Here is a 57,475-nt window from a genome sequence, read left to right as displayed (position 1 = left end):
CGGCGGGCGCGCGTGTTTTCGCAACGCGGAACGAGAGGTGGCACGTAGCGGGAGTCGTGCGAGTTGAACTGCCGGCAGTGCCGGGGGGAGTTCGAGGCGCGGGCCACCGGCCGGCCCCGCCTCTACTGCTCGGCCGCGTGCCGGCAGCGCGCGTTCCGGGCCCCGGCGGCTCACCGAGCGGTCGGCCACGGCGCTGCCGGGTCAGCTGGAGGCGCTCGCCGTCGAGCTGCGGGACAACGCCGAGGTCATCCGGTTCCTCGCCCGCGGGTGGAGCCCGCTGGAGCCCGGCCCGTCCCTGGCCGAGCTGATCGAGGTCACGGCCGAGGTGGCGGAGCGGCTGCGGGAGCTGGGCGGGCACCTGGACGACCTGCCGTCGGGGCGCGGTGACGGAACCCGGAACGCAACGCCGGGCCCCGTCACGCCTCGGGGGGACCCCCGGAGGGCTGGCGAACCCCGAACGGGGAGCGGCGCACCCGCCGCCGGCGGAGCGGATCGGGTTGGATCGGGGGGTGACCACCTTCGCGATCGTCGGCTCCGGCTGGCGGGCCGAGTACTTCTGGCGCCTCGCCGCCGCCCTGGACGACCTGACCTGCGTCGGCGTGGTGTCGCGGGCGCCCAAGGACCTGCCGGTGCCCGTCCACCTGTCCCTGGACGACTGCCTGCGGGCCGGACCGGACTTCGTGGTCACCGCCGTTCCCTGGTCGGTCACCCCGGGCCTGGTCGTCGAACTCGTCGACCGGGGCGTCCCGGTGCTGGCCGAGACCCCGCCCGCCCCCGACCTCGACGGCCTGCGCGCCCTGTGGGCCAGGGTCGGCGGCAGCGGTCTGGTGCAGGTCGCGGAGCAGTACACCCGGATGCCCGCCCACGCCGCGCGCATCGCCCTCGTCCGGAGCGGCGTGCTCGGCGACCCGACCCGCGTCGACGTCTCCTCGACCCACCAGTACCACGCCGTGTCGCTCATCCGGACCCTGCTGGGCGCCGGGCGCGGTCCGGTGCGGGTCCGCGCGACCCGCCACACCGCGCCGCTGGCCGACCCGATCACCCGCGCGGGCTGGGCCGACCCCGTCGAGGTGAAGCCGGCCACCACGACGATCGCCACGATCTCCTTCGAGGAGCACGGCACGCTGGGCGTCTACGACTTCACCGACAACCAGTGGCACAACCAGCTGCTCCTGCGCCGCCTGCTGGTCCGCGGCACGAGGGGGGAGCTGCGGGACCAGGAGGTCGTCCACCTGGCCGCCGACCGCACCATCACGCGCAACCCGGTCGTGCGCCGGCAGACCGGCTACGACCTCGACCTGGACGGCTTCGACACCGACCACATCACGTTCAACTCGGAGGTCCTCTACCGCAACCCGCACCAGGGGCGCAGGTGGAACGACGAGGAGATCGCCATCGCGACCCTGCTCCAGGACACGGCCGCCTGGGTGGCCGGCACGGGCCCCGAGCCGTACCCGCTGGCGGACGGCGTGCACGACCACCGCGTCGCGCTGGCGATCGAGGAGGCGGCGGACCGGGACACGACGGTCACCACGACCGCCGAGCCGTGGTCGTGAACACCGGCGGGGCCGCGGTCGGCCGCTGACGCGGCGCCGGCCGCGGTGCTCCCGGGCCGCCGGGCGGGGCGCGGCCGGTCCGGCACCGCACCGTCGCCGCCCCGCCCGGGACGTGCCCGGTCAGCGCGTGGCGGCCTCGGCCGCGCGGACCGCGTCCTCCACGGTGTCGTGCAGCGGCAGCAGCCGGTCCATGGCGGTCAGCTCCAGCGACCGGCGGACGCTGCGGCCGGCCACCACGTGCACCGGCAGTCCACCGCGGCCGGCGCTGTACTCGCGGACGTGCGCGAGCGCCGCGATCCCCGACGAGGCGAAGAAGGTCACCTCGGAGAAGTCGAGCACGAGCGCGTCCGCACCGCTGTCGAGCAGTTCGACGCAACGCACCCGCAGGGCGTCGCTGTTCGCGAGATCGATGTCACCGACCTGTCGCAGCACGGTGACGGTGCCGCGGACGTCGGTGCTGATCGCCGCCGAAGAGGAGTTGGATTCGTTCACGTGCACATGATGCCTGTTCACCCAAGGTGGCACTCGATGAGCCGAACGTGACTCTTCGTGTGAACGAACTCGGCCATTGCCGCGCCACATTGCTCCGAAACGCACGTTTGACAGCACCTCACCGGGTATGACCTGCGTTCGAAGAAAGAATTCCGTCCGGGGCGAACCGCCGGCAGTGGGTGGTGCGAATACGGGGGAGGGGAACGTGTGAGGCCCGGTTGTTCCCCTTCGCGGCCGCACGCGGGCCGCGGCGCCGGCGCCGGGCAGGCGGATCTGCCCGGCGCCGGCGACCGGGGGTGAACCGCGCCCCGCCGCCGGCCGTATCCGCGGTTGTGCGCGTCGACCAGCCACCCGGCAGCGCCCGGCGCCTCTGCGCGGGCTTGAGCGTCGCCGCGTTCCTGCTCGGCCTCTGGCAGCTGATGTCGCCGGTCGCCCTCGGCTACGGCTTCACCGAGCCGTCCGCCGCGGTCCGCGACGCCGTGGTGGCGGGCGCGGTGGTCGTGGTCGTCGCCCTGGTCGGCATGATGGCGCCCCTCGACGGCCGGTGGCCGGGACCCGTGCTGGTCCTGGCGGGCTGGTGGATCGCCGCCGTGCCGTGGCTGACCGGCGTCCGCCCGACCGACACCGCCGCCCTGGGCAACGCCCTGGTCACCGGGTGCGCGGTGGCGTTGCTCGGGATCGCCCTGGCGCAGGTCGCCCGGGTCCGCCGCTGACGGCGGCGCTTCACACGACCAGCACGAGCTTCCCGCGCGCGTGGCCGGCGTCGATCACCCGGTGCGCTTCGGCGGCCTCGGCCAGCGGGAGGGTGGCGGCCACCGCGGTGACCAGCTCGCCCCGCGCGGCGAGGTCCGCCAGCTCGGCCAGCCGCCCCGCGTCGCGCCGGGAGTTCGCGCTGAACGTGATGCCGAGGTCCCCCGCCGCCGGGTCGGCGATGGTGACGATCCGGTCCGTGCCGCCGCGCAGCTCGATCGAGTCCGGCAGCGCGCCCCGGCCCGCGACGTCGAACACCGCGTCCACGCCCGAGGGCGCCAGCTCGCGCACCCGGTCGACGAGGCCGGGACCGTAGGTGGTCGGCGTGGCCCCGAGCGCGGCCACGTGCTCCTGGTTGCCCGGCCCGGCGGTGCCGATGACCCGGGCGCCCGCCGCGACGGCCAGCTGCACGGCGATCGTGCCCACCGCGCCCGCCGCGCCGTGGACGAGCAGGGTCTCCCCGGCGGTGACGCCCAGCAGGCGCAGCACCCGGTCGGCCGTCTCACCCGCGACCGGCAGCGCGACCGCCCGCTCCCAGTCCAGCGCGGCCGGCTTGCGGGCGAACGTGGTCAGCAGGGCCTGCTCGGCGTACGCGCCGGTGTCGGCGAACCCGAACACCTCGTCGCCCACCGCCGCACCGGTGACGTCGGGACCGACCGCGTCCACCTCGCCCGCGACCTCCGAGCCGAGCACGGTGGGCAGCACCGTGGTGAACGCGGACTCCATGGCCCCGGACCGCACCTTGGCGTCGAACGGGTTGACCCCCACCGCGCGCACCCGCACCCGCACCTGACCGGCCCCGGGCTCCGGAACCCCCACGTCGGCCGGCCGCAGCTCCTCCGGCCCACCGAACCGCTCCAGCACTACCGCCTTCATCGTGACGTCCCTCCGTGGCGCCGCGGCCGCCGGTGCGGCCGGGACGGCGAGGCTGCCGACGGTATCGCCGGTGCCGGGCGTGTCCCGGTCGGGGGACGGGTGAAGGACCGGCCACCCCGGCTCTCGACAACGCCCGAGTGCCCGGCGCCTGCGGCTTCCAGCACGGCTCGCTGGTCCCCGGGCCTCCGGCACCGCCTGCCGGTTCCCGCCACCTCGGCTCCGACGTGCCCCGCGGCCTCGGCTCCGGCACCGCCGCCGTCCCCGCCACCCGGGCGTCCGCCACATCCCGTCCGGCCCACCTGCCGCACCCACTCCACCCAGCACTCCGCTGTTTCCGCGCGCAAAAACAACGAATGTGCTAAAAATGAAGGTTGGCATTACCCGAGAAATTGCCGGGCAGATACAACCAGTATAGCACGAGGGGCAAGCATGACCACCGGGGAATTGTCCGAGGAACAAGAGAAGATCGCATCCATGCACGCCAGGCTCGACCAGGAGCGAGCCGAGGCGCAGGCCGCCCTGGACGCCGCCCTGCGCGACGCCGACGAACAGCGCTGGCACCGCGAGGTCACCGTGCGCACCAGGTCCGACCAGCTCAGCCGCCTGAAGGTGGCCGAGGACGGCCTGTGCTTCGGTCGCCTCGACACCGCCACCGGCGAGCGCTCCTACATCGGGCGGATCGGTTTGTTCGACCCCGGGGACGACTGCGAACCGCTGCTCCTGGATTGGCGCGCACCCGTCTCCCGCCCGTTCTACACGGCGACCGCGGCGAATCCCGAGGGGGTGACGCGGCGGCGCCACTTCCACGTCCGCGGGCGCGTGCTGGAGAGCTTCCACGACGACGACCTGCACGTCACCTCGGAGACCCTGCTGGCTGCGTTGAACGCGCCCCGCGCGGGGACCATGCGCGACATCGTGGCCACCATCCAGGCCGAGCAGGACGAGGTGATCCGCCTGCCGCACCGCGGCGTCCTGGTGATCGAGGGCGGTCCGGGCACCGGCAAGACCGCGGTGGCCCTGCACCGCGTCGCCTACCTGCTCTACGCGCAGCGCGAGCGGCTGTCCCGGCAGGGCGTCCTGGTGATCGGCCCGAACCCGGGGTTCCTGCGCTACATCGGCGAGGTGCTGCCGTCCCTGGGCGAGACCGACGTGGTGTTCGCGACGCCGGGTGAGCTGTTCCCGGGCGTGCGCACCGACCGCGAGGACACCCCTGAGCTCCAGGCGCTGAAGGGCGGACTGGCGGCCGTGGACCTGGTGCGCGAGGCGATCGCGGACCGCGAGGAGCTGCCGGACGAGCCGATCCCGGTCGAGCTGGAGGACGTCACGGTGCCGCTGACCGCGCCGCTGGTCGAGGTGGCCCGCGAGATCGCGCGCGCCTCGGGCCTGAAGCACAACGAGGCCGGGCCGGTGTTCCGCCGCGCGCTGGTCGACGTGCTCGTGCCGCCCGCGCTGGAGCTCATCGGCCTGGACTGGCCCGAGCTGGCCGACGACGTGCGCCGGGAGCTGACCCGTCACCCCGACCTGGCGCGGGCGGCCGCCGAGCTGTGGCCCGTGCTGACGCCGGAGGGCCTGCTGGCCGACCTGTACGCGGGCCGCTGCTTCGCCCTGGGCTACCCGGAGCTGCACCGGGACGACCCCGGGGCGTGGACGGTCTCCGACGTGCCGCTGCTGGACGAGGCCGCCGAGCTGCTGGGCACCGACGGGGCGGAGGAGCGCCGGGCGGCCCGGGAGCGCCGCGAGGCCGTCGAGTACGCGCGGGGCGTCCTGCACGTCGTCGACACCGACGCCGAGATGCACGAGGAGGAGCTGCGCGCCGTGGACCTGGTGCACGCCGAGTGGCTGGCCGACCGCCACACCCCGGCCGACCACCGCGTGCTCGCCGAACGCGCCGCCGCCGATCGCGAGTGGACCTACGGGCACGTGGTCGTGGACGAGGCGCAGGAGCTGTCCGCGATGGACTGGCGGCTGCTGCTGCGCCGGAGCCCCAACCGCGCCATGACCGTCGTCGGCGACCTGGCGCAGCGGCAGGCGGAAGCCGGCGTCCGCACGTGGCACGACGTCTTCGACCGCTACGTCCCGGACCGGTGGCGGTACCACCGGCTGACGGTCAACTACCGGACGCCCGCTGAGATCATGGCCTGTGCGGCGCGGGCGCTGGCCGAGGTCGACCCCGACGCGGTCCCGCCCACCTCGGTCCGCACCGGCGAGCCGCCCACCGAGGTCACCGGCGGCGACCCGGAGTCCTTCCGCCCGGAAACCGGCACGTTCGCCGTGATCAGCGTGGACGGCCCGCTCACCCCGCGCGCGTCGAAGGGCCTGGAGTTCGACGTGGCGGTGGTGGTCGACCCGGACCGCATGACCCCGCCCGAGCGCTACGTGGCCCTGACCCGGGCCACCCAACGCCTGGTGATCCTGCACAAACCCACCTGATCCGCGCGAGTCGTACGTTCAAACCCACCGTGTCGTACGTTCAGGACCCCCGAGTTCAACGTTCAGGACTCCCGGCCGACCCGATCGGGGGTACGCGAACGTAGAACTCGGGGGTCGCGAACGTACGACACGGTGGTCCTGGACGTACGACTCGCGCGGGGTGGCGTGTAGGGTGCGCGGCTGCGTGGTGGCGGTCGGGGGGAATCAGGGGAATCAAGTGGTAACGGTGGGGGAGGGTTCCGCGGCGGTCGGGGACCGGTGGCGGGTGGCGGCCGAGCGGTTGCTGCCGGAGGCGCCGCGCAGCGACCTGCCGCGCGGGCGGCTCGCGTTCGGGTTCGTCGTGGCGTTCCTGGGCGCGGTGGGGTTCCAGCTGCTCATGCCGGCCGGGTGGTCGCGGCTCCAGCGGGTCTGGGCCGAGGATGGCGCGCGCTTCCTGCTCGACGGCATCACACAGCCGTTCGCCACCAACCTGGTGTCGCCCTACGGCGGCTACCTGCACACGATCCCGCGCCTGGCCGCCGAGCTGGTGTCGGTGCTGCCGCTGGAGTGGGCCGCCACCGGGTTCGCGGTGCTGGCCGCGGTGCCGCGGGCGCTGGTCGCGCTGGTCGTCTTCGCCGCCTCGGCGGGCCACCTGCGCTCGCTGCCGGTCCGGTTCGCGCACGCCGCGCTCGTCGTGGTGCTGCCCGTGGGCAACTCCGAGCCGCTGGACAACGTCACCAACCTGCACTGGTTCCTGCTCTACGGGGTGTTCTGGGCGCTGCTGTGGCGGCGCGAGCCCCGCGTGCCGGTGGCCGTGGTCGTCTTCGTCGTGCTGGCCACCCTGTCCAGCCCGCTGGTGGTCCTGCTCATCCCGGTCGCGCTCCTGCGGTTGGCGCTGCGCCGGGACCTCGCCCTGCCCGTCGCCTTCCTGGGAGCCGCGGCGGTGCAGGCCGTGGTCATGGTCTTCGCCGAGCGGAACCCGTACTCCCGCGACCCCGTCGACCCGGTGCAGGTGGTGCTCGCCGCGCTGCTGCGGGTGCCGGTGGCCGCGTTCACCGGCTCCGAGCAGGTCGAGCGGTACTACCCGGCGCTGGGCAACGCGCCGGTGCTCGTGACCCTCGTGCTGGTCTGCCTGCCGGTGCTCGCCGGGCTCCGCTGGGGCGGCCGGCCCGGTCGGCTGCTGGTGGCGCTCGGGCTCGGCTACAGCGTGCTGGTGATCGTGGTGACGCTGACCACCAACTGGGGCCAGGAGCTCCAGGTGCAGCAGCCAGGCGTGGTGCTCGCCGCGCAGCGCTACAGCATCGCGCCGTGCCTGTTCCTGTTCGCCGCGGTGGCCGTCGGCCTCGACGCGGTGCCCCGGGAGACGTGGGCACGCCTGGCGGTCAAGACGGGGCAGGTCGTGTTCGCGCTCGTCGTGTTCTGGAGCGTGGTGCAGCACGTCCACGCGCGTGGCGGCGTGCTGGAGGGCCTCCCGTGGGGCGACAGCGTCGCGCGGGCCCGCGAGCAGTGCGCCGCGGGCGGGCCGGTCGGCCGGTTCGAGCACCAGCCGGACGGGTGGTTCTTCCACGTGCCCTGCGCCTACCTGGGCCGCTGATCCCCGCGCGACCGGTGCCCGCAGGCCCCACCCCCGCACGACCCGTCCCCGCACGACCGGGCGCGTTCGCGCAGGAACGCGCGTTCGGCGTCGTTGTCGGCCAGGGCGATGGCCCGCTCGTACTCGGCGGTCGCGTCGAGGCCGAGGCGGCGCAGCAGGTCGGCCTTGACCGCGGGCAGGTAGTGGTAGCCGGCCAGCCGCCGGTCCCGCTCCAGCTCCGCCACCTCGGCCAGCGCGGCGGCCGGGCCGCGGACCTCCGCCACCGCCACGGCCCGGTTGAGCGCCACCACGGGTGACGGCCACACCCGGGCCAGCTCGTCGTAGAGCACCAGGACCTGCGGCCAGTCCGTCTCGGCGTACGTCGGCGCGGTGGCGTGCAGCGCCGCGATCGCGGCCTGGAGGGCGAAGCGACCCGGGCGACCGCCGCGCAGCGCGGCCACGACCAGGTGGTGGGCCTCGTCGACGGCGTCCCGGTCCCAGGTCGACCGGTCCTGCTCGGCCAGGGTCAGCAGGCGGCCGTCGGTGGCCGTGCGGCCGGCCCGGCGCGCGGAGTTGGCCAGCAGCAGCGCCAGCAGGCCGCGCACCTCGCGCTCGTCGGGCATCAGCCGGTGCAGCAGGCGGGCCAGGTCGAGCGCGTGCCCGGCGAGGTCGTCCCGGGTCAGCGCGCCGCCGGAGGGCGCGGTGTGCCCGGTGGTGAACAGCAGGTGGATCGTGGTCAGCACGGCGTCGAGCCGGTCGGGCAGCTCGGCGGCGGTGGGCAGCCGGAACGGCACGCGCGCGGCGGCGACCTTCTTCTTCGCGCGCGTGATCCGGGCCGCCGCGGTGGGCTCGGGGACCAGGAGCGCGCGGGCGACGTCCGCGGTCGCCACGCCGCACACCAGCCGCAGCGTCAACGCCACCCGCGCCTCCGGGCTCAGCTCCGGGTGGCAGCACAGGAAGACCAGCCGCAACGGGTCGTCGGGCGGTGTCAGGACCTCCGGCGCGGTGGCGGGCTCCACCAGCAGGTGCAGCTTCGACCGCAGCGTGCCCGCCCGGCGCAGCGCGTCCACCGCCCGGTGCCGGGCCGCCGTGGTCAGCCAGGCGCCGGGCCTGACCGGCACGCCGTCGCGCGCCCAGTCGCGCAGCGCGGCGGCGTAGGCGTCCTGGACGCAGTCCTCGGCCAGGTCGAGGTCGCGGGTGACGCGCACCGTCGCGGCGAGCACGGCGGCCCACTCGCGGCGGTGCGCGTCGGCGACCGCGCGTTCGACCCCGCTCACACGTCCAGCAGCGGCCGGACCTCCACGGCCCCGGCCACGATCGGCAGCAGCCGGGCCACCTCGACGGCCTGGTCCAGGTCGACGGCCTCCACCACGAAGAACCCGGCGATGACCTCCTTGCTCTCCAGGAACGGCCCGTCGGTCACCAGACCGCCCCGGTGCACCGTGCGGGTGCGTGCGCTGGGTTCCAGGGCCTGCTCGTGGACGACCCGCACGCCCATGGCGGCGATCAGCTCACCGGCCCGGATGTTGGCCTCCATCACCTCCGGCGGGATGTCGGCGACCCCGCCGGGCGTCTCCTGCTCGTAGATCAGGATCGCGTACTGCGGCAAGGCGCGTCCCCCGTCCCGGGTCACCAGTTCCCCGTCTCCGGGCCCATCTCACCGTAGTGGAGCCCGCCGGCGCGCTCGTACCGGTTCACCAGGACCCCGCCCGCGGTCGTCGTGCCCGCGAGGGTGAACGTGGCCGGGCCGGTCCCCGCCCCGAACAGCCGCTTGCCTGCGCCGATCAGCACCGGGACCACTACCAGGTGCAGCTCGTCGACCAGGTCGTGCGCCAGGAGCGACTGGACCAGCTCGCCGCTGCCGTGCACCTGGACCTCACCGTCCCCGTCGCGCTTGAGCGCGGCGACCGCCTCGACGACGTCGCCGGCGAGCAGCGACGAGTTGCGCCACGACACCTCGGTGAGCGTGCGCGAGGCGACGTGCTTGGGCACGGCGTTGAGCTTCGCGCCGATCGGGTCGTCCTCGGCCAGCGGCCACGAGGCGGCGAAGATCTCGTAGGTCCGGCGGCCGAGCAGCAGGGCGTCCGCGCGGAGGGTCAGCTCCGAGATCCCCGCGACCACCTCGGGGCCGAGGTGCGGCACGGCCCAGCCGCCGTGGGCGAACCCGCCGTCGCGGTCCTCGTCCGGACCGCCCGGCGCCTGCACCACCCCGTCCAGCGAGATGAACGCCATGACCAGCAGTTTTCGCATCTGTCCTCCTCCGGGAGGGCGTCCGGTCGACACCCCCTCGCCACTACGGCGAACGGGTCGCGGCGAAATCGACACCTCCTTGCCGGATTGACGGCAAACGGGCTTTGCTGCTGAATCATGTGGGATTCCGTTCGAACATGGAGGTTCGTGGATGCCTCGCCTGGGCGTTCTCGTGGCGGTTGTGGCGGTCGTGGTGGGTTCGGCCGGGACGGTGGCGCCGACGAGCGCGGCGGGTGGCGCACCGCCCAACACCCCGTCGACGAGCACCTCGCCCTCGAGCGCCTCGCCGCCGGGCGGTGACCTCTACGCGTACCTGGAGGACCCGCGCAAGGTCGCCGAGGGCCAGGAAGCGCCGCACGCGTTCCTGCGCCCGCAGGCCGACACCGCCGCTGCGGTCCGCGGCGACGAGCGCGGCCCGTACAGCCTCGCCCTGGACGGGGAGTGGCGGATCGCCATGGCCGACCGGCCGGAGGAGGTGCCGGCGGGCTTCCACGCCGAGGGCTACGACACGTCGGGCTGGCGGCGGGTCACCGTGCCGCACACCTGGCAGACCGACGGCCTGGACCACCCGATCTTCCGCAACATCGCCACCGAGGTGCAGCCGGACGACCCGCCGCGGGTGCCGCGCGACGTCAACCCCACCGGCGCCTACGCCCGCGACTTCGACGTGCCCGCCGGCTGGCGCGACCGCCGCGCCTTCCTCCGGTTCGAGGGCGTGACCTCGGCCTACTTCGTCTGGGTCAACGGCCGGTACGTCGGCTACGACCAGGGCGGCTACACGCCCGCCGAGTTCGACGTGACCGACGCGCTGCGACCGGGCCGCAACCGGGTCGCCGTGCAGGTGCACCGCTGGAGCGCGGGCTCCTACCTGGAGGACGTCGACCAGTGGCGGTACTCCGGCATCTTCCGCTCGGTCGGCCTCTACGCCACGCCCGCCACCCACGTGCGGGATGTGACCCTGCGGACCGACCTGGACGAGACCTACACCGACGCCACCCTGACCGCCGACGTGGAGATCGCCCACGGGCCGGGCGGCACGACCGGCGCGCACCGCGTCACCGCGAGCCTGCGCGACGCCCGCGGCCGGGAGGTCGGCCGGACCTCCCAGCCGGTGGACGTGACCGGGCCGGGCGCGCGGGTCCGGCTCACCCTGCCGGTGCGCGACCCGGCGAAGTGGACCGACGAGACGCCGAACCTGCACACCGTCGTGCTCGTGCTGACCGGCCCGGACGGTCGCACCACCCACATCACCGGCGAGACCACCGGGTTCCGCGAGATCGAGGTCCGCGACGAGCAGCTGCTGATCAACGGCAGGCGCACCCTGTTCAAGGGCGTCAACCGGGCCGAGACCGACCCCGACCACGGCAGGCACGTGCCGCGTCCCGCGCAGGAGCGCGACGTGGCGCTGATGAAGCAGCTCAACGTCAACGCGGTGCGCACCTCGCACTACCCGTCCGACCCGTACTTCTACGAGCTGGCCGACCGGCACGGCCTGTGGATCGCCGACGAGGTCGACATCGAGACCCACAACCACGAGAACTGCCGGGTCTGGTGCCAGGCGGACCAGCCGGAGTGGCGCGACGCGTTCCTCGACCGCTTCACCGCCATGGTGCAGCGGGACAAGAACCACCCGAGCGTGTTCCTGTGGGACACCGGCAACGAGGCCGGCCTGGGCGCGCACCACCACGCGATGGCCGAGTGGCTGGACGCCAACGAGCCGACCCGACCGAAGTACCACCAGTCGAACAACCCGGACGGCGACGCGCCGTTCGCCGACGTCCGGGGCCCGCGCTACCCGTCACCGGAGAGGTTCGCCGAGCAGGCCCGCACCACCACCAAGCCGCTGATCCTCGGCGAGTACGCGCACGCCATGGGCAACAGCCTGGGCAACTTCCGCGAGTTCTGGGACGTCGTCCGCGCCAACCCCGCCGCCCAGGGCGGCTTCATCTGGGACTGGGCCGAGCAGAACATCCGGCAGCCGGTCCGGGTCGTGCCCGACGCCTCCGGCCACGACATCCCCGCCCACCTGTCCGGCGCGCCCGAGCTGGTCGACGGCCGGCGCGGCAAGGCGCTGCGCCTGTCGGGCCTGGACGACTTCGTGGAGGTCTACCGGGACCGGCGGCTCGACATCACCGGCACCGCGCTGACCCTCGACGTGTGGGTCAAGCCGGAGCGGTGGACCGGTGACTTCCGCATCCTGGGCAAGGGCGACCATCAATACGCCCTCAAGATGAAGACCGAGCACACCCTCGAGTTCTTCATCCACAGCGGCACCTGGCGCGCGGTTCAGGCCCCGGTGCCCGCCGACTTCTACGGCAACTGGCACCGGGTCAGCGGCACCTACGACGGCACCGCGCTGCGCCTGTACCTCGACGGCCGCGAACTCGCCTCGACCCCGTTCACCGGCGCCATCGACCCCTCGTCGGCCGAGGTCAACATCGGGCGCGACTTCGAGACCTCGTGGAACGACCCGTCGAACGTCGGCCGCATGGCGCAGGGCGCGTTCGACGACGCGCGGATCTACGACCGGGCGCTGAGCGCCGAGGAGCTCACCGCGCCGATCCCGGTCGGCGGCGCGGTCCTGGCCCTGGACTTCGACCGCGTCGAGGAGCGCGGCACGCACCTGTCCTACGGCTCCAGCCTGTCCGGCGTCGACGGCCTGGTGTCCGCCGACCGCGACCCGCAGCCCGAGACGACCCAGATGGCCTGGGCGCACCAGCCGCTGCGGTTCGGCTGGGCCGACGGCGTGCTGTCGGTGCACAACGAGCGGGCGTTCACCGGCACCGACGACCTGGCGCTGCGGTGGCGGGTCCAGGAGGGATCGCGCGTGGTGGCCCGCGGCGAGCAGCCGCTGCGCGTGGCGGCGGGGGAGACCGGGACCGTCCGGCCGCGCGTCCCGGCCAACCCGGGCGACCGCGAGCGGTTCCTGACCGTGGAGGCCGTGGTGGGGGCGGAGCAGCCGGTGCTGCCCGCCGGGCACGTGCTCGCCCACGACCAGTTCGCCCTCGGCGGCACGCGGGTCCCCGGCCTGGACCGGGCGCCCGGGTCGGGGCGGGTGCACGTCTCCGACGGGGCCGACTCGGTCACCGCCTCGGTCCGCGGCGTCACCTACGAGGTGGACAAGGGGACCGGCGCGCTGTCGTCGATCCGGGTGCGCGGGCGCGAGCTGCTGCACGGCGGGCCGCGGCTGGACGCGTGGCGGGCGCCGATCAGCAACGAGACGTTCGCCTGGGGCCGGGCCGAGGGTGAGGACTGGCGGCGCGTCGGCCTGGACCGGCTGGAGACGACCACCACCGGCGTCCGGGTCGAGCCCGACGGCGACGGGGTGCGGGTCGTGGTGGACAGCCGGGTGGCCGCGCCGGACGTGACCGGGGCCTGGTTCGACCAGGTCATGACCTACTCGGTCGACCGGACCGGGACCCTGCGCCTGGGCCACCGGGTGACGCCGCAGGGCGCGGTCCGGGACCTGCCGTACCTGCCGCGCATCGGGGTGTCACTGGCCGTGCCCGAGCGCTACGACCGGTTCACCTGGTACGGGCGGGAGGCCGAGAGCTACGTCGACCGGGAGGACGGCACCCCCATCGGCGTGCACCGCTCCACCGTGGCCGGGCAGTACGTGGAGTACCACCGGCCGCAGGACCACGGCAACCACACCGACACCCGCTGGGCCCTGCTCACGGACGGCCGCACGGGCGGGTTGCTGGTCGCGGGCGCGCCGGAGGTGGGCGTCACCCGGTACGACGACCTGGACCGGGCGGCCTACCCGTTCCAGCTGCGCCCCAACGACGGGTGGCACACGCTGCACGCGAGCCACGCCGTCACCGGGGTGGGTGACACCCCGAACCCGGTGCGGGAGCGCAGCCGGGTGCGGCCCGACACGACCTACGAGCACACCCTCACGCTGCGGCCGCTGACCCCGGCCGAGGCGCGGGCCGGGCTGCCGGCGGGGGGCTGATCGGCAGGTGCGGTTGGCCGGTCACGCCACGGTGACCGGCCAACCGCCGATCAGCGGCGCGTGCGAGATCGCCAGGTCCACCAGCTCCTGCCGCCGCTGCTCCGGCACGTTGGGCAGCTCCACCTTCAGCCGCGCGTCCACGTCGTACTTCTCCGCGCCCTCGTGCCGGAGCGACACCCCGGCGCTGACCACGCAGCCGGAGGTGTCGTCGCCGGCGGAGGACGCCATGAGCACGATGCTCTGGTGCAGGCAGGTGGCCAGCGCCGCCGCGTAGAGCTGCTCGGAGTTCCAGCCGCCGCCGGGGCCGCCCAGCTCGGTCGGCGCGGCCACGGGCAGGTCGGCCGAGTCGTCCACGCGGACCGAGCCCGCGTTGGACACGGCGGTGGTCGAGTAGAGGTTCGTCGCAGTCGTCACCGCCGCCGAGTACCCGGTCCCGGCCGAAAACCACGGGCCGATCCGTCATGCGAACGGCTGAAGCCGGCCCTACGGTGACGACGGCGGCCGCGATGGCCGCGAACGGAAGGTGACGGGCTGATGGCGAAGTTGGCGGCCGCGGCGGTGCCGGACGCGTTCGACGAGGCGGCGGCGGGCTACGACCTGCTGGTCGGCGCGAACCCCGACTACCACCGGGAGCTGCGCCGCTCGGCGACCGCGTTGCGCGTCCCCGGTGACGGCGCGGGACTGCGGCTGCTGGACCTGGGCTGCGGCACGGGCGCCTCGACCGCGGCGCTGCTGGCGGTCGCGCCGCGCGCGGAGATCGTCGCGGTCGACGCCTCGCGCGGGATGCTGGAGCGGGCCCGGCGCAAGTCCTGGCCGGCCAACGTGTCGTTCGTGCACGCCCGCGCCGAGGACCTGGCCGTGCACGGCCCGTTCGACGGGGTGTTCGCCGCCTACCTGGTGCGCAACCTGCCGGACCCGGACCCGGTGCTGACCGCCGTGCGCGGGCTGCTCAAGCCGGGGGCGCGGTTCGTGGCGCACGAGTACTCGGTGCGCGACTCGTGGGCGGCCACCGCGCTGTGGACGGCGGTGTGCTGGTCGGTGATCATCCCCAGCGGCGCCGCCGTCACCCGGTCGGCGAAGCTCTACACCTACCTGTGGCGCAGCGTGCTGGACTTCGACGGCGCGGGCGCGCTGCGGGACCGGTTGCGCCGCAACGGTTTCGTGCTCGTCCGGACGCTGCCCGCGGCGGGCTGGCAGCGGGGCGTCGTGCACACGTTCGTGGGCGAGGCGTGAGCGCGCCCGCCGGTCCGGCGGGCGCGCCCCGACCCGGTCAGCCCGGGAAGCGGCCCGTGGTGCGCAGCGCGTAGCGGCGCTCGGCGTAGGCCAGGTCGTCCTTCCACAACCGGGCCGCCGCCCACCTCATCAGCGGCCGGATGGCGGGTGCGACGGGCAGGGACTTCGCGAACCCCGGCCGGTCCGAGTAGGCGATGGTCGCCTCGACCACGGCGGTCCGGGCGGACCCGTCCGGCCCGGGGGCCAGCGGGGTGGCGTGGGTCTCCACCACGCTGCCCACGCCCTCGCCCTCCACGACGTGCATCACGACCGTGCGCGGCTCCGGGCAGGTGAAGGCGGCGACCACCGGCACGCCGACCCGCCCGACCAGCTTGAACGTCACCTCGACCAGGAACCGGTCCCGCTCCTCGGTCGGGGTCTCCAGCACCTTCAGGTTGGCGAACGAGTAGGGGTGGAACCAGGCCCCGTGCCACGGGTCGAGGCGGTTGGCCACCACGTCCTCCGGCTCGCACCGCCCGATCACGGTGGCCACCGCGTCCAGCGACGCCACCGGCGGGCGCTCCGGCAGCACGGGCGCGTCCAGCGGCTCCTCGCCGCCCACCTCGTCCAGCCGCACCCACACCAGCACGCCGTCGTCGTGCGCGGGGTAGGGGCTCCACGCGCCGGGGCGCCGCGGGCCCAGCACCAGGCCGTGCCACCGGCAGACCAGCTCACCCCGGTGCACCGCCCCGTCGCACAGCGGCGCGCCCAGGTGCGGGCACGAGCCCGGACCGGCCACCACGGTGGACCCCGAGCGCCACGCCACCACCTCGACGCCGGCGATCGTGCGGCCGAACGGCGCGGCCCCGGTGATCTCCCGGCTGGCGGCCAGCACGAACCAGTTGCCCGACGGCCGGGCCGAGGCGCGCTTCAGCGCGGCCCCGATCAGCGCGGGCTTGGCGTCCCGCCAGGTGGGTTCCTGCTCGGGCCACGGCTTGGCGGTGAACCGGCGCAACGGGGTGGGCATCTTCGCTACTCCTAGTGCAGTGCGGCGCGGGCGAGGGCGGGCAGCGCGATCACCAGCCGCCGCCCGTTGGACACGGTGACCCGCCGGGACAGCACGTCGTAGTCGGCGCGCTCGACGAGGTCGAGGATCCGCCCGTACAGGCGATAGGCGGTGGCCACGCACGGGCGCGACTCGGGCGCGAGCATCGGGATGCCCGGCGCGGCCTCGCGGTAGACCGACCGGACCCGCTCGACCTGGAACGCGAGGGCGCGCTTGACGCGGTCGTCGGCGCGCCCGGTGCGGCGGGCCCACAGCAGCAGCTCCCGGTCGACGTCGAACGCGGCCAGCTCCTCGGTCGGCAGGTACACCCGGCCCCGGTCCAGGTCCTCGCCGACGTCGCGCAGGAAGTTGGTCAGCTGGAACGCCACGCCCAGGGCCGCCGCGGCGGGCTCGGCCTCCTCGCGGGGCACGGACGTGCCCAGCACCGGCAGCACCTGGAGCCCGATCACCGCCGCCGACCCGTGCACGTAGCGGGCGAGGTCGGCGTAGGTCGGGTACGAGGTGACCGTCAGGTCCATCCGCATCGACGCCATGAAGTCCGCGAACAGCGACCGGTCGATCCCGTAGCGGTGCGCGGTGTCCACCACGGCGGCGATCACCGGGTGGTCGCTGCGGCCCGCGGCCAGCCCCTCGGCCAACCTGTCGTCCACAGTAGACAGCTGGGCGGCGCGCTCGGCGGGCGTCCGGCCGTCGTGCACCTCGTCCACCACGTCGTCGGCCCACCGGGCGAACCCGTAGAGGGCGTGGATCGCGGGGCGCCGGGCGCGCGGCAGGAGGCGCGTGGCCAGGTAGTAGGTGCGGCCGTGCTCGGCGTTCAGCTCACGGCAGCGCTGGTAGGCCGACCGCAGCACCGGGTCGGTGATGGCGGCGGCGTCGAGTTCGCGGTCGACCGACATGGGGGCAGGGAGTCCTTCCGCAGGTTTCGCTGCACCACGCTAGAACCCTGCGTGTCGCTCCGCACGACGGGTTGATCTGTCGTGCGGACCCAGGCCGGCGCTGTTTAGCTCGTGCCACCACGAGCAGCCGGGAGGCACGATGACGCTGGTTTCCAGGGCGCCCCGAGTCGAGGCGTCGGTGCTCGACGACGGGCTCGTGCCCCGGCTGCACCAGGAGCTGGAGGAGTTCCTCGCGCACGCGCCCGACACCGCGCCCGAGGTGGGCGGCGCGCTGGCCGACCTGGTGCTGGCCGGCGGCAAGCGGGTGCGGCCGACGTTCGCCTGGTGGGGCTGGCGCGCGGCGGGCGGCCCGGTGGAGGGCCCGGCGGCCGACGCCACCGTGCGGGCGCTGGTCGCCCTGGAGCTGCTCCAGGGTTGCGCGCTGGTGCACGACGACGTGATGGACCGCTCGGCCACCCGGCGGGGCAGGCCGACCGTGCACACCGCGTTCGCCGCCCGCCACCACCGGGGCCGCTGGGCGGGCGACTCCCGCCACTACGGCGACAGCGTGGCCGTCCTGGTCGGCGACCTGGCCCTGGCCTGGGCCGACGACGCGCTGGCCGGCGCCGGCCTCGACCCCGCCGCGCTGGCCCGCGCCCGGGAGCCGTGGCGGGCCATGCGCACCGAGATGATCGCCGGGCAGCACCTGGACCTGCTGGCGGGCGCCCGCCGCGAGGAGTCGCTGGAGAAGGCGCTGCGGGTGGCCCGGCTCAAAACCGCCGCCTACACCGTGGAGCGGCCGCTCCACCTCGGCGCGGCGCTGGCGGACGCGCGGCCGGAGCTCGTGGACGCCCTGCGGTCCTACGGCCGCGACGTCGGGGTGGCGTTCCAGCTGCGCGACGACCTGCTGGGTGTGTTCGGCGACACCGAGGTCACCGGCAAACCCGTCGGGGACGACCTGCGCGAGGGCAAGCGCACGGCGCTGATGGCGCTCGCGCTCGGCCTGGCCCGCACCGCCCACCGCCCGCATGCGGCGCGGCTGCTGCGGGACTGCCTGGAGGGCCACGGCGTCAGCGACCGGACCGTGACCGAGGTGGGTGAACTGCTGCGCGACCTGGGCGCCGTCGACGCGGTGGAGGAGCGGATCGGCTCGCTGGTGGAGCAGGCGCTGCGGACCGTCGACCTGGTGGAGCCGGCCGAGCCGGTGCGCCTGGCGCTGGGCGCGCTGGCCGCCAAGGCGACCGAGCGGCGGTGGTGACGGTGCGCGTCGTGCGGGGCAGGACGGACTCCGTCGTGGTGGTCGGCGCGGGGCTGGCGGGGTTGTCCGCCGCGCTGCACCTGCGGGGCGCGGGGCACGAGGTGACCGTGCTGGAGCGGCTGCCGCACCCCGGCGGGCTGGCGGGGCGGCTGGACGTGGGCGGGCACCTGGTCGACACCGGGCCGACCGTGCTGACCATGCCCGAGCTGGTGGACGAGGCGCTGGGCGCGGTGGGGGAGCGGCTGGCCGACCGGGTCGAGCTGCTCCCGCTGCACCCGGCCTACCGGGCGTGCTTCGCCGACGGCAGCGCGCTGGACGTGCACACCTCGGCCGAGGAGATGGAGCAGGCGGTCCGGGAGTTCGCGGGCGGGCGGGAGGCCGCCGGGTACCGGGAGCTGCGGGCGTGGCTGACCCGGTTGTACGAGGTGGAGCGGGACCGGTTCGTCGGCGCGAACTTCGACAGCCCGCTGGACCTGGTGGGGCGCGACCTGGTGGCGCTGGCGCGCCTGGGCGGGTTCGGGTCGCTGGACCGGGCGGTGGGCCGGTTCCTGCGCGACCCGCGCCTGCGGCGGGTGTTCACCTTCCAGGCCCTCTACGCGGGCGTCGCGCCGAAGCACGCCCTGGCGGCGTACGCGGTGATCGCCTACATGGACACCGTGGCCGGCGTGTGGTTCCCGCGCGGCGGGATGCGGGCGGTGCCGCAGGCGATGGCCGACGCCGCCGCCGACGCCGGGGTCCGGTTCGCCTACGGGTGCGAGGTGGAGTCGCTGGAGCTGCGCGGCGACCGGGCGCGGGCGGTGATCGCCTCCGGCGAGCGGTTCCCCTGCGACGCGGTCGTGCTGGCCGCCGGGCCCGCGCAGACGACCCGGCTGCTGCGCCGGGTACCGCGCCGCCCGGTGCCGGTGCGCTGGTCGCCGTCGGCCGTGGTGGTGCACCTGAGCGGGCCGCGCGTCGAGGGGCACGCGCACCACACGATCTCCTTCGGCGACGCCTGGGACCGCACGTTCGACGAGATCGTGGACCGGGGCGAGCTGATGACCGACCCGTCCCTGCTGCTCACCACGCCCACGGTGACCGACCCGGGGCTGGCCCCGGCGGACCGGCACCTGCACTACCTGCTGGCGCCGTGCCCGAACCTGGACGCGGGGCCGCTGGACTGGGCGGACCTGGGCGGGGACTACGCCGACCGGCTCGTGGACGAGCTGGCGCACCGCAAGCTGATCTCCTCGCCGGACGAGGTGACGCGGCTGTCGCTGAGCACGCCGGACGACTGGGCCCGCGCGGGGCAGGCGGCGGGGACCCCGTTCTCGGCCGCGCACACCTTCGCCCAGACCGGCCCGTTCCGGCCCCGGAACCTGCCCTCCCGCGACGGCAACGTGGTGCTGGCGGGCAGCGGCACCACGCCGGGTGTCGGGATCCCGCCGGTGCTGATCTCGGGCCGGCTGGCCGCCGAACGCCTCCGGTGACGGCCGGCTCGTCAGGGTTCGCCCTGCTCAGGGCCCGTCCACGGCCAGCTTGCGCGCCAGGAACCCGGTCCACGCCAGGGCCGCCGCGGTCACACCCAGCACGCCCGCCGCGCCGAGCCCGGCCGCGACCGCGCCGACCGCCGCCGGGATGACCACCTGGCCCGCGCGGTTCCCGGTGAGCCGCAGCGACATCGCGCGGCCCCGTGCGCCGGGCGGGGCGGACTCGGCCAGCCACGACATGGTCAGCGGCTGGCCCACCCCCAGCCCGAGCCCGGCGACCACGACCGCGACCACCAGCGCCCACGGCGGCACGGGCGCGGCGCACGCGGCCAGCCCCAGGGCCGCGAGCGCGATGCTGCCCACCAGCAACCGCCTGCGCCCCAGGGCCGCGCTCAACCGCCCCAGCAGCAGCCGCGACACCATCGACGCCGCCGCGCGCAACGCCAGCAGCGCGCTCACCAACCCGGCGGACAGGTCCCGGTCCGCGCCCAGCGCCGGCAGGTAGACCAGGGTGATGTCCACCCCGGCGATCACCACGCAGCTCGTCGTCAGCGCCCGCACCAGGCCGGGCAGGCGCAGCAGCGCCCCCAGCCCGCCCGCCTCCGCGGCGGCCCGCCCGTGCCCCGCGCCCCGGCCGGGCAGCGGCAGCACGCAGCCGACCAGCAGCACGCTCACCGCGCACGCGCCGAGGAAGACCGGCCCGGTGTCGGGGATCGACCCGCCGCCGCCCAGCAGCGGGATCAGCAGCGGCCCCAGCAGCTGCCCGAGCGAGGCCGCGAACGTGTAGTAGCCGAACGCGGAGTCCAGCCGCCCGCCGGGCGCGGCCGCGTTCGCCACCAGCGCCTGCTGACCGACCACGGCGCACAGGTGGGCGGTGCCCAGCAGCACGCTGCCCGCCAGCAGCCCGGCCGGCGAGTCGCCGAGCAGCACGAACACCGCGCCCGCGCCGGTCATCAGCACGCTGCCGACCAGCAGCACCCGGCGTTCCCCGACCCGGTCGACCACGTGCCCGGCGGGCAGCGCCAGCACCAGCGGCACCAGCGCGAAGGACGCCGACAGCGCGCCCAGCCACGAGGCGGGCACCTCCAGCTCCAGCGCCCGGTAGGACGCCGCCGGCCGCAGCACGAACGTCACCACCTGGGTGAGCACCGAGTGCGCGAACAGCGCGACCAGCGCCGGGCACCTCACCGCGACAGCCGCCGCGCGGCCAGCGCGCCGAGGCTCGTCTCCACGTGCGCGAGCATCAGCGCCGCCGCCGCGTCCCCGTCTCCGGTGACGACGAGGTCGAGCAGCGTCGCGTGCTCGTGGTCCTTCCGCGCGCGCTCGGCGTCGTCCCGACCGGTCTCCAGCGCCAGGCGGCGGTAGCGGTCGGTCTTGTCCCACAGCCCGTCCAGCGCCTCGACCAGCGGGGTGTTGTGCGAGGCCCGGTACAGCGCGGCGTGGAACCGCCGGTGCGCCAGCAGCTCGTCGTACGCGGGGTTCGACGGCAGCGCGTGCAGGCCGACGGCCGCCTCCCGCATCGCCCGCACGTCCTCGTCGGTGCGCCGCCGCGCCGCCAGCCCCACCGCCAGCGGGTCGAGCGCGCGCCGCACCTCCAGCAGGTCCCGCGCCTCCTCGGCGCGCAGCTCGGTGACCCGGGCGTCCCGGTGCGCCCCCAGCTCGACCAGCCCCTCCGCGCCGAGCCGCTTGAGCGCCTCGCGCAGCGGGGTGGTGCTCAGGCCCATCTCCTCGGCCAGCGCCCCCTGGTTGATCACCGCCCCCGGCGCCAGCACACCGGTCAGCACCCGGCGCCGCACCTCGTGGTAGGCGAACTCGGCCTTGGTCTGGAACACGCCGACCCCTTTCAGGCTATAGCCTATAACCTACTGGGCCGTAGCCAACGGGAGAAAGGGCCTGAGGTCGCGCTCACAGACCGTCGAGGAACTCCAGCAGCGCCCGGTTCACGTCGTCGGCGCGCTCCTGCTGCGTCCAGTGCCCGCACCCGGCCAGGTCGTGGACGCCGCGCAGGTTCGGCAGCGTCCCCGGCAGCAGCTCGAAGAGGTTCGGCGGGGAGAAGCCGCGCACCAGGTCCCGGTCACCGGTCACGAACAGCGCGGGCGGGGTGATCACGGCGTCCTGCCAGGGTGCGGTGAGCTCCCAGTTGCGGTCGATGTTGCGGTACCAGTTCAGGCCGCCGGTGAAGCCGGTGCGGTCGAACTGCTCCACGAACGCGTCGACGTCGGCCTCGGTGAGCCAGGCGGGCAGCTCCTCCGGGTCGGGGAAGGCGCCGAGGAAGCCCTCGCCGCGCGAGGACGGCGGCACGGCGTCGCCGGACAGGCCGACCAGCGTCCGGCGGAACGCCGCGCGCGGGTCGCGGCCCAGCTCGGCGTCCGCCACGCCCGGCTGCTGGAAGTACAGCTGGTAGAAGTCGTCGCCGAAGCGCTGCCGGGCCGCCACCAGGGGCGGCACGGACCCGCGCGGCATCGGCGGGACGCTCAGGCCGGCCACGCCGCGCACCAGGTCGGGCCGCACCTGCGCGGTGTGCCAGGCGACCGGCGCGCCCCAGTCGTGCCCGACGACCACGGCTTCGCGCTCGCCCAGCGCCGCGATGAGCCCCACCACGTCGCCGACGAGGTGCAGGATCGTGTAGGCGTCCACGTCGTCGGGCCGGTCGGTGCCGCCGTAGCCGCGCTGGTCCGGCGCGACCACCCGGTACCCGGCCGCGGCCAGCGGCCCGAACTGGTGGCGCCAGGAGTACCAGCTCTCCGGGAACCCGTGCAGCAGCAGGACCAGCGGTCCCTCGCCCTCCTCGGCGACGTGCATCGTGATGCCGTTGACGGGCAGTTCGCGGTGCTGCGGCACGTGGTCCCCCTTCGTCCTGGCGCGGCACCGGCAGCCTATCGCCGGGAGGGGTTCGGTGGGCCGGACCCGGGCCGGCCCACCGAACCCCGCTCACCGGGGCGTCGGCGGTTCGGGCGTGGGCGGCAACGGCGGTTCGGTGCCCGGACCGGGCTCCGGTCGGGGGTGGTCGGGGATCGGCTCGGGCACCGGCATCGGCGGCGGCCCGGGTGGTTCCGGATGGACCATGACAACCTCCTTCGTCGCGGGACTACCCACCCGGACGACCACCCAGACGTCCACCGGGACGCGGCATCGGGGTGAAGAACCCGCCACCGACGGGTGACCCCCGTCCCCCGGACGGGAACGGCCCACTACCGTCGTCGGGGGAGGGGACATGCGGAGCAGCGCGGAACCGGGCACGGTCCTCGACCACCGCCCCCTGCCCCGGTCCCTGTGGCCCGACTCCGCCGCCGAGGCGTTCCACCTCGTCTACCAGGGCCTGGGCTACGACGGCTCCGGGCGCGCGGTCAGCGGCTCGCTCTTCCTGCCGGACCGACCCGCACCGCCCGGCGGCCTGCCGGTCGTCAGCTACGCCCACGGCACCACCGGGCTCGCGGACCACTGCGCACCCTCCACCACCGGCCTGACCCGGCTCGAACGGGAGCACGTGGCCCGCTGGCTCGCCGCCGGCTACGCGGTCGCCGCCACCGACTACGAGGGCCTGGCCACCCCGGGCCCGCACCCGTACTTCAACGGCGAGGCCGTGGCCGACGACGTGGTGGACATCGTGCGCGCGGCCCGCCTGCTCCACCCCGACGTCGGCCGCACCTGGCTCGTCACCGGCTTCTCCCAGGGCGGCCACGCGGCCCTGTTCACCGGTCTGATCGCCGCGACCCACGCCCCGGAGCTCGACTTCCGCGGCACCCTCGCCCTCGCCCCGCCGGTCCACCTGCCGCTGCTGGTCGACCTGGTCACCGCCGACGGCGCGGGGCGGCTGTCCGTGCTGCTGCCCTTCCTGCTCGCGGGCCTGCGCACCTCCCACCCCGGCTTCGACGCCCGCGCCCTGCTCACCGACGCGGGCGGCAGGCTGCTCGACGTGGCCGAGACCGCGACCCTGGTCGACATGTTCCGCGCCGTCGGCCGCCTCACCAACGACGAGACCGGCGTCACCGACCTGCCCACCCGCCCCGGCGTCGCCCCGGTCCTGCGCGCCTGCCGCGTGCCCGTCACGCGGATGGACCGCCCGGTCCTGGTGTCGGCCGGCGGCGCGGACGAGATCGTGCCCCTGGCCGTGGTGGAGCGGTTCGTGGCCGACCTGGCGGGCACCGGCACGCCCGTCCGCTTCGACCGCCACGAGGGCGCCACCCACGCGGACGTCCTGGCGGCGGGCCACGACCGGCTCATCGGCTGGGCCGACGAGCTGGTGGCGGGCGAGGTCGCCCCGCCGGACTTCGACCCGCTCGACGTCGACGGCGACGGCTGCCTGACCCGGGACGACTTCGACGTCTTCGCCCTGCGCCTGGCCCAGGGCGCGGGCGAACCGCCGGGCTCACCCCGGGCCAGGGCGATCCGCCACGACTACCGCGCCCTGTGGCACCGGCTCGCCGAGCGGGCCGACACCGACGTGGACGGCCGGGTCAGCCGCGAGGAGTTCCAGCGCCTGCTCGCGGACGACCCCGCCGCCCTCGCGGACCTCCACGACCTCGGCGGGGTGTCCCCGGGGGTCAGTCCCCGAGCGCGTAGAAGTGCACCGGTGAGTTCGGGGTGAAGCCGATCCGCAGGTACACGGGCGCCCCGGCGGCGGTCGCGTGCAGGGTGGCGCGGGTCAGCCCGGTGGCCCGGCCGCCCTCGTGCAGCGCCTTGCGCGTCGCCGCCTCGCCGTAGCCCTTGCGCCGGTGGTCCGGGTCGGTGGCGACGAGCGCGACGAAGAGGCGGCCCGCGACCTCGACGCTCGCCGCGCACGTCACCGGAACGCCCTCCCGCAGGCCCAGGTAGGCGTGCACCCCGGTCTTCCACAGCGCGGAGCCGGCGATCCCGTCGCGACCGTCCTCCGGCGCGAACCCGTAGGCGCGCGAGTTGAGGTCCGCGTAGGCCAGCAGCTGCTCGTCGGTGGTCACGCGGACGAAGGTCAGGTCGGGGTGCTCCGGGTCGGGCACCGGCAGCAGGTCCCCGGCCATCCCGGAGCCGGAGAAGGCGCGCCGGAGACCCGCCCGCTCGGCCGCCTCGTCCAGCGCGGCGCGCGCCCCGTCGTCCAGCAGGTCCTCGAACAGCCACAGGAAACCGGGGTGCCGCTTGGTGCGCATGACCTCCGCCACCTGCTCCAGGCGCCGGCCGACGAGCTCCGCGCCCGCGCCGACCTCGGTCAGCGTGACGCAGTTCCAGAACGCGAACCGGCAGTCGGCCCAGCGCACGGCGATCCCCGGGAGGTCCCGCACGTCGGCGCCCGGGTCCCGGTCGAGGACCAGGCCCCGCCAGGCCGCGGTGAGCTGCTCCACCGATTCCACCGCGTCCCCACGCTCGGGCATCAAGGCTCCTCGTCGCTCCGGTCGATCACCGAGGCGCAGAGCCTAGCGAGCGGGACCGCGCCCGGTGATCACCGGTGCCCGGCCTCGACCCGCTCCGGCGCGTGCTCCGGGCGCACCACCACCGTGCGGGTCCCCGCCACCCGTTCGTGCCAGCCCAGCTGGTCGCGCCGGAACACCGGCACCACGAAGATCCCCACCAGCACCACCGCGAGCACCACGAGGTCGAGCCCGAACTCCCACCACTGGTCCGACCGCGGCGACACCACCACCGCGTAGGCGAACAGCCCGGTCACGCCCAGCAGCTCGCGCAGCGCGATCCGCCACGCCCCGGCCCGCTCGCCGTCCGGCCGGCGCGTGCGGTACCGCATCAGCCACCCGCCGAACGTCCAGCCGCCGCTCACCGCGGGCACCACCACCCGCAGCAGCACCAGCAGCGCCAGCGCCCACTCCAGCTCGGGCAGCAGCAGCCGGGACACCAGCACCACCACCAGCAGGTCCGCCACCAACCCGCCCAGGCGGCGCGGCACGCCCACCGTGCCGGGCGGGGCGGTGACCTCCTCCTGGGCCCGCACGGTCGGCACCACGAGCGCCGCGGGCGCGACCATCCACCCCAGCAGCGCGCCGCCGGTGTTGGAGATCAGGTCGTCCAGGTCCGCGATCCGGTACGGGCACGGGTACAACCCGAGGTTCCCGGTGTACTGCACGACCTCCACCGCCAGCGAGACGCCCAGGCCGATGCACACCACCGCGAGCGGCCCCCGCCGGTAAGCCTTGCGCAGCACCACGCCCAGCGGCACGAACAGCGCGACGTTGAACGCCTGCTGGAGGAACGCCTGCGAGGTCACCATCGCCTGGATGCCCGACCGGCCGGTGGCCGCCATGTTGTGGCGCATGTCGGTGACCCACTGGAACGGCGTCGTGGACAGCATGGTCTCGCCGCGGCACACCGAGTCCCGGTCCGGGAACGGCAGGAAGATCAGCGCCAGCGCCACGAGCCCGTAGGCCAGCAGGCCGTAGAGCACCAGCGCCCGCCGCGGCTCCACCCGCCCGAACCGCCAGTAGTGCAGCGCGATCAGGGGCAGCAGCAGCAGCGCGCCGACGCCGACGAAGGTGAGGAACCCGGTGCGCGCGGGCTCCAGGTACGAACTCAGCATGTCCACCGCTCCACCCAGGGATCCGCGACGAGATGATCCCTCCTTATCCAGCGGGCGCGGGAACCAAACCCGTCAACGCTTCAGGTTCGGCAGCACCTCCGCGCCGAACAGCCGGATCGCGTCGAGCACGGCCCCGTGGGGCAGGCCGCCGATGTCGATCATCACCAGCTGGGCGTCCAGCCCGAGCAGCCCGGTCAGCGCGTTGAGCCGCTCGGTCACCTCGGCCGGGTCGCCGCACACCGCCGCGCCGTCCATCAACGCGTCCACGTCCACGCCGCCGTCGCCCCGCCACCGGTCGGCGAAGTGCGCGTAGGCGGTCAGGTGCGGCCGCCACCGCGCCCGCGCCCCGGCGGCGGTGGGCGCCACGAACACGTGGCTGGGCAGCGCCACCCGGCCGCCGCCGGACATGGCACCCCGGTAGCGCTCGACCACCGACCGGTGCGTGCTCGGGTCGCGCAGGGTGCTCGGCAGCATCAGCGGCAGGTCCAGCTCGACCGCGAGGTCCGCGGACACCGCCGAGCCGCTGCCGATCCACACCGGCGGTCGGGGCCGCTGCACCGGCCGCGGGGTCGTGGTCACGTCCACCAGCGGGCTGCGGTACCTGCCCTCCCAGGTCACGTGCGGCTCCTCCAGCAGCCGCAGCAGCAACCGCAGGTTCTCGTCGAACCGCTCCCGCAGGTCGTCCTGCACGCCGAACGCGGCGTCGGTGCGCTGCGACACGCCCCGCGCCACGATCAGCTCCGCCCGGCCCCGCGACAGCACGTCCAGCGTGGCCAGCTCCTCGGCCACCCGCACCGGGTCGTGGTGGGCCAGCAGGGTCACCCCGGTGGACAGCCGGAGCGTGGACGTGCGCGCCGCGATCGTGGCCAGCAGCAGTTCCGGCGCCGAGACGATGTAGCGGGTGAAGTGGTGCTCGCCGATCGCCACCCCGGTGAAGCCCGCCTCCTCGGCGACCACGGCCTGCTCCACGATCGCGCGCAGCCGGTCGGCCTCGGTCACCGCGTGCCCGGAGTCCGGGTTGGGCAGGTGGTCGCCGAGGATCAGCAGGTAGACGTCCATGTGAACAATCTTGCACGGCACGCGCGGGGGTCGGCCGCACCACCTGGGCGGCAGTAAGTTACCGGGAAGTAGGATCACGGGGTGGACTGGACCCAACCCGGTGCCTTCGAGGTCGCGCCCGGCGTGCACCGCATCCCGCTGCCGCTGCCCGGCGACGGCCTGCACACCGTCAACGCCTACGCGGTCCGGGACGGCGACGGGGTGGTCCTGATCGACCCCGGCTGGTCGCTCGACGCCGGTTCCACCGCCCTGGAACGGGCGCTGGGCGCCCTCGGGCACGGCTTCGAGGACGTCCGCCGGTTCCTGGTCACCCACGCCCACCGCGACCACTACACGATGGCCGTCGCCCTGCGCCGACGCTTCGGCACGAAGGTCGCGCTCGGGCTCGGGGAGCAGCCGTCGCTGGCCCGGATCACCGCCCGCTCGACCAGCCAGGTGCGCAGCCTGCGCGAGTGGGGCGCGCCGCACCTGGCCGAGCACTGGCGGACCGTGCTGTCCGCCCTCGGGGACGACGCGGCGCGCGACTACGAGGACCCCGACGAGTGGCTGGAGGAGGGCGACCTGGAGCTGGACGAGCGCGTGCTGCGCGTCCTGCCCACCCCCGGCCACACCCGCGGGCACGTGGTGTTCGTCGACGCCGAGGCCCAGCTGCTGTTCGCGGGCGACCACGTGCTGCCGCACATCACGCCGTCCATCGGCTTCGAAGCGGCCCGGCCCGCGCTGCCCCTCGGCGACTACCTGGACTCGCTGCGCCTGGTCCGGTCCTGCCCCGACCTGCGGCTGCTGCCCGCCCACGGCCCCGTCACCGGGTCCAGCCACGCCAGGGTCGACGAGCTGCTGGCCCACCACGAGGACCGGCTGGCGGCCACCCTGGAGGCCGTCCGCGCGGGCACCGGCACGGCCTTCGCGACCGCGGGCCGGCTCGGCTGGACCCGCCGCGGCCGGTCGTTCGCCGAGCTGGACCCGTTCAACCAGGTGCTGGCGGTCGGGGAGACCTCCGCCCACCTGGACCTGCTGGTCAGGCGCGGCCTGGTGCGCGCGACCGAGCGGGACGGCGTGGTCGGCTACGAGGCCGGCTGACGCGCGAAGTGCTCGGCGAGCACGGGGCGAGCACCTCCGCCGGACCCGGGCCCACCCGGGTGAACCCGATCCGCGTGCCGCCCGCCGAGACCACCGAACCCGATGACCCCCCTCGGGCGCCCTAGCGGGGCAGCTTCACCACGGTCACGAAGAAGTCGTCGATCTGCCGCACGACCTCGATGAACCGGTCGAAGTCGACCGGCTTGGTGACGTAGGCGTTGGCGTGCAGGTTGTAGCTGCGCAGGATGTCCTCCTCCGCCTCCGAGGTGGTCAGCACCACCACCGGGATCGTGCGCAGCGACGCGTCGGCCTTGATGTCCGCCAGCACCTCGCGCCCGTCCCGCTTCGGCAGGTTCAGGTCCAGCAGGATCAGGCCCGGCCGGGGCGCGTCGGCGTACTGGCCCTCGCGCCGCAGGAACTCCAGCGCCTCGATGCCGTCGCGGACCACGTGCAGCTGGTTGCGGATCTTGTGGTGCTCGAACGCCTCCTGCGTCATGAGGGCGTCACCCGGGTCGTCCTCGACCAGCAGCACGTCGATCACGTTCAGCGGGTTGCTCATTGCTCGTCGTCCTCTACTGCCGGGAGGGTGAACCTGAAGGTGGTGCCGGTGTCCTCGGTGGTGTCCAGCCAGATCGTGCCGCCGTGGTACTCGATGATCTTCCGGCACATCGCCAGGCCGATGCCGGTGCCGGGGTAGTCGTCCTTGTGGTGCAGGCGTTGGAAGATCACGAAGATGCGTTCAGCGTACTCGGTGTCGATGCCGATGCCGTTGTCCTTCACGGTGAACGTCCAGAGGTCACCGGTCCGCTCGGCGGTGATCGACACGTGGGGCGGCTCCTCGCCGCGGAACTTGAGCGCGTTGCTGACCAGGTTGCCGAACACACCGCCCAGCAGGGACTCCTCGCCGAGCACCGTCGGCAGCTCGCCCGCCTCCACCGTCGCGCCGGTGCGCTCGATGACCTCGGAGTAGCTGTCCATCACCTGCTCCACCAGCACGTCGCAGTCCACCAGGGTCTGCTCGCGGGTGATCCGCCCGACCCGGGAGAACGCCAGCAGGTCGTTGATCAGCACCTGCATCCGCTTCGCGCCGTCCACCGCGAACCGCAGGTACTGCTCGCCGCGGTCGTCGAGCTGACCGGAGTAGCGGCGCTCCAGCAGCTGGCAGAAGCTCGCCACCTTGCGCAGCGGCTCCTGGAGGTCGTGCGAGGCGACGTAGGCGAACTGCTCCAGCTCCGAGTTCGACCGCTGGAGGTCCTTGACGTCGGAGAGGATGCGCGAGCGCATGGCCTCCACGTCCTGGCCGAGCATCACGACCTCGCGCGGCCCGCCCGCCCGCACCTCGTGGGCGAAGTCGCCGGTGGACACCTGCCGCACGTCGGCCGCCAGGCCGGACAGCGGCGCGATCAGGATCCGGTACAGCACCACCGCGATCCCGCTGATGATCACCACCAGCAGCGCGCCCAGGCCGACGAGCAGCCACACCACGTCCCGCGCGACGTCGTCCAGGTCCGTGCGCGCCGCGGCGGCGTCACCGTCGAGCTGCCCGACCAGGCTGTTGATGGCCGTCCGCAGCTGGTCGAACAGCTCCTTGCCCAGCAGGGACCCGGCGGGCTGCGCCTCCGGACTGCCGGACGAGTCGACCGAGGCGATCAGCGGCCGGGCGTACTCCGACCGCCACCGCTCCGACAGCAGGGTCAGGGCGTCGATCTCGTCGGCCAGGTCGGGGCGCATCGGCACGACCAGCCGCCTGGTGTCCTCGACCGCGTTCCACTCGTCCGCCAGGCCGGCCTCGTAGGGCTCCAGGAAGGCCCGGTTCGCGCTGAGCAGGTACCCGCGCACGCCGGTTTCCTGGTTGATCACCGCGGTGTCGATGCCCAGCACCGCGTCGCGGGCCGGCGCGATCCGGTCGAGCAGCGTGTGGCGGGCGTCGGACAGGGTCGACAGGGCGATCGCCAGGCTGGCGATCGCCACCGCGCTGACGGTGAAGAGGAGCGCCACGGCGGCGACGAGCAGCCTGGCCGCGGGCCAGCGGGTGCGGTAGTCCATCAGTCCTGTTCCGAGATCAGCATGACGGCCATGTCGTCGTCGAGTTCCCCGCCGTTGAGCTCCTTGACCCTGGAGATGAGGGTGTCGAGCAGCACGTCCGGGTCCTGGACCCGGCGGATGTCGCCGCCGGTGACCTGCCCGATCAGCTCGATCAGCCGTTCCGAGCCGAGCCGCTCGACGTCGCCGACCACCCGGCCCTCGACCAGGCCGTCGGTGTAGAGCAGCATCGACCAGCCCTGCGGCAGCGGGACGTCCAGGCCGCTCCACGTGCTGTCCGGCAGCACGCCGAGCGGCAGGCCCGCCCGGTCCCGGGGCAGCTCCACCACGCGGTCGCCGACCAGCAGCATCGGCTCGGGGTGGCCGGCCAGGTAGACCCGCGCCCACCGGCGGTCGGGGGAGATGGTCACCATGCACGCGGTGGTGAACAGGCCCGGCTGGTGGCGCTCGTGCTCCAGGATCTCGTGCAGCGTGCGCAGCACCCGCGACGGCTCCTGGTCGGCCAGCACCAGCGCCCGCCACGCGATGCGCAGGAACACGCCCAGCGCGGCCTCGTCCGGGCCGTGCCCGCACACGTCGCCGATGATCACCTGGAGCGTGCCGTCCGGCCTGCTGACCGCGTCGAAGAAGTCGCCGCCCAGCAGCATCCGGCTGCCGCCGGGCCGGTAGCGGAACTTCACGTCGGGCGCGTCGGGGTGCAGGATGAACGAGGGCAGCAGACCGCGCTCCAGGCGCGTCTTCTCCGCCGCGAGCAGCTGTTCGTCGCGCAGCTGCCGCTGGGTCTCCTCGGCGTGCTTGCGGCCGACCGCGTAGCGGATGCCGCGGGCCAGGCCCAGCCCGTCGACCTGGCCCTTGACCAGGTAGTCCTCCGCGCCCGCGGCCACCGCGCGGGTGCCGTGGTGCTCGTCGTTCAGGCCGGTGAGGACGATGATCGCGACCGGGGCGGGGTGCGCGAGCAGCCGGGTCAGCCCGTCCAGCCCGGTGGTGTCGGGCAGGCCGAGGTCGAGCAGCACGCAGTCGACCTTCGCCAGCAGCACCTCGGCCTCGCGCAGGGTCCGCGCGCGGTGCAGCTCGACGTCGGCGTCCACCTCGTCCAGGAGGGCTTCGACCAGCACGGCATCGCCCTCGTCGTCCTCGACGAGCAGCACGCTGATGCGGTCCACCGCGGTGCGCGGTGCGGGGAGCCCTGCCACGGGGGAGGAGATTAGTCGAACTGGATCAGGGTCGGGTGACGCGGTGCGGCGGGTCGCCGGAACGGGGACGACGACCATGACCGAAGATCCCCCCCGTGACGTTCTACCGGATGGCGGCGATGACCGCCCGGCTGCCCCGCCGAGGCCGGGGTTTCTGGTACTCGGTGGCCATCGACCTGCTGTGGCCGCTGGTCGTGCTGTTCGTGCGGATGCGGATGGGCGGCCGGGCCAACATCCCCCGGCGGGGGCCCGTGCTGCTCGCCTCCAACCACCTGTCGTTCGCCGACCCGGTGACGCTGACCGCGTTCGCGCTGGTGTCCGGTCGGGTGCCGCGGTACTTCGCGAAGGCGAGCCTGTGGCGGGCGCCGGTCCTCGGGTGGGTGATGTCCTCCGGGCGGCACATCCCCGTCGACCGGGGCACGGCCCGCGCCGGGCACGCGCTGGACGCCGCGCGGACGTCCCTGGAGGAGGGGGAGTGCGTGATCGTCTACCCCGAGGGGACGTTCACCTCCGACCCGGACGGGTGGCCGATGCGGGGCAAGAACGGCGTGGCGCGGGTCGCGCTGACCACCCGGACGCCCGTGGTGCCGGTGGCGCAGTGGGGCACGCGGGAACTGCTGCCGCCCGGCCGGTTCCTGCCCCGCCCGTGGCGGCGGGTGTCGGTGGTGGCGGGCGCGGAGGTCGACCTGTCCGACCTGTACGGGCTGGAGCCGACCAAGGTCGTGCTGGACGAGGCCACCGCGCGGATCATGGGCGCGATCACCGGGCTGCTGACCGGTATCCGGGAGCTGCCGGGCCCCGGGACCCGGTGAGCGGGGGTCAGGGTCGGGGTTCGCGCCTGCGGCCCGAGCGCTCCCAGTTGAGGTACTGACCCGCGACGGTGGACACGCTGGTGAGCAGCCACACCGCCACGCCCGCGTCGTCGGTGACGCCGATCAGCGGCAGCAGCTCGGGCAGCACGTCGATCGGCGAGACGAGGTAGACCAGCGCGAACGCCCAGGTGGCCAGGGTGGTGCCGGGCAGCCCGTACGCCTTGCGCTCCCGGATGAGGCGGGGCAGGGCGCGGGCGCGCTGGAGGACGTTGCCGACCGGCCGGGGTTCGCCGTCGCGCTCCCACCTGCGGCGGCGGCGGACGGACCACAGCACGCCGGCGCCCACGCCCAGCGCGAGCAGGCCGAGTCCGGCGACCACCGGGGGTAGCCCGAGCAGGTCGGCGTCACGCCACAGCAGGGTGCCCGCGCCCAGCAGGGTGAGCACGACGGCTACGAGGATCACGCCCCCATGGTAGGCGGCGCGCCGGGAACTTCCGGTCCCTTCCCGCCCCGACGCCGACGGCGGTCACCCCACCGCCGGACCCTTTCGACCGGAAGGGGCCCGCCGCGTGCGCGACGGGCCCCCGGTCGGGCGTCTCGGTTCAGATGCCGCAGGAGGGGGCCGACCAGAAGCGGCTGCCCCGGTGGTCGACGTGGGTGTGGTCGTTGTGGCCCGGGTAGCCGGGGCCGAGGATGCCGTTGAAGCCGTGGTTGCGGGCCTGCTGCGCCAGTCGGCACAGCGAGTGCGGGCTCACCCCGAGGTCCACCGCGTCACCGTAGAGGTGCCGGGAGTCCGAGGCTCCGCCCGCCGCGTTGTTGCACGCCACGCTGCGGAAACCGCTGGTGACGCGGATCGACTGGTCGCCCAGCGCGTGCCGCATGGCCTGGAGCTTCCACATCGACACCAGCGCGTTGAACCGGGCCGTGGCCGCCGACACCCGGCCGCCCGACCAGTCGGAGTTGCAGTTGTTCAGCTCGGCGTAGGAGAAGTTGACCGGGGTGCAGTCGTCGTCCTGGAGGGCGTAGATGCGCGAGTAGGTCGCGCTGCCCGCCACGCCGTCCGCCCCCAGGCCGTACGCCTGCTGGAAGCGGACCAGCGCGGACCTCGTCGCGGGGCCGAACTGGCCGTCGATGCCGAGCACCGCGCCGGAGCCGGGGTAACCGGCCAGGCGGATCTGCAACTGCCGGACGTCCTCACCGGACGCGCCCTGGGAGAGGGTTCGGTTCCACGTGTAGCAGCCGTCGGCTTGCGCCGTGCCGCCGCCGAGCACGAGCACGGCGGCGACCAGCGCCAACGAGGCGAGGTAGGACAGGAGTCGGGGCACGAGGACCTCCAGACCGTTGAGGTGCAGGGGACCTGGAGCCTGGCGGATGTTGAAAACTTAAGTCAATCTGTCCTCGATGTCCGAAGTTTTCACACATGAGAAATAGTTTGTGAACAGAAGGATCTTCCCGGCGGGCGTCACGCGGGCACGCTCCAGGCCGGCGAGACGTCGTTGTACCCCGCCCAGTGGCGCACGTCGAACCTGCCCGGCCCGGTCCGCCCGCCCAGCGCGATCCCCCGGTCCCGCACCGCGCGCACGGTCCCCGCCGCCTGCCGGTCCAGCAGTCCGTCGATCTCGCCGTCGCCCAGCCCGTCGATCTCCTCCCAGAAGGTCAGCACCCGGTTCACGTACAGCGCCACCAGGTGGTCCCGGGCCGCCTCGAACCGACCGCCCGCCACCGCCGCCAGCGCGTCGGCCAGCACGTGCGGCCAGTGCTCCCCGGTCATCCGCAGCCCCCACGGCGCGGGACCCGCCGCGGCGGCCGACGGGAACAGCCGCCGCACGTCGCCCCGGTGCGCCTCCAGGTACCGCGCCACGCACTCCGCCACCCGCGACACCACCGCCGGGTCCTGCGGCGCCGACGCGCCGTCCACCGCGGCCCGCGCCGCCGGGGCGGTCGGACCGGGGGAGCGCACCGCGTCGGTCCGCAGCACGACGTGGAACAGCGAGTCCAGCACCTGCTGCGGCAACCGCAGGATCTTCGGGAACGGCGAGTTGTGCAGCTTGCGGCCCAGCGGCACCTCCACCACGCGCAGGTGCTCGCGCAGCGCGTTCGCGGTCAGCCACACGTCGATGCCGTACAGGTACGCGCTGTCCGGCCGGGGCCAGGTGCGCGCCCGTTCCAGGAACGCCCGGTTGAACGCGAACTCGCCGCCGATGGGCTGCTGCACGTGCACCCCGAACACGGCCGCCAGCAGCGGGCTGGCCAGGTGGTTGGTCGTGTTGGCCTCGAACCGGTTGCGCCGGTAGGAGGGCACGGCGAGCGTCGGCTCGTCGTGGTCCACCGCGTCGGCCAGGGCCGAGATCCACCGGGGTTCGGTGGACCGCACGTCCGCGTCGAGCAGGAGCAGTCGGTCCGCGTCGAGGTCGAGCGCCCGCTCCACGATCGCGAACACGTTCGTGCCCTTGCCGGTGCCCTCGCCGCCGGAGCGCGCCACCACCTTGCGGCTGCGCAGCGGTGTCTCGGTGAAGCGCCGAACCGTGTCGTCGGTGCTGCCGTTCTCGGCCAGCACCACCACGTTCGCGCCCCCGGGAAAAGCGAGGTGCAGGCCGGCGTCGGCGGCCGTGGCCACCGCGCCGACCGTGCGCGCCTCGTCGCGGGCCGGGATCCCGACGACGGTGACTCCACTCCGGTTCGCCATGGGAGGGAATGCTTGGTGGCCGGCGTTACGGCGACACGGCATCGAGGTAACAGATGTCCGGACACCGGGGTGCGATCCGGTCCGAACCGGCCGTCGGCGTGCGAAACCCCCTCTTCGGGTGTCACCCCGGGGAACCGGGGTGGTGTTCGGTCGGGCCTTGGTCGACCGGTCCGGTGGTCTACTCCCCGCTCCTCAGCGGGGTCGGGCGCGTGGTCCGGTGCGGGCCAGCGGCCTGCCGCCATACCCGCGCGTGCGCACCACGGGCGCGTGCGCGGGCACCGGCAGCGGCTGCGACTCCTGCTGCTGCCGGGGGACCTGCGCGTCGAACCGCGCCGGCTCGTAGGGCCGGCCCGGCTCGTGGGGCCGGGCCCACGCCGCCGGTGCGGCCCGCTCCGGCTCGCGACCGCGGTCCGCCAGGCGCTCGGGCGGGGCCAGGTGCTGCGGACCGCCGCGCGGCGGTCCGCCCTCGGCCACCCGGTTCTGCCGCCACAGCTCCGTGGACAGCTTGATCATCGCGGTGGGCGCGTCCAGGCCGACCATCCCCACCAGGCGGCCGTCCTGGACGAAGCCGGTGATGGTCCGGTGGTCCTTCTGGGACCCGGCCAGCGTCGTGGTGTCCTTGCCGAGCGCGGGGATGCCCGACCCCTGGATGCGCATCCCGTACTGCTCGGTCCAGAACCGGGGGACAGGGGTGAACGGCCGCGAGTTCTCCCTGCCCGCCAACAGGTTCTCCGCGGCCGCCCGCCCCATCTCCACCGCGTTGAGCCAGTGCTCGACCCGACGCGGTTGTCCACCGAACCGGAGGTTGGGCCACCGCGCGACGTCACCCGCGGCCACGACGTCGGTCGCGCCGACCACGTGGCACGTGGGGTCGCACAGCACCCCGTCCTCCAGCACCAGACCCGACCCGCGCAACCAGTGGATCGACGGGGAGGCGCCCACCGCGATCACCACGACCGCGGCGAAGAACACCTGCCCGTCGGACAGGTGGATCGCCACCCCGCCCGCCTGGCGCACCCAGTGCCGGATCTTCACGCCCATCGCCATCCGCACGCCCCGCACCCGGTGCGCTTCGGTGACCGTCTCGGCGATGTTCTTGCCGACCGCGCTGCCCAGCAGCGTGGACGACCTGCTCACGATGGCGACGTCACGGCCCATCGCCTTCACCGACGCGGCCATCTCGCACCCGATCAGGCCGCCGCCGATCACCACGACCAGCCCCTGCGTGGAGTTGATCGCCCGCTTGATCGCGACGGCGTCGTCCACGGTGCGCAGCACGTGGATGCGCGGGTCCTGCCGCGGCGCGCCCGCGAGGTGGCGCGGCTCGACCCCGGTCGCGATGACCAGCCCGTCGTACTTCAGCTCCTCACCGCCGGGCAGCCCGACCACGTGCCGGTCGGGCTCCAGGTGGGTCGCGGACGTGCCCAGCCGCCAGATCGCGTTCAGCTCGCGGCTGATGGTCAGCCGCAGGTCCGACGCCGTCAGCTCGCCGTTGATGGCCTCCTTGGACAGCGCGGGCCGGTGGTAGGGCAGGTGCCGCTCCGCGCTCACGATCACGATCTCGCCGCGGAAGCCCAGCTCCCGCAACCGCTCGCCCGCGCGCAGGCCGGCCAGCCCGCCGCCCGCGATGACCACCCGTTCCTCGTTCTTCACCGCACACGCTCCCGCAGCTCGATCGCGCGCATCGGGCACGCGCGGGCGGCGGCCCGCGCCTTGGCGAACTGCTCGGGCGGCGGCCTGCGCTCGTAGCGCAGGCGCTCGTCGTCGACCAGCTGGAACAGCCCCGGCGCCTCGGCCTGGCAGATGCCGTAGCGGTGGCAGCGCTCGTTGTCCACGCTGATGTCGAGCGCGCTGCCGCCCGCGCCGTCGGGCTCGGGCTCGAACCCGGGCTCCGGCTCCAGCATCCCCAGCTTCACCAGCACGTCCGGCGGCAGGAAGCGGGCGATGGCGATGGTCGCGGTCGGGACGAGGACGGTGAGACCGGCCAGCCACAGCACGGAGAACGTGCCGTTGGCGATCGCGCCGAACCAGGAGTGGACCACCCCGAGCGCGACCGCGGCGTAGGCCAGCTGGTGCCCGCGCAGCCACTTCCGGTAGTAGATCTTCTTGCGCAGGCCCGCGGTGAACGCGATGGCCAGCATCAGCTCCAGCGCCGCGATGCCCAGGGCGTGCCGGAGCGGGCCGCCGTCGGCGAAGGGCACCACGAGCCGGAGGTACGAGAACGCGCCGAGCCGCAGCAGGGTGAACGCGAACGCGTGGAGCGAGGCGAAGGCCAGGGCCAGCGTCGCCAGCACCATGTGGCTGTTGCGCAGGCCCTGCCTACCGGTGATCTTGTTGGCCCAGCCGGTCGCGATCAGCACGCCCCAGCACAGGGTGGCGCACATGAACACGTAGGCCAGGCGCGCCGAGATCTGGGCGACGTGGCGCACACCGGCGTCGTGGTCGCCGCCGGTCGCCTGGGCGACCAGCAGCGGAACCTGGGAGAGCACGGGACTTACCTCCGAGATGGCGGGGGAGGACTCTCAGGCGGTGGGGCTGCGACCCGTCCGGCCGCCGTGCAGGAGTGGTCACGGCGGCCGGGCGGGTCGAGGGGTTCGGTAGGTCTCCGGAACGGTTCGAGCCGTGGTGTCCGTCCGTCCGGCCACCACCTCCTTTCACCTGACGTCGCCGCGGGGCCGCAGCAGGCGCAGGACGCCGATCGTCACCACCACGCCTGCCAGGCAGATGAGGAGCACGACGAGGGGACTGGGGTTGTTCGTGGGGACCACCTGCGCGGCGCGCACCGGGTCCGCGGCGGACGCCGCCTGGTTCACCTGGTTCACCGCGCCCGCTGCCACCGGTTTGGACAGTCCCGTGTCGGTGACCATGTTCGTGCTCTCCAGCAGCGTCATGTGCTTGAGCACGATCTGGTTGCAGATCTGGGCGAACTGCCGGATGGCCTCGTTGCGGGTGTTCGCCCGGACCGTGCCGATGACCGGGAAGATCGAGCCGTGGGCGGCGCGCAGCCGGTTGGCGAACGAGTCGTCGAACGCGGCGCCGGTGCGCGAGCGCATCTCCGCCATCCACGACTGCTGGTCGGCGTTGGCCTCGGCGGGCAGCTCCACCCCCATCTGGGACGCCAGCCGCACCACCCGCTCGTCGAGGAACTCGTGGTCGCTCGCCAGCTGCTGCCCGACGTCCTTGACCCGCCGGCTGGCGGCGCGGGTCTGCGCCTCCTCGCCCATGGGCATCTCCCACAGGCCCGCCAGCCGCACCTTGACCAGCAGGTCCTCGTCCAGCGCGGTGATCGGGCCGAGCGGGGTCTGCTGGACCGGGCCCGCGTCGGCCGGGTCGTCCGCGTGCGCGACACCGGTCGAACCGGACAGGAGCAGCAGGTGCAGGGCCAGCGCGAACGCCGCGAAACGCTTGGCTGACATGGGTCTTCTCGTCCTGGTCGCCGTGGTGGTGGTCGGGGTGGTCTTCAGTAGCCGTCGCCCGTGCCCGTGCCCGTGCCCGTGTCGGTGTCGGGCTCGGCGTCGGCCTCACCGGCTCCCGTGCCGGAGCCGGAGCCCTCGTCCGCGTCCGCGTCGCCGGCCGTGGCACCGTCGTTCGCCTGCGCCTTCTTGCCCTCCGGCGTCACCGCGAACCAGGTGCCGTTCCGGCCCTGGCCGGTCAGGTCGCCGGCCTTCTTGTCGCCCGCGTACCGGTAGAGGGGCCACCCGGCGAGCGTGACCTGCCGCCGGCCGTCGGTCCGGGCCACCGAACCGACCAGCGTCGGGTCCACCCCGGAGGTCATGGTGTGCTCCCCGACCAGCACCGGCGGCCACTGCTCCAGGCACGCCGCGTCGCAAGTGGACTTCGACGGTTTCGCGGTGTCCTTGTCGAAGCGGTAGAGGGCGAACCCGCCCGCGTCCGCCACGAACCACCCGACCTGCTTGGACTCGGTCGCCAGCAGCAGCTGGTGGGGCTCCTTGCCGAATTCCGGGTTCTGCTGGAGAGTCGTCGTGCCGGAGTTGGCGCCGGCCGCCCCACCCTGGCCGCCCGCGGTACCGGTGCCGGTCGCGCCACAGGCGCTGACCAGCAGCAACGCCGCGGCTGCCGGAACCAGCAGCAACGCCTTTCGGGTACGTCGACTGGGCATCATTGGTCCTTTCTCCTGCTGGCGGGATCCGCCACAAGGCGCAAGGACCGGGTGGTCGGGTCCTGACCGTTGAAGCGGATACCGGGAAGTACGGACACGATGCGGTGACGGTTCACGAACAAATCAACCACTTTTTTTGCGGCCAAACCCTCGACGCGGAAGCACCCGGCGCGCTTGGATGCACGGCGTGGCGCGGCACAGACGCAGCACTTCCCCCCAAAGAGAACGCACCTGGCCGGACGCGAGCCCGGAAGACGAGCTGATCCGCAGGCTCTACCAGGAGTTCGGCAGCGCGCTGCTCGGACATGCCATGAGACTGACCGGCAGCGACCGGCAGTGGGCAGAGGACATCGTCCAGGAGACGCTCGTGCGGGCGTGGCGGAACGCCGAGAAGCTGGAGCGGGACCCCGTCCTGCTGCGCTCCTGGCTGTTCACCGTCGCCCGGCGACTGGTCATCGACGACCGTCGGAAGCGGAGCGTCAGACCGCAGGAGTCGGAGTTGACGCCGTCGGACGAAGCCCCGGTGCGGGACGAGGCCGACCGCACCCTGTCGGCGATAGTTGTGGCCGAAGCGATGAACGGACTGACCGAGGAGCACCGGGAGGCTATTCTCGAAACGTACTTGAGGGACCGGACCGTCGGGGAGGCCGCAGCGGTGCTCGGGGTGCCGCCGGGCACGGTGAAATCCAGGGTGTACTACGCGCTCCGCGCCTTGCGGCGGGCGTTGCAGGATCGGGGCTGACGCGCGTGACATCGCCTACGGAGCACATCGACGTGGCGGCGTACGTCCTCGGGGTGTTGGACGAGGACGAGGTCGACGCCTTCGAGAACCACCTGGCCCAGTGCCGGCGGTGCGCGCTCGACCTGCGTGATTTCGCCCAGCTGCCCGACCTGCTCGACGAGGCGAACGCCAACGGCCTGCTGCGCGCCGGAACGGGGGAGCGGCCCGACGGCCGCTCGGTGCGCGCCATGCTGGACAACGTCTCGGACCTCCGCGCGCGCAAGCGCCGGAACGCGGTGCTGGCGGCGGCGGCCGCCGCCGTGCTGCTGGTCGTGCTGACCGCGGTCGTGTCGGTCTACGTCGCCGCGCCGACCGACCGGGTCGCCGGGTCCACCACGTCGGTCCCGGCGCAGACCAACGTGGCCAAGGACGCGCCGGACGCCTCCGGCAGGCTCACCAGGACCGACACGACGACCGGCGTGTCCGCCGACCTCGTCGCGACCCCGCAGCGCTGGGGCATGTCCCTGGAGCTGGAGGTCAAGGGTGCCCAGGGCCCGACCAGGTGCGAGCTGATCGCCAAGTCCAAGACCGGCGAGACGATGGTCCTGGGCTCCTGGCTGGCCTCGTCCCCGACCCCCGACCGCGACCCGGCCCACCTCCAGGCGGCAGTGGGCCTGCGCTGGCACGAGATCGCGGAGTTCACGATCCGCGACACCAAAACCGGCACCACCCTGGTCCGCCTACCCACCACCCAGTAACCCAACCAGGGGCTCCCGACCCCCGAACTCAGGCTCCCTGAACGTACGACACGCGCGGCTCGAGTGTTCGACACGCGCGCGAGTCGTACGTTCAGGACCACCGTGTCGTACGTTCGCGACCCCCGAGTTCAACGTTCGTGACGCACCAGTGTTGATGTTGGTCAGCGCGGTGGAGGCCGGGAGCCGAACCGACCTTCTGGTACCCCACGCCGTTCCAGTGACCCGGCCGTACTCGCGGCGTGGCACCAGGCCCGCCCGGTACGTGAAACCGTTGGCAGCCAACGACAAGCGAACGTGACACCAGGTCTGGTGCAACCCTGGTCTGCCGCCCCGCCACCTCCTGACCCGACCGGGGGACCCTGAACGCTGAACTCGGGGGTCCTGAACGTACGACTCGCGGGGGCTGAACGTACGACTCGCGTGTGTTGTGCGGTTGGGAGGGCCGAGGTCGGCGGTTGTGGCGCACCAGCGTTCAAGACGGCGGGGATGTGGGGGAGTGGGATGGAGTGGGAGGCGGCGCTCGGGCGTCGCCGGGGTGGACCGGGAGGTCGTGGTGGAGGTCGGTTTCGTCGGGCTCGGGATCATGGGTCAGCCGATGGCCCTCAACCTGGCGCGTGCCGGGCGGCCGCTGGTGGTGTGGAACCGGTCGCCGCACCGGTGCGAGCCGCTGCGAGAGGCCGGCGCGCTGGTCGTGGACGAGGTGGGGGAGGTGTTCCGGCGGGCCGAGCTGGTCATCGTGATGTTGGCGAACGAGGCCGCGATCGACGCCGTGCTGGAGCGCGGCGGCCCTGGCTTCGCGGGCAAGGTGGCCGGTCGCACGCTCGTGCACATGGGCACCACGTCGCCCGGCTTCTCCCACGGCCTCGAAGCCGACGTGCGGGCGGCGGGCGGCCACTACGTCGAGGCGCCGGTGTCCGGCTCGCGCGGTCCGGCCGAGGCGGGTGAGCTGGTCGCCATGCTGGCCGGTGAGCCCGAGGCCGTCGCACGGGTGCGCGAGGTCGTCGGGTCGATGTGCTCGAACGTGGTCGAGTGCGGCGAGGCGCCCAAGGCGCTGCTGATGAAGCTGGCGGTGAACCTGTTCCTGATCACCATGACCACCGGCCTGGTCGAGTCGTTCCACTTCGCCGAGCGGCACGAGTTGGACCTCGGCAAGCTGGTCGAGGTGCTGGACTCGGGGCCGATGTCGAGCAAGGTGTCCCGGGCCAAGACCGGCAAGCTGCTGGCCGGTGACTTCGGGGCGCAGGCGGCGATCGCCGACGTGCTGATGAACAACCGCCTGATCGCCGACGCGGCTCGGGCCGCCGCCATCGCCTCGCCGCTGCTGGACGTGTGCCTGGAGCTGTTCACCCGCACCGAGGAGCTGGGGTACGGCAAGGAGGACATGGCCGCTGTGGTGCGGGCGGTCCGGGAGCGGTCGGACGCGGTGTAGCGCGGGTGCGGGGCGCCTACGGCGCGGAGGCGGGTGCGGGCGGCTTACGGTGCGGGGTGCGGGGTCAGATGCCGCGCAGGCCGGCCAGGACCCGCTCCATGAGGTCCATCGACGGCCTGCCCTCGGCGTCGATCGGTTCGCCCTGGTGCACGGTGATCAGGCTCAGTTCGGACATGTCCGCGAGCAGCACCCGCGCCACGCCGAGCGGCAGCCGCAGCCGCGCCGCGACCTCCGCCACCGAGTGCGGGTTGCGGCACAGGTCGCTGATCGCGCGGTGCTCGGCGGTCGAGGTCAGGGCGTCCCGGTCGATCCGCTCGTTCGTGGACACGATCGTCTCGATGGCCAGCGTCCGCGCGGAATGCGTGCGGCCGCCGGTTCTGGTGTACGGGCGTACCCGGAGGGTAGACACACCAGCTCCTCGAAGCGGTCGGAAGTGATCTTCACTCGTCTGTGGTCAGGGGCGCTGACGGCACCCGACCATACGGTTGATCAGGCATTCTGTCTCGAATTTCCCAGGATGTGGGAGGAATTCGACAGGGCTGCGACGGTGTGTGTTCGACCGTTCTCGCGGGGTGTCTGAACCCCTCGGAAGCCATCCCATCATCGAACGGTCGCCCCGTGTTTCCCCCTGGTTCGCCCGGGACGGGGGTCCCGGGCGCCGTTGGGAACAACCAGGACTAACCGATGGGGGTCGGGTTCGTGATCACGGGCCCGACGCTAGGCACCGGTGGAGCGCTCCCACAACGGTTGTTGACGAAGGTTTGAGGTTCGTCCACCGACTGTCCTCCGGCGACCCGTCCCGAAAGGCCGGACTGGCAGGCCGGACCGGAGGGCGGGGCTGGAGGGCGGGGCTGGAGGGCGGGGCTGGAGGGCGGGGCTGGAGGGCGGGGCTAGAGGGCGGGGCCGGACCGGGGGTGTGCCGGGCCGGCGCCGAACCACTACCCCTCGTCGCCCAGCTTGAGCGCCTCCTCCAGCAGGGCCTCGACGATCCCGGACTCGGGCACGGTCCGCACCACCCGCCCGCGCACGAAGATCTGCCCCTTCCCGTTGCCCGACGACACGCCGAGGTCCGCCTCCCTGGCCTCCCCGGGCCCGTTGACCACGCACCCCATCACCGCGACCCGCAGCGGTTCCGGAAAGCCCTCGAACGCGGCGGTCACCTGCTCGGCCAGCCGGTACACGTCGACCTGGGCCCGTCCGCAGGAGGGGCAGGACACGATCTCCAGCTTGCGCGGCCGCAGCCCGAGCGACGCCAGGATCTGCGCGCCCGCCTTGACCTCCTCGACCGGCGGCGCCGACAGCGAGACCCGGATGGTGTCGCCGATGCCCTCCGACAGCAGCACGCCGAAGGCCACCGAGGACTTGACCGTGCCCTGCACCAGCGGCCCGGCCTCGGTGACGCCCAGGTGCAGCGGGTAGTCGCAGGCGCGGGCCAGCTGCCGGTAGGCGGAGATCACGACCAGCGGGTCGTGGTGCTTGACCGAGATCTTGAGGTCGGTGAAGCCGTGCTCCTCGAACAGGGAGCACTCCCACAGCGCCGACTCCACCAGCGCCTCGGGCGTCGCCCCGCCGTGCTTGTCGTAGAGCCGCTGGTCCAGCGAGCCGGCGTTCACGCCGATGCGGATGGGCACGCCCGCGCCTGCCGCGGCGCGCGCGATCTCCCCGACCCGGTCGTCGAACCTGCGGATGTTGCCGGGGTTGACCCGCACCGCCGCGCACCCGGCGTCGATCGCGGCGAAGACGTAGCGGGGTTGGAAGTGGATGTCGGCGACCACCGGGATGGGCGACTTGCGGGCGATGGCGGGCAGGGCGTCCGCGTCGTCCTGCGACGGCACGGCGACGCGGACGATCTCGCACCCGGCGGCGGTCAGCTCCGCGATCTGCCGCAGCGTGGCCTCCACGTCCGCGGTCGGCGTGGTCGTCATCGACTGCACGCTCACCGGCGCGTCGCCGCCGACGGGCACCCCGCCGACGTCGAGCCTGCGGGACGTCCTGCGCCGCCGTGCGGGCGGGGCGAGCTGAAGGGCGGTCAACTGTGCTCCCCGAGTCGTTTGAGGACGGTGGTGGCGATGCCGGCCGCGTCGAGGCCGTGCGCGCGCAGGATCTCCTCGCGCGTGCCGTGCGGCAGGAAGCCCGCGGGCAGCGCGTAGGTGCCGACCCGCGTCGGCGCGCCCACCAGGGCCAACGCCTGCGCCAGCCGGCCGCCGAGGGCGCCGGGGGTGGTGGTGTCCTCCACCGCCAGCACGAGCCGGTGCCCGGCGGCCAGCCGGACCAGGTCCGGGTCCAGCGGCGCGGTCCAGCGGGGGTCGACCACGGTGACCGGCACGCCCTGCCGGGCCAGCTCCTCGGCCGCGGCCAGGCACGGCCCGGCCATCGGGCCGACCGCGACGATCAGGCCCTCCGCGCCGGGCTCCTCGCGCAGCACGTCGCAGCGGCCCTCCCGGCGCAGCGCCGGGATGTCGGCCGACGCCTTGGCCTTCGGGTAGCGGACGGCGGTCGGGCCGTCCTCCACGGCGACGGCCTCGCGCAGCGCCTCCCGCAACCGGGCCGGGTCGCGCGGCGCGGCCAGCCGCAGGCCGGGCACGACCGGCAGCACCGAGGCGTCCCACATGCCGTGGTGGCTGGGCCCGTCCGGTCCGGTGACCCCGGCGCGGTCGAGCACGAACGTCACGGGCAGCCGGTGCAGCGCCACGTCCAGCAGCACCTGGTCGAACGCGCGGGACAGGAACGTGGCGTAGACCGCGACCACCGGGTGCATCCCGGCCAGCGCCAGGCCCGCCGCCGAGGTGACCGCGTGCTGCTCCGCGATGCCCACGTCGAAGGTGCGCTCCGGGAACCGGCGGGCGAACCCGTCCAGCCCGGTCGGGCCGCGCATGGCGGCGGTCACGCACACCACGTCGTCCCGCTGCTCGCCGATGCGGGCGATCTCGTCGCCGAACACGTCGGTCCAGGTGACCCCGCCGCGCGACCCGCTCGGCGACACCGCGTGCTGGTGGTCGACCAGGTCCCGCTCGGCGGGCGGGTGGCCCTCGCCCTTGCGCGTCACGCAGTGCACCACCACCGGCCGCCCCAGCGCGACGGCCTCGACCAGCGCCCGCTCCACCGCGACCGCGTCGTGCCCGTCCACCGGGCCGAGGTAGGGCAGGCCCAGGGCCTCGAACAGCGCGGGCCCGCGGCCGGCGCGCAGCTCCGCCAGGTGCCCGGCCAGGCCGCCCGCGGTCGGCGCGTACGAGCGGCCGTTGTCGTTGAGCACGACCACCACCGGGTGCCGGGCGCCCGCGAGGTTGTTCAGCGCCTCCCACGCCATGCCGCCGGTCAGCGCGCCGTCGCCGACGACCGCCACCACGCGCCGGTCCGAGCCGCGCAGCCGCAGCCCCCTGGCCAGCCCGTCGGCGTAGGAGAGGGCGGTGGAGGCGTGCGAGTTCTCGATGACGTCGTGCGGCGACTCGGCGGCGGACGGGTAGCCGGACAGCCCGCCGGCGCGGCGCAGCGCGTCGAAGGCGTCGGCGCGGCCGGTGAGGACCTTGTGCACGTAGGTCTGGTGCCCGGTGTCGAACAGCAGCACGTCGTGCGGCGAGTCGAACACCCGGTGCACCGCGATGGTCAGCTCCACCGCGCCCAGGTTCGGCCCCAGGTGGCCGCCTGACCGGCCCACCCGGTCGACCAGGAACCGGCGGATCTCCGCCGCCAGCTCGGGCAGCTGCGAGGGGGCTAAGGCCCGCACGTCACCGGGCCCGGCGATGGCCTCCAGGAGCGTCACCGCGGCCTCACCGCGGCCGGCAGCGTGAACCGGATGGTCTCGCGGGCGGTCTCGCGCACCTGCACGTCCCACGCGCCCAGCGCCTCGATCACCTCGTCCACGAGCCGCGGCGGCGCGGACGCCCCGGCGCTCAGACCGACCACCCGCACGCCCTCCAGCCACTCCGGCCGGATGTCCGCGGCGTCGTCGACGAGGTGCGCGGGCGTGCCCATCCGGCGGGCCAGCTCCACCAGCCGCACCGAGTTGGACGAGTTCGCCGACCCGACGACCAGCACCAGGTCGGCCTCGTGGGCCACCTCGCGCACGGCTTCCTGCCGGTTGGTGGTGGCGTAGCAGATGTCGGCCGACGGGGGTCCCTTGAGCGCGGGGAACCTCGCCCGCAGCGCGGCCAGCACCTCGGCCGTCTCGTCCACCGCCAGCGTGGTCTGGGTCAGGTAGGACACCCGCCCCGGGTCGGGCACGTCCAGGGCCTCGACGTCCGCGACGCTCTCCACCAGCACGATCCGCTCGGGCGCCTCGCCGAGCGTGCCCTCGACCTCCTCGTGGCCCTCGTGCCCGATCAGCACCACGGTGTCGCCGCGACCGACGAACCGCCTGGCCTCCGCGTGCACCTTGGTGACCAGCGGGCAGGTCGCGTCGACGACCTCCAGGCCCCGGCCGGCGGCCTCCTCGCGCACCGCGGGGGACACGCCGTGGGCCGAGAACACCACGGTCGCGCCGTCGGGCACCTCGTCCAGCTCGTCGACGAAGACCGCGCCGCGCGCCTCCAGGTCGGCCACCACGTGGGTGTTGTGCACGATCTGCTTGCGCACGTGGATCGGCCCGCCGCGCTGGTCGAGCAGCCGGTCGACGATGTCGATGGCCCGTTCCACCCCGGCGCAGAACGACCGGGGCGACGCGAGCAGCACAACGGGAAGGACCATGGGCACGGCTCCTCGGCGAGGGAACGCGAGTGGGGCGGGGGCGGTGCGGTGGGGACGGTGCGGGGGCGGTGCGGTGGGGACAGTGCGGGGTGGTGCGGTGGGGACGGGGTCCGGGCTCCGGGGGACGGGGCCCGGAGTTCAGCGGTTCAGCGGTCGCGGCGCGTGGCCAGGCGCGCCACGGCGTCCAGCTCCCGCGCCGCCGACTCCGCCGGCTCGGCCGCCCGCAGGTGGACCCGGGCCCGCGCCAGCAGGTGGTCGGCCCGGCCCTGGCTCCACGCCCGCGCGCCGGACACCTCGATCAGGTCGGCCGCGCGCGCCAGGTCGGCCCCGGTCAGCTGCCGGTCCGCGTGGTAGAGCTCGTCCAGCTCCCGCGCGGCGGCCGTGTCCGAGGTCAGCGCCGCCACCACCGGCAGCGACTTCTTGCGGTTCTGGAGGTCGGAGAACACCGGCTTGCCGGTCACCTCGGGGTCGCCCCAGATGCCGAGCAGGTCGTCCACGAACTGGAACGCCAGCCCCATCCGCTCGCCGAACGACCGCAGGTGCTCCACCTGGTCCGGTCGCCCGCCGCCGAACAGCGCGCCCAGCGCGCAGGCCGCGCCGAGCAGCGACCCGGTCTTGCACTCGGCCATGCGCACGCACTCGGCCAGCCGCACGTCACCGCGCTCCTCGAACGCCAGGTCCGCGCTCTGCCCGTCCAGCAGCTGCTGCACCGCGGTCGACAGCACCCGGATGCCCTGCTGCGCGGCCGGGTTCCCGCTGCCCGCGAGCACGTCCAGGGAGAGGGTGAGCAGCGAGTCTCCCGCCAGCACGGCCGGGTTGACGCCGAACACGCTCCACGCCGTGGGCCGGTGCCGCCGGGTGGTGTCGCCGTCCATCACGTCGTCGTGCAGCAGCGAGAAGTTGTGCACCAGCTCCACCGCCACCGCCGCGGGCAGCGCCTGCTCCACCGAGCCCCCGACGGCCCGCGCGCCCAGCAGCGCCAGCGCCGGCCGGATGGCCTTGCCCGCGTCCGCGCCGGCGGGCCTGCCGTGCTCGTCCCACCACCCGAAGTGGTAGCCCGCGATCCCCCGCATCGACTCGGGCAGCCGGTCCACCGCGGCCCGCAACGCCGGGTCGACCCCGGCACGGCTCCAGCTCAGCACCTCGCGCGCGGACCGGTGCGCGGGGCTCACGTCCAGGTCGGTCATCGCCACAGCTCCTGTTCGGGGGATGCGCCCGCGGTGCGGGCGGGGGTACGGCAGCCGGGCGCGGCGGGCCCGGCTGCCGTCGAACCGGCGGGACTACGACCGACCGATCTCCACGTTCTCCAACACGCCCAGCGCGTCCGGGACCAGCACGGCCACCGAGTAGTATGCGCTGACCAGGTACGACACGATCGCCTTCTCGCTGATGCCCATGAACCGGGCGTTGATCCCCGGCTGCACCTCGTCGGGCAGCCCCGGCTGGTGCAGTCCGACCACGCCGCTGTCCTGCTCGCCCACGCGCATCGCGATGATGGAGCTGGCGCCGCGATCGCTGATCGGGATCTTGTTCGACGGGAACAGCGGGACGCCCCGCCAGGTGAGCACCTGCGTGCCGTCGACGTTGGTCGTGCCGGGGTAGAGGCCCCGCTTGCTGACCTCGCGCCCGAACGCCGCGATGGCGCGGGGGTGGGCCAGCATGAACGCGGTCTTGCGCCGGCGGGACAGCAGTTCGTCCAGGTCGTCGGGGGTCGGCGGCCCGGTGCGGGTGTGGATGCGCTGCTTGAGCTCGGCGTTGTGGAGCAGGCCGATGCGCCGGTTGTTGATCATCTCGTACTCCTGGCGCTCGCGCAGCGCCTCGATGGTCAACCGCAACTGCTGCTCGGTCTGGTTCATCGGGTGGTTGTAGAGGTCCGCCACGCGGGTGTGCACGCGCAGCACGGTCTGGGCCACCTCCAGCTCGTACTCCCGCGGCGCGAGTTCGTAGTCCACGAACGTCGCGGGCAGGTCGGGCTCGCCCTCGTGGCCCGAGGCGATCTCGATGTCCGCCTCGCCGTGCTTGTTCTGCGGCTTGCCGCCGGCGCGGACCAGCGCCTCGACGTGCTCGCGCAGCACGTCGGCCCGGCCGTTGAGCCGCTGGACCGCCTCCTGGCGCAGCACCAGCGCGATCACCGGGGTGACCGCCCGGAAGGTGTGCCCCCAGGTCGCCTCGCCGCCGGTCAGCGCGTCGGAGCCGAAGTGCTCGCCGTCGGCCATGGTGTCCAGCACGGTCTGGTCGCCGTACTCGCCGCGGCCGACCTGCTGGACCTTGCCGTGGGCGATGAGGAAGACCTCGTCGGCCAGGCCGCCGAACTCGGCCAGCACGTCGCCGGGCTCGTACCGGCGCTGCTCGAACCGCTCCGCCAGCGCGACCAGCACGTCGTCGTCGGGGAGGTCGCGCAGCACGGGCAGCTCCCGCAGCTCCTGCGGGATGACCCGGATGTCGGCGCCGGTGCTGATGAAGGTCACCCGGCCGTCGCCGACGGCGTAGGTGAGGCGGCGGTTCACCCGGTAGGTGCCCGCCTGGGTGGTCACCCACGGCAGCTTGCGCAGCAGCCAGCGGGGCGAGATGCCCTGCATCTGGGGCGTGGACTTGGTCGTGCTCGCCAGGTTCCGCGCGGCCGCGGGGCCGAGGCTCTGCCGGCGGTGCTCGGCCTCCTCAGGGGTGAGGCCGGGGTCGGTCACGGTCACGTCAGGTGTCCGATCTGGTCGTGGGGAACTAGTCTTCGCGGCCGATCTGGACGTGCTCCAGCACGCCGACGGCGTCCGGGACGAGGATCGCGGTGGAGTAGTAGGCGCTGACGAGGTAGGAGATGATCGCCTTCTCGCTGATGCCCATGAAGCGCACGTTCAGCCCCGGCTGGTACTCGTCGGGCAGGCCGGTCTGGTGCAGGCCGATGACGCCCTGGTTCTGCTCCCCGGCGCGCAGCAGCAGGATCGAGCTGGTGCGGGCCTCGCTGACGGCGATCTTGTTGCACGGCAGGACGGGGACACCGCGCCACGCGGGGACGTGGTGGCCGTTGAAGTCGATCGTGTCCGGGTAGACGCCGCGCTTGTTGCACTCCCGGCCGAACGCCGCGATCACCCTCGGGTGGGCCAGGAACGCGGTCGGCTCCTTCCACACCGTGGACAGCAGCTCGTCCAGGTCGTCCGGGGTCGGCGGGCCGCTGCGGGTGTGGATGCGCTGCTTGAGGTCGGCGCTGTGCAGCAGGCCGAAGTCGCGGTTGTTCACCATCTCGTACTCCTGGCGCTCGCGCAGCGCCTCGATGGTGAGCCGCAACTGCTGCTCGACCTGGTCCATCGGGTGGTTGTAGAGGTCGGCGACGCGGCTGTGGACCCGCAGCACGGTCTGCGCCACGCTCAGCTCCAGCTCGCGCGGCGCCAGCTCGTAGTCGACGTAGGTGCCGGGCAGGTCCGGCTCGCCGTCGTGGCCCGAGGCGATCTCGATCTCGGCCTCGCCGTGCTGGTTGGACCGGCCGGACACGCCCGCGAACGCGTGCTGGATGTGCGCCCGCAGGCCGCCGGCCTCGCCGTTGAGCCGCTCGAACACGTCCCACGGCAGGACCAGCGCGATGACCGGCGTGACGGCCTTGACGGTGAACTCCCACTCGCCCTGCGGCCCGGCCAGGACCTGGTCGCCGAAGTAGTCGCCGTCGGCCAGCACGCCGAGCGCGGTCTGGGCGCCGTACTCGCCCTGCCCGATCTTGTCGACCCTGCCGTGCGCGATGAGGTGGACGGCGTCCTGGGGACGACCGCGCTCGACGATCACGTCACCCGGTTGGTACTCCCGCTGCTCGAAGCGCGAGGCGAGCGCGGTCAGCGCCTCGACGTCGTCGTAGTCGCGCAGCAGCGGCAGTTCGGTCAGCTCCTGCGGGACGACCGAGACGTCCGCGCCGATGTTGGTGAACGTCAGCCGGCCGTCGCCGATGGCGTAGCTGAGCCTGCGGTTGACCCGGAACGCGCCACCCTTCGCCTCCACCCAGGGCAGCACCTTGAGCAGCCACCGCGAGGTGATGTTCTGCATCTGGGGGACGGACTTGGTGGTCGTCGCGAGGTTCCGCGCCGCAGCCCTGCTCAGGCTGAGCTGATGCCGCTCGACCTCGACGTCCGAATCGGTCACAGACACCCGGCACACCGCCAATCGGATTTAGTTCATTGGGCCGGCTTGACGGTAGTGAGGCCGAATGCGTCACGGGAAGCGGCCGATGCGGCGACCCCCTTGAGGGTCATTTTGACGGCCGGTGCGCACTGATAGTGCAACTGGTGAACGACACGGGTGACAACGGGTGATTCTCGCGCGCGGGGAGTAGAGTATTCACTCTAACGTGGAATGGTTGCCACGTTCGTACCAGCGTTTTTCACGCGAAGGTGTCGTTGACGAGGGGCTGGTTCACGTTTCCGTGGCGATTTTGTCGAGGTGCGGACAAAAAGTCAGCCTTGTGCGGCGGCCGCTTCACGTTGTCGTGTACCCGATTTTTGCGAGGATGTCGTCCTGGTGGGCCACCGGAAAAAGCGAGAAATGCTCGTTCCCGGTCGGACCGGTCCTCGCGGGGGCGGGTACCACCGGCGCGCACGCCGAAACCGCGCCACCCCGGGAGCTCGGGTGGCGCGGTTCCGGTGTCGGGGTGGTGCGGTGTCGGGGTGGTGCGGAGTGGTGCGCTGCGGTCGGGGGCGGTGCGGTCAGGTGGAGTGCGGGCAGGTGTCCCGGTACTCCTCGATCAGGGTGCTGCGGCCCGGCGCCGGGCAGAGGAACTGCTCGTAGCGGGTGTCGTTGTCGATGAACCGCTTGAGCCAGGCGATGCTGTACTTGGCGATGGTGGTGTTGGACGTGTTCGGCGCGAAGTGGCTCGCGCCGTTCAGCTCCAGGTACGCCTTGTCCAGCGTCGAGGGCAGGGACGAGTAGAACGGCTCGGAGTGCGACGACACCGGCGCGACCGAGTCGTTCTCGGCGCCGACGACGAGGGTCGGCACGCGCACGCCGCTCCAGGACTTGTCGGTGTGCCACCCGGTCAGCGGGATCGCGGCCTGGAGGGCCGGTCGCTGCTCGGCCGCGCGCAGGGTGCCGCCGCCGCCCATCGAGTGGCCCATGACGCCCAGCCGGGAGGTGTCGATCCGGCTGCGCACCGTGCTGCGCTGGGTCAGGTAGTCCAGCGCGGCCAGCAGCTGGTTCGCCCGGCTGTCGGGCTGGTCGACCGTGGTGTTGGTGTCGATGGTGAACACCACGAAGCCCTGGGACGCCAGGCGCGGGCCGAGCCAGGAGATGCTCGACTGCGTGCCGGTGAAGCCGGGGGAGACGGCGATCGCGCCGTAGGTGCCCTCGGCGGTGCTCGTGGGGTAGTAGATGGTGCCGCCGCCGAAGCCGCTCACGGCGAGCGAGGACACGGAGGTCTCGGAGGTGGAGAACGGACCGCGCACGGCCTCGATGCTGGAGTTCGAGGGCGCCGGACCGCGGCGGTACTCGGTCTCGGCGGCGTTCGCCTGGGGGGCGACGAGCGCCAGGACCAGGGCGGGGACGAGCGCCGGGATCAGTTTGCGGAGTTGCACGTCGGTGTACACCTCGCTCGGCAGGGAACTGCGGACAGCGACGACCTTGCTCCGCCGCGTCACCACGCCGCATCGGTGCAACCACCGGTCCGCCACGAAAACTAACGCTGGTAGATAACTTCGGCCCGACCCCTTCCGCGAAACGGCCCAGGCCCGTAGAACTGGCCTCATGCTGCGCGGACGTCATCGGCAGCGCGCCGAGGTGGACGCGCTGCTCACCCGGGCCCGAGCCGGGCGCGGTGGTGCGCTGGTGCTGCGCGGCGGTCCGGGGTCGGGCAAGAGCGCGCTGCTGGCGGCGGCCCGCGAGTCCGCGGCCCGGGAATTCGCCGCTCGCGAGGCGGGTGCCCAGGGGGCCGGTGCCCAGGGGCCCGGGACCCGGGGGTCCGGTACCCGTGCCGGCCGCTCGGCGGCGTCGGCGCCCGGCGGTCCGAACCCCGACGAGCCGACCCCCGGCACGTCCACCCCGCGCGAAGTCCTCCTGTGCGTGGACGACGCCCACCTGCTCGACGACGCCGCGTGGCTCACCGGCCTGGCCCGGGACATCGCCGACGAACCGGTGGCCCTGCTCATCGCCACCGAGGAGGACATCCCGGGCCTGCCCCGGGTCCGCCTCGACCCGCTCGACCACGCCGACAGTCTCCGCGTCCTGCGTGACCTGCGCCCCGGCCTGCCGCCCGGCCTCGCCGACGCGGTCGCCGACCTCGCCCTGGGCAACCCGCTCGCCCTGGTCGAGCTGACCCGCGCGCTCACCTCGGAGCAGCTGGGCGGCACCGCGCCCCCGCCCGACGCGCTGCCCGAGGACAGCTCGCTGCGCGCCCGGTTCAGCGCGCGCTTCCACGACCTGTCCCCGCAGGCCCGCTACGCGATCGCGCTGCTCGTCGTGGACGACGAGGTCGACGCGGACACCCTGGCCCGGATGCCCGACCTCGACCTGGCAGCCGTCGACCAGGCCCACGCCCTGCTCGACGGCGGGCCGCTGGTCCGCTCGACCCTGCGCACCGAGATCCCGCTGGCCCTGCGCTACGCCGCGCACGCGGCGCTGGCCGAGGCCCTGCCCGCCGGTCCGCGCCGCACCTGGCACGAGGCCGCCCGCGCGCCGGGCGACCGGGGCGCGTTCGCCGACCGGCTGGCCGACGCCGCCCGCCGCGCCCGCCGCTGCGGCGACTACCCGGCCGCCGCCCGCGACCACGACCGCGCCGCCGCCCTGGCCGGCGCCCCCGACGCGCGGGCCCGCCACCTGGTCGCCGCCGCCACCGACCACTGGGCGCACGGCGCGCCCCGCCGGGCCCGCGCCGCCCTGCGCACCGCCGTCCGCCTCACCGACGACCCCGGCCTGCGCGCCCGCGCCGAACTGCTGCGCGGCGGCCTGGACCTCGGCCACGGGCTGCCGGACGTGGCCGCCCGCCGCCTGCTGCACGCGGCCGGCGAGCTGGTCGGCACGCACCGCGCGCTGGCCATCACCGCCCTGGGCTTCGCGGGCGAGGCGGCCAGCATCGCCGGCGACCACCGCCGCTACGCCGAGACGGCCGCCTTCGCCGACCGCCTGCGCCTGCCCGACGAGCCCGACGACACGCGCGTCACCCTCGACCACCTCACCGGCATGGCCGCCACGTTCGCCGGCCGCCACCAGGAGGCCCTGCCCGCCCTGCGCTCGGTGGTGGACCTGGCCGAGCGCCTGCCGCACCCGCAGGCCAAGATCTGGGGCGGTCAGGCCGCCTACACCCTGGGCGAGGCGACCAAGGCCCACGAGCTGGCCACCAGCGCGGTCACCGCCGCGCACGAGCACGGCCTGACCGGTCTGGTGCCGTGGGCGCTGGTCTACCGGGCGCTGTCGGCGCTGCTGCTCGACCAGCACTCGGTGGCGCTGTCGGCGGCCTACGAGGGCGTGCACGCGGCCACCTCCATGGGCCAGCACAACGCCGTGGTGGACCACCTGACGATCCTCGCCCTGCTCTCCGCCCTGCGCGGCGACACCGAGACCGCCGTGCACCGCATCGACGCCGCCGCCGAGCAGATCGCCCAGCGCGGTCTCGGCCGGTCCGGCGCGTTCGGCGCGTGGGCGTTCGCCTGCGTCGACCTGGTGCTGGACCGCCCGGCCGACGCGCTGGACCGGCTGCGCCTGATGGCGCCCGGCACGGGCGGCGTGCACGCGGGCATCAAGGTGCTGGCCGCGCCGCACGTGGTGGAGGCCGCGGTCGGCTGCGGCCGGCCCGCCGCCGGGGACCGGGCGCTGCGCCGCTACGAGAAGTGGGCCGGCGCCACCGGCAGCGCCGCCCGGCTCGCGCTGTCGCACCGCTGCCGCGGCATGCTGTCCGACGGCGTGCGCTCCGACGAGCACTTCCGCGAGGCCATCCGGCTGCACCGGGCCAGCGGCACCGCCATGGAGCTGGCCAAGACCGAGCTGTTCTACGGCCACCGGCTGCGGCGCGGGCGCAGCCCCCGGGCCGCGCGGGAGCTGCTGCGCGACGCGGTGAAGATCTTCGAGAGCTACGAGGCCGACCGCTGGGTCGCGCGGGCCCGCGCCGAGCTGCGCGCGGCGGGCGACACCGTCGGCGTCGCCCCCGGCGGTCCGGCCGGCGGGCCGCCCGGCGCGGACCGGGCCGCCGAGCTGACCGCGCAGCAGGTGCGGATCGCCCGCCTGGTCGCCGAGGGCGCGACCAACCGGGAGGTCGCGTCCCGCCTGTTCCTGAGCCACCGCACCGTCGAGCACCACCTGCGCAACATCTTCGCCAAGCTCGGCGTGCGGTCCCGGGTCGAGCTGAGCAGGGTGCTCGACTGAGGACCGGTCCGGCGGGACCGGCCCCGCGATCCGGCCCCGCGATCCGGCAGCTCGACCCGGCCCGACGACCCGGCAGTTCGACAGGACAGGAGTGCGCGTGCGCGAGGACTACCGCCACTGGCGGCGAATCCCCACCCGGTGGCACGACAACGACGTGTACGGGCACGTCAACAACGTCGTGCACTACGCGTTCATGGACACGGTGATCAACACCTGGCTCATCGGCGAGGGCGGGCTGGACATCCACCGCGGGCGGGCGATCGGGCTGTGCGTGGAGTCGCACTGCAACTACCGCTCGTCCGTCGCCTTCCCCGAGGCCGTCGACGCGGGCCTGCGCATCGGCCACCTGGGTCGCTCCAGCGTCCGCTACGAGCTCGGCTTCTACCCCGAGGGCCGCGACGACGTGGTGGCCGAGGGCCACTTCGTGCACGTGTTCGTCGACCGGGAGACGCGCAAGCCGGTGGAGATCCCGGTCGACCTGCGCGGCGCGATGGCGGGACTGGTGGTCGCGTGAGGACGCGCGGTGCGGTGCTGACCGAGGTCGGCGGGCCGCTGGAGGTCGTCGACCTGGAACTGGACCCGCCGGGTCCCGGCGAGCTGCTGGTGCGGGTGCGCGCCACCGGGCTGTGCCACTCGGACCTGTCGGTCATCGACGGCTCCCGCGTCCGGCCGCTGCCCATGGTGCTCGGCCACGAGGCCGCGGGCGAGGTCGTGGGCACCGGGCCCGGCCCGTCGGAGTTCGCGGTGGGCGACCGGGTCGTGCTGTCGTTCGTGCCCGCCTGCGGGTCGTGCCGGTGGTGCGTGGCGGGCAGGCAGGCGCTGTGCGAGCCGGGCGCCGCGGCCAACCGGGCGGGCACGCTGCTCGGCGGCGAGCGGCGGCTGCGGCTGCCCGACGGCACGCGCCCGCACCACCACCTGGGCGTGTCCGGGTTCGCCGAGCACGCCGTGGTGTCGGCGAGGTCCGCCACCCGCGTGCCCGACGACCTGCCGTTCGACGTGGCCGCGCTGTTCGGCTGCGCGGTGCTCACCGGCGCGGGCGCGGCGTTCTACAGCGCGGGCGTCGTGCCGGGGGACCGGGTCGCGGTGTTCGGGCTCGGCGGCGTCGGTCTGGCCGCCCTGCTGGCCGCGCGGGCGGCGGGCGCGACGCAGGTCGTCGCGGTGGACGTGGTGGCGGGCAAGCGGGAACTGGCGCTCGCGCTCGGCGCGACCGACCAGGTGGAGGGCGGCCCGGACGCGGTCGAGGCGGTGCGGTCGCTCACCGGCGGCGGCGCGGACAAGGTCATCGACACGACCGGCGTGGCCGCCGTGCTGGAGCAGGCGTACCTGGCCACCGGCGCGGGCGGCACCACGGTCACGGTCGGGCTGCCGCACCCGGACCGCAGGGTGTCGCTGCCCGCGCTGAGCCTGGTCGCCGAGGAGCGCACGCTCAAGGGCAGCTACCTCGGCTCGTGCGTGCCCCGGCGGGACGTGCCGCGGTTCGTGGCGCTGTACCGGGCGGGGCGGCTGCCCGTGCACGAGCTGCTGTCTGGCCGGTTGGCGCTGGACGAGGTGAACACCGGGTTCACCCGTTTGGCATCCGGAGAAGCCGTCCGACAGGTTGTCGTGCCGTGATCACCCGGCCGGTACGGTTACCCGGATCGGGTGACAGCTGAGCGGATGGAGTGGTCGTCGGTGCGCAGGCGGTCGATGCTCGCGGGTGTGGTTTCGGCGGTGGGCGGCGCGGTGGCCGCGGGCGGTGGTTCGGCTCGGGCCTCGGGCCGTCCGCTGGGCCTGGGCGACTACCGGCTGGTGAACCTGGCGCACGTCAACGACCCGGACCGGACCAACGTCTACCCGGGCGACCCGGAGTTCACCCTCACCACGGTCACCACCGTGCCCGAGCACGGCTTCTACCTCCAGTACGTGTCGCAGGGCGAGCACACCGGCACGCACTGGGGCGCGCCCGCGCACTTCAACGCCGACCAGCCCCACGCCGACGAGCTGGACCCGGAGGACCTGTTCCTGCCCGCGGTCAGGGTCGACGTGCGCGAGCGGGCGGCGCGCGACGCCGACTACGAGGTGACCGTCCAGGACCTCCAGCGCTGGGAGAAGCGGCACGGCCGCATCCCGCGCGAGGCGGCGGTGGTGCTGTGGACCGGCTGGCAGGACCGCTGGGGCACCCCGGCGTTCTACAACTTCGACGAGCACGGGCAGATGCACCAGCCCGGGTTCTCCCCGGCCGCGGTGGAGTGGCTGGTGAGCACCGGCAGGCTGGGCAGGCGCGGGGCGCTCGGCACCGACACGTTCAGCCCGGAGCGGGCGCTGGACGCGGAGTACCGGGTGTCCAAGCTGC

The 57,475-nt window shown here is 74.1% G+C and carries 50 protein-coding genes (1 of these 50 running past the window's edge); 18 read left to right on the top strand and 32 right to left on the bottom strand.

Annotation, left to right across the window (positions count from 1 at the left end; all coding sequences use genetic code 11):
* Positions 1-509: 509 nt before the first annotated feature.
* Complete coding sequence (locus Q5530_RS08380) at positions 510-1,556, top strand: Gfo/Idh/MocA family protein (RefSeq protein ID WP_415361662.1); 1,047 nt, start codon at positions 510-512, stop codon at positions 1,554-1,556.
* Between the two features lie 120 nt (positions 1,557-1,676).
* Here the strand turns inward: Q5530_RS08380 and Q5530_RS08375 are convergent, their stop codons facing one another.
* The gene (locus tag Q5530_RS08375; protein WP_380640138.1) at positions 1,677-2,048 is read right to left on the bottom strand and encodes an STAS domain-containing protein; all 372 of its coding nucleotides are present in this window, start codon (positions 2,046-2,048) and stop codon (positions 1,677-1,679) included.
* A 332-nt stretch (positions 2,049-2,380) separates the two neighbouring features.
* Between Q5530_RS08375 and Q5530_RS08370 the strand changes: the two genes are divergently transcribed.
* Entirely contained in the window at positions 2,381-2,761 is a 381-nt protein-coding gene (locus Q5530_RS08370; RefSeq protein WP_380640136.1) for an SPW repeat domain-containing protein, read from the top strand.
* A 10-nt stretch (positions 2,762-2,771) separates the two neighbouring features.
* Here the strand turns inward: Q5530_RS08370 and Q5530_RS08365 are convergent, their stop codons facing one another.
* Positions 2,772-3,674: an NADP-dependent oxidoreductase gene (locus Q5530_RS08365; RefSeq protein WP_415361661.1), complete on the bottom strand. Its 903-nt coding sequence runs from the start codon at positions 3,672-3,674 to the stop codon at positions 2,772-2,774.
* A 429-nt stretch (positions 3,675-4,103) separates the two neighbouring features.
* On the opposite strand from Q5530_RS08365, the gene Q5530_RS08360 reads away from it, so the two are divergent.
* Positions 4,104-6,104 (top strand): UvrD-helicase domain-containing protein, encoded by a 2,001-nt coding sequence (locus tag Q5530_RS08360; protein ID WP_415361660.1) that lies wholly within the window; start codon positions 4,104-4,106, stop codon positions 6,102-6,104.
* 226 nt (positions 6,105-6,330) lie between these two features.
* Positions 6,331-7,677 (top strand): hypothetical protein, encoded by a 1,347-nt coding sequence (locus tag Q5530_RS08355; protein ID WP_415361659.1) that lies wholly within the window; start codon positions 6,331-6,333, stop codon positions 7,675-7,677.
* Here the strand turns inward: Q5530_RS08355 and Q5530_RS08350 are convergent.
* The 3 genes from Q5530_RS08350 to Q5530_RS08340 are packed head-to-tail and all read right to left on the bottom strand — an operon-like array spanning position 7,662 to position 9,906.
* Entirely contained in the window at positions 7,662-8,933 is a 1,272-nt protein-coding gene (locus Q5530_RS08350; protein WP_415361658.1) for an RNA polymerase sigma factor, read from the bottom strand. The two genes, Q5530_RS08355 and Q5530_RS08350, sit on opposite strands and share 16 nt — an antisense overlap.
* Positions 8,930-9,265 carry a YciI family protein gene (locus Q5530_RS08345; RefSeq protein WP_415361657.1) on the bottom strand — a complete coding sequence of 112 codons (336 nt, stop codon included), beginning with the start codon at positions 9,263-9,265 and terminating at the stop codon, positions 8,930-8,932. Before Q5530_RS08345 ends, Q5530_RS08350 begins: the two co-directional genes overlap by 4 nt.
* 20 nt (positions 9,266-9,285) lie before the next feature.
* A complete protein-coding gene (locus tag Q5530_RS08340) occupies positions 9,286-9,906 on the bottom strand; it encodes a dihydrofolate reductase family protein (RefSeq protein ID WP_415361656.1) in 621 nt (206 codons plus the stop codon).
* 151 nt (positions 9,907-10,057) lie between these two features.
* Between Q5530_RS08340 and Q5530_RS08335 the strand changes: the two genes are divergently transcribed.
* Positions 10,058-13,861: a glycoside hydrolase family 2 TIM barrel-domain containing protein gene (locus Q5530_RS08335; protein WP_415361655.1), complete on the top strand. Its 3,804-nt coding sequence runs from the start codon at positions 10,058-10,060 to the stop codon at positions 13,859-13,861.
* A gap of 21 nt (positions 13,862-13,882) precedes the next feature.
* Here Q5530_RS08335 and Q5530_RS08330 read toward each other — a convergent pair whose 3' ends face one another.
* A complete protein-coding gene (locus tag Q5530_RS08330; protein WP_380640124.1) occupies positions 13,883-14,275 on the bottom strand; it encodes an OsmC family protein in 393 nt (130 codons plus the stop codon).
* Between the two features lie 120 nt (positions 14,276-14,395).
* Between Q5530_RS08330 and Q5530_RS08325 the strand changes: the two genes are divergently transcribed.
* On the top strand, positions 14,396-15,094 hold the full coding sequence (locus Q5530_RS08325; RefSeq protein WP_415361654.1) for a class I SAM-dependent methyltransferase: 699 nt from the start codon (positions 14,396-14,398) through the stop codon (positions 15,092-15,094).
* Positions 15,095-15,131: 37 nt separating this feature from the next.
* Here the strand turns inward: Q5530_RS08325 and Q5530_RS08320 are convergent, their stop codons facing one another.
* Both Q5530_RS08320 and Q5530_RS08315 read right to left on the bottom strand, forming a co-directional pair.
* Positions 15,132-16,100, bottom strand: coding sequence for a DUF5914 domain-containing protein (locus Q5530_RS08320; RefSeq protein ID WP_415361653.1), 969 nt, complete (start codon positions 16,098-16,100; stop codon positions 15,132-15,134).
* An 11-nt stretch (positions 16,101-16,111) separates the two neighbouring features.
* Positions 16,112-17,035 (bottom strand): phytoene/squalene synthase family protein, encoded by a 924-nt coding sequence (locus Q5530_RS08315; protein WP_415361652.1) that lies wholly within the window; start codon positions 17,033-17,035, stop codon positions 16,112-16,114.
* A 139-nt stretch (positions 17,036-17,174) separates the two neighbouring features.
* Here Q5530_RS08315 and Q5530_RS08310 point away from each other — a divergent pair, with 139 nt between their 5' ends.
* Both Q5530_RS08310 and crtI read left to right on the top strand, forming a co-directional pair.
* On the top strand, positions 17,175-18,272 hold the full coding sequence (locus Q5530_RS08310; protein WP_415361651.1) for a polyprenyl synthetase family protein: 1,098 nt from the start codon (positions 17,175-17,177) through the stop codon (positions 18,270-18,272).
* 2 nt (positions 18,273-18,274) lie between these two features.
* Positions 18,275-19,738: a phytoene desaturase family protein gene (crtI, locus tag Q5530_RS08305; RefSeq protein WP_415361650.1), complete on the top strand. Its 1,464-nt coding sequence runs from the start codon at positions 18,275-18,277 to the stop codon at positions 19,736-19,738.
* 27 nt (positions 19,739-19,765) lie between these two features.
* On the opposite strand, the gene Q5530_RS08300 is transcribed toward crtI, so the two are convergent.
* From Q5530_RS08300 to Q5530_RS08290, 3 genes are all read right to left on the bottom strand, one after another.
* Complete coding sequence (locus Q5530_RS08300; protein ID WP_415361649.1) at positions 19,766-20,926, bottom strand: MFS transporter; 1,161 nt, start codon at positions 20,924-20,926, stop codon at positions 19,766-19,768.
* Entirely contained in the window at positions 20,923-21,570 is a 648-nt protein-coding gene (locus tag Q5530_RS08295; RefSeq protein WP_415361648.1) for a GntR family transcriptional regulator, read from the bottom strand. The genes Q5530_RS08300 and Q5530_RS08295 overlap by 4 nt, the downstream gene beginning before the upstream one ends.
* Positions 21,571-21,643: 73 nt before the next feature.
* Positions 21,644-22,579 carry an alpha/beta fold hydrolase gene (locus Q5530_RS08290; RefSeq protein ID WP_415361647.1) on the bottom strand — a complete coding sequence of 312 codons (936 nt, stop codon included), beginning with the start codon at positions 22,577-22,579 and terminating at the stop codon, positions 21,644-21,646.
* Between the two features lie 373 nt (positions 22,580-22,952).
* Here Q5530_RS08290 and Q5530_RS08285 point away from each other — a divergent pair, with 373 nt between their 5' ends.
* Positions 22,953-24,326 carry a lipase family protein gene (locus tag Q5530_RS08285; RefSeq protein WP_415361646.1) on the top strand — a complete coding sequence of 458 codons (1,374 nt, stop codon included), beginning with the start codon at positions 22,953-22,955 and terminating at the stop codon, positions 24,324-24,326.
* On the opposite strand, the gene Q5530_RS08280 is transcribed toward Q5530_RS08285, so the two are convergent.
* The 3 genes from Q5530_RS08280 to Q5530_RS08270 form a co-directional block, all read right to left on the bottom strand.
* On the bottom strand, positions 24,283-25,083 hold the full coding sequence (locus Q5530_RS08280) for a GNAT family N-acetyltransferase (protein WP_415361645.1): 801 nt from the start codon (positions 25,081-25,083) through the stop codon (positions 24,283-24,285). The genes Q5530_RS08285 and Q5530_RS08280 overlap by 44 nt on opposite strands.
* Positions 25,084-25,151: 68 nt before the next feature.
* The gene (locus Q5530_RS08275) at positions 25,152-26,237 is read right to left on the bottom strand and encodes a VanZ family protein (RefSeq protein ID WP_415361644.1); all 1,086 of its coding nucleotides are present in this window, start codon (positions 26,235-26,237) and stop codon (positions 25,152-25,154) included.
* Between the two features lie 72 nt (positions 26,238-26,309).
* The gene (locus tag Q5530_RS08270) at positions 26,310-27,296 is read right to left on the bottom strand and encodes an LLM class flavin-dependent oxidoreductase (RefSeq protein ID WP_415361643.1); all 987 of its coding nucleotides are present in this window, start codon (positions 27,294-27,296) and stop codon (positions 26,310-26,312) included.
* Positions 27,297-27,377: 81 nt separating this feature from the next.
* Between Q5530_RS08270 and Q5530_RS08265 the strand changes: the two genes are divergently transcribed.
* Positions 27,378-28,376, top strand: coding sequence for an MBL fold metallo-hydrolase (locus Q5530_RS08265; RefSeq protein ID WP_415361642.1), 999 nt, complete (start codon positions 27,378-27,380; stop codon positions 28,374-28,376).
* Positions 28,377-28,497: 121 nt separating this feature from the next.
* Here Q5530_RS08265 and Q5530_RS08260 read toward each other — a convergent pair whose 3' ends face one another.
* From Q5530_RS08260 to Q5530_RS08250, 3 genes are read right to left on the bottom strand one after another with little or no spacing between them, the layout of a single operon-like run.
* Positions 28,498-28,935, bottom strand: coding sequence for a response regulator (locus Q5530_RS08260; RefSeq protein ID WP_344043134.1), 438 nt, complete (start codon positions 28,933-28,935; stop codon positions 28,498-28,500).
* Positions 28,932-30,422: a sensor histidine kinase gene (locus Q5530_RS08255; RefSeq protein WP_415361641.1), complete on the bottom strand. Its 1,491-nt coding sequence runs from the start codon at positions 30,420-30,422 to the stop codon at positions 28,932-28,934. The genes Q5530_RS08260 and Q5530_RS08255 overlap by 4 nt, the downstream gene beginning before the upstream one ends.
* Entirely contained in the window at positions 30,422-31,612 is a 1,191-nt protein-coding gene (locus Q5530_RS08250) for a PP2C family protein-serine/threonine phosphatase (protein ID WP_415361640.1), read from the bottom strand. Before Q5530_RS08250 ends, Q5530_RS08255 begins: the two co-directional genes overlap by 1 nt.
* Positions 31,613-31,722: 110 nt before the next feature.
* Between Q5530_RS08250 and Q5530_RS08245 the strand changes: the two genes are divergently transcribed.
* Positions 31,723-32,424 carry a lysophospholipid acyltransferase family protein gene (locus Q5530_RS08245; RefSeq protein WP_415361687.1) on the top strand — a complete coding sequence of 234 codons (702 nt, stop codon included), beginning with the start codon at positions 31,723-31,725 and terminating at the stop codon, positions 32,422-32,424.
* 7 nt (positions 32,425-32,431) lie between these two features.
* Here the strand turns inward: Q5530_RS08245 and Q5530_RS08240 are convergent, their stop codons facing one another.
* The 7 genes from Q5530_RS08240 to Q5530_RS08210 form a co-directional block, all read right to left on the bottom strand.
* Complete coding sequence (locus Q5530_RS08240) at positions 32,432-32,887, bottom strand: YkvA family protein (RefSeq protein ID WP_415361639.1); 456 nt, start codon at positions 32,885-32,887, stop codon at positions 32,432-32,434.
* 139 nt (positions 32,888-33,026) lie between these two features.
* A complete protein-coding gene (locus Q5530_RS08235) occupies positions 33,027-33,719 on the bottom strand; it encodes a D-Ala-D-Ala carboxypeptidase family metallohydrolase (RefSeq protein WP_415361686.1) in 693 nt (230 codons plus the stop codon).
* 167 nt (positions 33,720-33,886) lie between these two features.
* Complete coding sequence (locus Q5530_RS08230) at positions 33,887-35,110, bottom strand: family 2 glycosyl transferase (protein WP_415361638.1); 1,224 nt, start codon at positions 35,108-35,110, stop codon at positions 33,887-33,889.
* A 192-nt stretch (positions 35,111-35,302) separates the two neighbouring features.
* Positions 35,303-36,763, bottom strand: coding sequence for an NAD(P)/FAD-dependent oxidoreductase (locus Q5530_RS08225; protein ID WP_415361637.1), 1,461 nt, complete (start codon positions 36,761-36,763; stop codon positions 35,303-35,305).
* The gene (locus Q5530_RS08220) at positions 36,760-37,599 is read right to left on the bottom strand and encodes a ferredoxin (RefSeq protein WP_380640082.1); all 840 of its coding nucleotides are present in this window, start codon (positions 37,597-37,599) and stop codon (positions 36,760-36,762) included. The genes Q5530_RS08225 and Q5530_RS08220 overlap by 4 nt, the downstream gene beginning before the upstream one ends.
* A gap of 165 nt (positions 37,600-37,764) precedes the next feature.
* Positions 37,765-38,526: a DUF4142 domain-containing protein gene (locus tag Q5530_RS08215; protein WP_415361636.1), complete on the bottom strand. Its 762-nt coding sequence runs from the start codon at positions 38,524-38,526 to the stop codon at positions 37,765-37,767.
* A gap of 44 nt (positions 38,527-38,570) precedes the next feature.
* Complete coding sequence (locus Q5530_RS08210; protein ID WP_415361635.1) at positions 38,571-39,203, bottom strand: hypothetical protein; 633 nt, start codon at positions 39,201-39,203, stop codon at positions 38,571-38,573.
* Positions 39,204-39,408: 205 nt separating this feature from the next.
* Here Q5530_RS08210 and Q5530_RS08205 point away from each other — a divergent pair, with 205 nt between their 5' ends.
* The 3 genes from Q5530_RS08205 to Q5530_RS08195 all read left to right on the top strand — a co-directional run bounded on the left by Q5530_RS08205 (position 39,409) and on the right by Q5530_RS08195 (position 42,138).
* Positions 39,409-39,972, top strand: a complete 564-nt coding sequence (locus Q5530_RS08205; RefSeq protein WP_415361634.1) for a sigma-70 family RNA polymerase sigma factor — start codon at positions 39,409-39,411, stop codon at positions 39,970-39,972.
* 5 nt (positions 39,973-39,977) lie between these two features.
* Positions 39,978-40,709: an anti-sigma factor family protein gene (locus Q5530_RS08200; RefSeq protein ID WP_415361633.1), complete on the top strand. Its 732-nt coding sequence runs from the start codon at positions 39,978-39,980 to the stop codon at positions 40,707-40,709.
* A 496-nt stretch (positions 40,710-41,205) separates the two neighbouring features.
* Positions 41,206-42,138, top strand: coding sequence for an NAD(P)-dependent oxidoreductase (locus tag Q5530_RS08195; protein ID WP_415361632.1), 933 nt, complete (start codon positions 41,206-41,208; stop codon positions 42,136-42,138).
* Between the two features lie 64 nt (positions 42,139-42,202).
* On the opposite strand, the gene Q5530_RS08190 is transcribed toward Q5530_RS08195, so the two are convergent.
* From Q5530_RS08190 to Q5530_RS08155, 8 genes are all read right to left on the bottom strand, one after another.
* The gene (locus Q5530_RS08190) at positions 42,203-42,547 is read right to left on the bottom strand and encodes a DUF742 domain-containing protein (protein WP_380640071.1); all 345 of its coding nucleotides are present in this window, start codon (positions 42,545-42,547) and stop codon (positions 42,203-42,205) included.
* Between the two features lie 529 nt (positions 42,548-43,076).
* Complete coding sequence (ispG, locus tag Q5530_RS08185) at positions 43,077-44,171, bottom strand: flavodoxin-dependent (E)-4-hydroxy-3-methylbut-2-enyl-diphosphate synthase (RefSeq protein WP_380640069.1); 1,095 nt, start codon at positions 44,169-44,171, stop codon at positions 43,077-43,079.
* Positions 44,168-45,898 carry a 1-deoxy-D-xylulose-5-phosphate synthase gene (locus Q5530_RS08180; RefSeq protein ID WP_415361630.1) on the bottom strand — a complete coding sequence of 577 codons (1,731 nt, stop codon included), beginning with the start codon at positions 45,896-45,898 and terminating at the stop codon, positions 44,168-44,170. The genes ispG and Q5530_RS08180 overlap by 4 nt, the downstream gene beginning before the upstream one ends.
* Complete coding sequence (locus Q5530_RS08175) at positions 45,895-46,821, bottom strand: 4-hydroxy-3-methylbut-2-enyl diphosphate reductase (RefSeq protein ID WP_415361629.1); 927 nt, start codon at positions 46,819-46,821, stop codon at positions 45,895-45,897. The genes Q5530_RS08180 and Q5530_RS08175 overlap by 4 nt, the downstream gene beginning before the upstream one ends.
* A 146-nt stretch (positions 46,822-46,967) precedes the next feature.
* On the bottom strand, positions 46,968-48,008 hold the full coding sequence (locus Q5530_RS08170) for a family 2 encapsulin nanocompartment cargo protein polyprenyl transferase (protein ID WP_415361628.1): 1,041 nt from the start codon (positions 48,006-48,008) through the stop codon (positions 46,968-46,970).
* 93 nt (positions 48,009-48,101) lie between these two features.
* Entirely contained in the window at positions 48,102-49,511 is a 1,410-nt protein-coding gene (locus Q5530_RS08165; protein ID WP_415361627.1) for a family 2B encapsulin nanocompartment shell protein, read from the bottom strand.
* A gap of 28 nt (positions 49,512-49,539) precedes the next feature.
* A complete protein-coding gene (locus Q5530_RS08160; RefSeq protein ID WP_415361626.1) occupies positions 49,540-50,946 on the bottom strand; it encodes a family 2B encapsulin nanocompartment shell protein in 1,407 nt (468 codons plus the stop codon).
* 554 nt (positions 50,947-51,500) lie between these two features.
* Positions 51,501-52,364, bottom strand: coding sequence for an alpha/beta hydrolase family protein (locus tag Q5530_RS08155; protein WP_415361625.1), 864 nt, complete (start codon positions 52,362-52,364; stop codon positions 51,501-51,503).
* Positions 52,365-52,533: 169 nt separating this feature from the next.
* Between Q5530_RS08155 and Q5530_RS08150 the strand changes: the two genes are divergently transcribed.
* The 4 genes from Q5530_RS08150 to Q5530_RS08135 all read left to right on the top strand — a co-directional run.
* Positions 52,534-55,143, top strand: coding sequence for a LuxR C-terminal-related transcriptional regulator (locus tag Q5530_RS08150; RefSeq protein ID WP_415361624.1), 2,610 nt, complete (start codon positions 52,534-52,536; stop codon positions 55,141-55,143).
* Positions 55,144-55,240: 97 nt separating this feature from the next.
* The gene (locus tag Q5530_RS08145; protein WP_415361623.1) at positions 55,241-55,657 is read left to right on the top strand and encodes an acyl-CoA thioesterase; all 417 of its coding nucleotides are present in this window, start codon (positions 55,241-55,243) and stop codon (positions 55,655-55,657) included.
* Positions 55,654-56,754: a zinc-binding dehydrogenase gene (locus tag Q5530_RS08140; protein ID WP_415361622.1), complete on the top strand. Its 1,101-nt coding sequence runs from the start codon at positions 55,654-55,656 to the stop codon at positions 56,752-56,754. Before Q5530_RS08145 ends, Q5530_RS08140 begins: the two co-directional genes overlap by 4 nt.
* A gap of 30 nt (positions 56,755-56,784) precedes the next feature.
* Positions 56,785-57,475: the 5' portion of a cyclase family protein gene (locus Q5530_RS08135; protein WP_415361621.1), read on the top strand. 149 nt of this gene lie beyond the right edge of the window; 691 of the gene's 840 nt are visible here — the first part of the coding sequence; its start codon is at positions 56,785-56,787; its stop codon lies off the right edge, out of view.

This window comes from Saccharothrix sp. BKS2 (genome assembly GCF_047689505.1).
Classification (GTDB): Bacteria; Actinomycetota; Actinomycetes; order Mycobacteriales; family Pseudonocardiaceae; genus Actinosynnema; species Actinosynnema lopnurensis.
This window is presented reverse-complemented; position numbering and strand designations above follow the sequence as displayed.

What these genes read in the sequence shown, in the direction of transcription:
- Q5530_RS08335 (WP_415361655.1), top strand. Translation starts at nt 10,058, where the DNA reads ATGCCTCGCCTGGGCGTTCTCGTGGCGGTTGTGGCGGTCGTGGTGGGT.
- Q5530_RS08205 (WP_415361634.1), top strand. Translation starts at nt 39,409, where the DNA reads ATGCACGGCGTGGCGCGGCACAGACGCAGCACTTCCCCCCAAAGAGAA.
- Q5530_RS08275 (WP_415361644.1), bottom strand. Translation starts at nt 26,237, where the DNA reads ATGCTGAGTTCGTACCTGGAGCCCGCGCGCACCGGGTTCCTCACCTTC.
- Q5530_RS08270 (WP_415361643.1), bottom strand. Translation starts at nt 27,296, where the DNA reads ATGGACGTCTACCTGCTGATCCTCGGCGACCACCTGCCCAACCCGGAC.
- Q5530_RS08340 (WP_415361656.1), bottom strand. Translation starts at nt 9,906, where the DNA reads ATGCGAAAACTGCTGGTCATGGCGTTCATCTCGCTGGACGGGGTGGTG.
- Q5530_RS08150 (WP_415361624.1), top strand. Translation starts at nt 52,534, where the DNA reads ATGCTGCGCGGACGTCATCGGCAGCGCGCCGAGGTGGACGCGCTGCTC.
- Q5530_RS08230 (WP_415361638.1), bottom strand. Translation starts at nt 35,110, where the DNA reads ATGGCGAACCGGAGTGGAGTCACCGTCGTCGGGATCCCGGCCCGCGAC.
- Q5530_RS08215 (WP_415361636.1), bottom strand. Translation starts at nt 38,526, where the DNA reads ATGTCAGCCAAGCGTTTCGCGGCGTTCGCGCTGGCCCTGCACCTGCTG.
- Q5530_RS08260 (WP_344043134.1), bottom strand. Translation starts at nt 28,935, where the DNA reads ATGAGCAACCCGCTGAACGTGATCGACGTGCTGCTGGTCGAGGACGAC.
- Q5530_RS08170 (WP_415361628.1), bottom strand. Translation starts at nt 48,008, where the DNA reads ATGACCGACCTGGACGTGAGCCCCGCGCACCGGTCCGCGCGCGAGGTG.
- Q5530_RS08360 (WP_415361660.1), top strand. Translation starts at nt 4,104, where the DNA reads ATGACCACCGGGGAATTGTCCGAGGAACAAGAGAAGATCGCATCCATG.
- Q5530_RS08280 (WP_415361645.1), bottom strand. Translation starts at nt 25,083, where the DNA reads ATGCCCGAGCGTGGGGACGCGGTGGAATCGGTGGAGCAGCTCACCGCG.
- Q5530_RS08310 (WP_415361651.1), top strand. Translation starts at nt 17,175, where the DNA reads ATGACGCTGGTTTCCAGGGCGCCCCGAGTCGAGGCGTCGGTGCTCGAC.
- Q5530_RS08285 (WP_415361646.1), top strand. Translation starts at nt 22,953, where the DNA reads ATGCGGAGCAGCGCGGAACCGGGCACGGTCCTCGACCACCGCCCCCTG.
- Q5530_RS08365 (WP_415361661.1), bottom strand. Translation starts at nt 3,674, where the DNA reads ATGAAGGCGGTAGTGCTGGAGCGGTTCGGTGGGCCGGAGGAGCTGCGG.
- Q5530_RS08315 (WP_415361652.1), bottom strand. Translation starts at nt 17,035, where the DNA reads ATGTCGGTCGACCGCGAACTCGACGCCGCCGCCATCACCGACCCGGTG.
- Q5530_RS08325 (WP_415361654.1), top strand. Translation starts at nt 14,396, where the DNA reads ATGGCGAAGTTGGCGGCCGCGGCGGTGCCGGACGCGTTCGACGAGGCG.
- Q5530_RS08245 (WP_415361687.1), top strand. Translation starts at nt 31,723, where the DNA reads ATGGCGGCGATGACCGCCCGGCTGCCCCGCCGAGGCCGGGGTTTCTGG.
- Q5530_RS08175 (WP_415361629.1), bottom strand. Translation starts at nt 46,821, where the DNA reads ATGGTCCTTCCCGTTGTGCTGCTCGCGTCGCCCCGGTCGTTCTGCGCC.
- Q5530_RS08255 (WP_415361641.1), bottom strand. Translation starts at nt 30,422, where the DNA reads ATGGACTACCGCACCCGCTGGCCCGCGGCCAGGCTGCTCGTCGCCGCC.
- Q5530_RS08320 (WP_415361653.1), bottom strand. Translation starts at nt 16,100, where the DNA reads ATGCCCACCCCGTTGCGCCGGTTCACCGCCAAGCCGTGGCCCGAGCAG.